Origin of the sequence: Pseudomonas sp. Sample_9, from assembly GCF_004307535.1 — a bacterium.
Classification (GTDB): Bacteria; Pseudomonadota; Gammaproteobacteria; order Pseudomonadales; family Pseudomonadaceae; genus Aquipseudomonas; species Aquipseudomonas mercuritolerans.
The window spans coordinates 13,120-61,525 of the sequence record NZ_RAZO01000411.1 but is presented as its reverse complement, the minus strand read 5'-3'; the positions used below and the strand labels follow the sequence as shown (position 1 = coordinate 61,525).

The window sequence follows — 48,406 nt, the reverse complement described above, 5'->3', positions numbered from 1 at the left end:
AATTCCGAAACCCCAATTGCGAAAGCAGTTGGGGTTTTGTTTTGCCTGCGAGAAATGTGTCTGCTTGATTTCTATGCAACAGTCCGGGGCATGGCTATTATGCGGGCCTCATTGTGAGGCGAAACCTGCATGTTGACGTTGTTGAATCTTCTGAAGGATGGACGATTCCATTCTGGACAGGATCTGGGCGTGGCCCTGGGAGTTAGCCGAAGCGCTGTATGGAAGCAGCTGCAGCAGCTTGAAGCTGAACTTGGCCTGTCGATCCATAAAGTTCGCGGTCGCGGCTATCAACTGTCCGCGCCTCTGACTCTGCTTGAGCCCTTGGAAATAACCAGAAGAGCACCTCAATGGCCGGTAACTGTGTTCGATTCTGTCGATTCAACAAATGCCGAGGCTTTGCGCTCTATTAATGAAGGGGCTCTCGCGCCGTTTTTGGTGCTGTCCGAGCGACAGGTGGCTGGGCGTGGTCGCCGTGGTCGAAAGTGGGTGAGCCCATTTGCCGAAAACCTTTATTACAGCCTCGTACTCCGTATCGAAGGCGGCATGCGTCAGCTTGAAGGGTTGAGCCTTGTTGTTGGTCTGGCGGTACTGCAGACCTTGCGAAGCAGTGGTGTGCCGACAGCCGGTTTGAAGTGGCCCAACGATGTTTTGGTGGGCTACAAGAAAATAGCAGGCATCCTGCTTGAGCTCGTCGGAGATCCGGCGGATGTATGTCATGTTGTGGTGGGCATAGGAATCAACGTGAATATGCAAGTTGCTGACGAGGTAGACCAGCAATGGACCTCTATAAAGCTTGAGTCCGGCAAGTCCTGCGATCGCAATGCTTTAGTGGCGGAGTTGAGTAATCAACTCGAGGCTTATATCCATAAACATCAGCTTGAAGGGTTCGCGAGTCTGCAGGAAGAATGGGCGGAAAACCATCTGTGGCAGGATCGGACCGTTTCGTTGATCGCGGGTAACAGCCATATTGATGGGGTCGTGCTCGGCATTGATAGCCAAGGCGGGTTGCGTTTGCTTGTGGATGGTATTGAAAAAGTCTTTAGTGGCGGAGAGCTCAGCCTGAGGTTGCGTGATGATTCTTGAGCTTGACTGCGGCAACAGCTTTATAAAATGGCGCGTGTTGGACGCCTTGGCGAGCGCGGTGGTCTCGGAAGGAGTTGTAGACTCCAATCAGGCTTTGATCGAAAGCCTGCGGCACATAAGGTCTCTCTCGCTGCGCCACTGTCGTTTGGTGAGCGTCAGGACCAACGAGGAAACCGGCGCGTTAATCGAGCTTATTGAGCGCGAGTTCGGTATTCCTATTGTGTGCGCAAAACCTGCTCGCGAGATGTCCGGTGTTCGAAACGGCTACGAGGATTATGAGCGTCTAGGCCTTGATCGCTGGCTGGCGATGCTTGGCGGCTTTCACTTGGCTGCTGGGAATGCTTGCCTGGTTCTCGACTTCGGTACGGCGGTCACTGCCGATTTTGTTGCGGCTGACGGTGAGCATCTTGGTGGTTTCATTTGTCCTGGTATGCCTTTGATGCGAAACCAGCTGCGCACCCATACGCGTAAAATTCGTTATGGTGATGAGGCGGCGGAGCGGGCCCTTTCCAGTCACGTACCGGGGCGGACCACCGTTGAGGCGGTGGAGCGCGGTTGTTCTCTGATGTTAAGGGGCTTCGTACTCACTCAATTAGAGCTGGCTCGAGCATATTGGGGCGAAAGCTTCATGGTCTTCATCACGGGAGGGGATGCCGAGTTGGTGGATGGCGTCGTGCCTGAGGCCAAGGTTGTGCCCGACCTGGTTTTTGTCGGCCTGGCCATGGCGTGTCCCTTGTCCTGAGGTTTATATGCGTTGGTTGTTCCTGCTCCTTGTGGTTCTCAATGTTTTTTACTATGTCTGGCATCAGCAGGAAGCGCCCTTGCGAGCCAAAGACGTGACGCCTTTGAATTTATATCGTGGTCCTCAGCAGGATATTCGTCTGCTGAGCGAAACAGGCGGTGATGGGCGCAAAGTAGAGGCTGCTCCGCGTCAGCAGTGTCTGTTCCTTGGTGGGTTTTCTGATGAGGATTCAATTGCCAGGTTGCAACAGCGCCTGGTGGCAATGAAGGTCAATGCTCAATCCGTGCCGAAAGATGCTGCAGGAAGCGGTTACTGGCTTGCAGTTGCGCCGGACGGCCAGCGTTTGTTGGGCGATCAGCAGTTGCAAAACCTTTCCAAGGAATTCAATGAGTTAAAACATAAAATTATGCTGTGCGAGGGGGTTGCACCTGCTGAATAGTTTGCATAGAATGGCGCCCGCTCCACAGCGAAGGCCTTAACCGGATTTCAAAGTAGGGCGTGTCAACGCAGCTAACCTCAGGTTTTTAAATGAGAAAATGCTTGACAGGGGTTTGGCATGATATAGAATGCCGGCCTGATTAGGAGGGGTTCCCGAGCGGCCAAAGGGATCAGACTGTAAATCTGACGTCTACGACTTCGAAGGTTCGAATCCTTCTCCCTCCACCAGATTTAAGCGTGAGCTGCAGGCTCCGCGGGTATAGTTTAGTGGTAGAACCTCAGCCTTCCAAGCTGATGATGCGGGTTCGATTCCCGCTACCCGCTCCAAGTTTGCAGGTTGTGCAAAAAGGGTTTTGCTCTTGTAGCTCAGTTGGTAGAGCACACCCTTGGTAAGGGTGAGGTCAGCGGTTCAAATCCGCTCAAGAGCTCCATATAACAAGGCAGATATGAAAATATCTGCCTTTGTTTTAATGGTTGATATTGTTTGTCTAATTTCTTCTGTAGAGGGTGATATCGATGGCTAAGGAAAAATTTGATCGTTCCCTGCCCCACGTCAACGTTGGGACCATTGGTCACGTTGACCACGGTAAAACCACTCTGACTGCTGCTCTGACTCGCGTTTGCTCCGAAGTTTTCGGTTCGGCCGTCGTTGAATTCGACAAGATCGACAGCGCACCAGAAGAAAAAGCTCGCGGTATCACCATCAACACCGCTCACGTTGAGTACAACTCGACTATTCGTCACTACGCTCACGTTGACTGCCCAGGTCACGCTGACTATGTGAAGAACATGATCACCGGTGCTGCCCAGATGGACGGCGCGATCCTGGTTTGCTCGGCCGCTGATGGTCCGATGCCGCAAACCCGTGAGCACATCCTGCTGTCCCGTCAGGTAGGCGTTCCGTACATCGTGGTTTTCCTGAACAAGGCTGACCTGGTAGACGACGCTGAGCTGCTGGAACTGGTTGAGATGGAAGTTCGTGACCTGCTGTCGACCTACGACTTCCCAGGTGACGACACTCCGATCATCATCGGTTCGGCTCGTATGGCGCTGGAAGGCAAAGACGACAACGAAATGGGCACCACTGCCGTTCGTAAACTGGTTGAAACTCTGGATACCTACATCCCAGAACCAGTTCGTATGATCGACAAGCCATTCCTGATGCCAATCGAAGACGTATTCTCGATCTCGGGTCGCGGTACTGTTGTGACTGGTCGTATCGAGCGCGGTATCGTTCGCGTTCAGGATCCGCTGGAAATCGTTGGTCTGCGTGACACCACCGTTACTACTTGCACCGGTGTTGAAATGTTCCGCAAGCTGCTCGACGAAGGTCGTGCTGGCGAGAACTGCGGCGTTCTGCTGCGTGGTACCAAGCGTGACGACGTTGAGCGTGGCCAGGTTCTGGTCAAGCCAGGTTCGGTCAAGCCGCACACCAAGTTCACCGCAGAAGTTTACGTTCTGAGCAAGGAAGAAGGCGGTCGTCACACTCCGTTCTTCAAAGGCTACCGTCCACAGTTCTACTTCCGTACTACTGACGTGACTGGTAACTGCGAGCTGCCAGAAGGCGTTGAAATGGTAATGCCAGGTGACAACATTCAGATGACTGTTACCCTGATCAAAACCATCGCGATGGAAGACGGTCTGCGTTTCGCTATCCGTGAAGGCGGTCGTACCGTCGGCGCTGGCGTCGTAGCCAAAATCATCGAATAAGCGGTTGTAATGTATTTTTCGGGCCGGCATAATGGTCGGCCTGATTTTGTTTTAGGTCAGTAGCTCAATTGGCAGAGCGACGGTCTCCAAAACCGTAGGTTGGGGGTTCGATTCCCTCCTGACCTGCCAGATTCACTCGGTGTGTCTGGCTTTCTTTTCACAGGATCTTCATAGATGACTCCTAAAGCTGAAGCTCAAGGCTCTCGCTTCGATCTGCTCAAGTGGCTTGTAGTAGTCGCTTTGGTAGTTGTTGGCGTTGTTGGCAATCAGTATTACGCTGCTTCGCCGATCCTGTACCGTGTACTCGCTTTGCTTGCCATTGCTGCTGTAGCTGCCTTTGTAGGCTTGCAGACCGCGAAGGGCAAGTCTTTCTTTGTACTGGTTAAGGAAGCTCGCACCGAGATTCGTAAAGTCGTGTGGCCAACTCGCCAAGAAACCACGCAGACCACGCTGATTGTCGTGGCTGTTGTTCTGGTTATGGCGTTGCTGTTGTGGGGTCTTGATTCCCTGCTCGGCTGGCTTGTTTCCTTGATTGTCGGCTAAGGGTGTCCCGTGGCTAAGCGTTGGTATGTTGTGCATGCTTACTCGGGTTACGAGAAGCATGTGATGCGCTCGCTGATCGAGCGCGTAAAGCTGGCTGGCATGGAAGATGGCTTCGGCGAGATTCTGGTTCCCACTGAAGAAGTGGTAGAGATGCGTAACGGCCAGAAGCGCAAAAGCGAACGGAAGTTCTTCCCGGGCTATGTGCTGGTCCAGATGGATATGAACGAGGGTACTTGGCACTTGGTCAAGGATACTCCTCGGGTGATGGGGTTCATCGGCGGTACTGCCGACAAGCCTGCACCAATTACCGATAAAGAGGCAGAAGCGATTCTGCGTCGCGTTGCTGATGGTAGCGACAAGCCGAAGCCGAAGACGTTGTTCGAGCCAGGCGAGACGGTACGTGTCAATGACGGTCCATTCGCTGATTTCAATGGCGTTGTGGAGGAAGTTAACTACGAAAAGAGCCGGATCCAAGTGGCAGTGCTCATTTTCGGTCGCTCTACTCCGGTGGAGCTCGAGTTCAGTCAGGTCGAGAAGGTCTAGCTGGACAAGCAATCCCAACCCCGCAGCCTTAGGCTGTGGGGTTTTGTCGTCACTGGGATAAACGCGCAAGTAACCGGGGAGCCTTTCGAGGCGTTCGAACCCGTAATTGGAGTGCCTCATGGCCAAGAAGATTACCGCTTACATCAAGCTGCAAGTGAAGGCCGCTCAGGCTAACCCAAGTCCACCGGTTGGTCCTGCTCTGGGTCAGCACGGCGTGAACATCATGGAATTCTGCAAGGCTTTCAACGCCCGTACTCAGGGTCTTGAGCCAGGTCTGCCGACTCCAGTGATCATCACTGTCTACAGCGACCGTAGCTTCACTTTCGAAACCAAATCCACCCCTGCTTCGGTTCTGCTGAAGAAGGCGGCCGGTCTGACCAGCGGTTCCGCTCGTCCGAACACCGTTAAGGTTGGCACTGTTACCCGTGCTCAGCTGGAAGAAATCGCGAAAACCAAAAACGCGGATCTGACTGCAGCTGATATGGATGCAGCCGTGCGTACTATCGCCGGTTCTGCTCGTAGCATGGGCCTTAACGTGGAGGGTGTGTAATGGCTAAGCTGACCAAGCGTCAAAAGGCTATCGCCGGCAAAATCGAAGCAGGCAAGGCCTACAACATTGTAGACGCCGCTGCTCTGCTGGCCGAGCTGTCGACTGTCAAGTTCAGCGAGTCGTTCGACGTTGCTGTAAACCTGGGTGTAGACCCGCGTAAATCCGACCAGGTTGTTCGTAGCGCTACTGTGCTGCCACACGGCACTGGCAAGACCGTTCGCGTTGCTGTGTTCACCCAGGGTCCAGCTGCTGAGGCCGCTCTGGCTGCCGGCGCTGACCGTGTGGGTATGGACGACCTGGCTGCTGAAATGAAAGGCGGCGACCTGAACTATGACGTAGTGATCGCATCCCCGGATGCCATGCGCGTTGTAGGTCAGCTGGGTCAGATCCTCGGTCCACGCGGCCTGATGCCTAACCCGAAAGTCGGCACCGTAACTCCAGACGTAGCCAACGCGGTCAAGAACGCCAAGGCTGGTCAGGTTCGTTATCGCACCGACAAAAACGGCATCATCCACACTTCCGTTGGCAAGATCGGCTTCGACGCCGTCAAGCTGAAGGAAAACGTTGAAGCCCTGATCGCTGATCTGAAGCGTATCAAGCCAGCTTCCTCGAAAGGCATTTACGTCAAGCGCGTTACCCTGAGCACCACTATGGGCCCAGGTCTGGTTATCGACCAGAGCTCACTCGACGCGTAAGACAAAGGTTGGCGCGGTTTGCCGCGCCAATTGAAAGATTGGGGTCCCTGCCTGGCGGGGGCTATCCAAGACCGTAGGCGGCGCAAGCCTTAAACCTCAAGCCTACGCAGATGGTGCTCCCGGTTCCTTACCGAATCAGACACCAAAACGACATTCGGTTCCGATCGAATGAAACGGTAACAAGCAGGAGTTAAACCCGTGGCAATTAATCTCGAAGACAAGAAGGCCATCGTCGCTGAAGTCAACGAGGCTGCCAAAGTCGCTCTGTCCGCTGTCGTGGTTGATGCACGTGGCGTAACAGTAGGCGCAATGACCGGACTCCGTAAAGAGGCTCGTGAAGCTGGCGTTTACGTACGTGTTGTACGTAACACCCTGCTCAAGCGCGCTGTTGCTGACACTCAATACAGTGTCCTCAACGACGTGTTCACCGGCCCGACCCTGATTGCATTCTCGAACGAACATCCGGGCGCTGCTGCCCGTATCTTCAAAGAGTTTGCCAAGGGTCAGGACAAGTTCGAGATCAAGGCAGCTGCGTTCGAGGGCAAGTTCCTCGCAGCTAATCAGATCGACGTACTGGCAACTCTGCCGACCCGTGACGAAGCAATTTCTCAGCTGATGAGCGTGATTCAAGGCGCAACCAGCAAATTGGCTCGTACTCTGGCGGCAATTCGCGACCAGAAAGAAGCTGCCGCAGCCTAAGGCTCGTCACTTCTCGCGTTTTTTGTTTATTTCGATGGTCGCGTAGGCCGTCCCCCAATTCAGGAATTGAGTCATGTCTCTGACTAACGAACAAATCATCGAAGCAATCGGCCAGAAATCCGTAGTGGAAATCGTTGAGCTGATCAAAGCGATGGAAGAAACCTTCGGTGTTACTGCTGCTGCCGCTTCGGCTGGTCCAGCTGCTGCTGCCGCTGTTGTTGAAGAGCAAACCGAGTTCAACGTTGTTCTGCTGGAAGCTGGCGAGAAGAAGGTTAACGTGATCAAGGCAGTTCGCGAACTGACCGGTCTGGGCCTGAAAGAAGCCAAAGAGAAAGTAGACGGCGCTCCTCAGGTTGTAGCTGAAGGCGTTTCGAAAGAAGCTGCTGAAGACGCCAAGAAGAAGCTGGAAGAAGCAGGCGCTAAAGTCGAGCTGAAGTAAGCATCGACTTTGCTCCTCCAGCCCGAGCGTCAAGCGACAGGCTGATGGCTGGTGGCTCTTGCCACCGGCCTTTTTCCGTTATTGGCAGCCGACTGGGTCGGTGCCAATAAAGGCGCTGTAACCACCCGATGCGGTGGAGCAAACCATGGGGTTTGCACGATTTTCTGGCTGCTCCCGTCGGGAGGGGCCAAACAAGCAGGTGACCAAGCTGGGGAACGCTGATGGCTTACTCATATACTGAGAAAAAACGTATCCGCAAGGACTTTAGCAAGTTGCCGGACGTCATGGATGTGCCTTACCTCCTGGCCATCCAGCTGGATTCGTATCGTGAATTCTTGCAAGCGGGAGCGACTAAAGATCAGTTCCGCGACGTGGGCCTGCATGCGGCCTTCAAATCCGTTTTCCCGATCATCAGCTACTCCGGCAATGCTGCGCTGGAGTACGTCGGTTATCGCCTGGGCGAACCGGCATTTGATGTCAAAGAATGCGTATTGCGCGGTGTAACTTTCGCCGTACCTTTGCGGGTAAAAGTGCGCCTGATCATTTTCGACAAAGAATCGTCGAACAAAGCGATCAAGGACATCAAAGAGCAAGAAGTCTACATGGGTGAAATCCCCCTGATGACTGAGAACGGTACCTTTGTAATCAACGGTACCGAGCGTGTTATCGTTTCCCAGCTGCACCGTTCCCCGGGCGTGTTCTTTGATCACGACCGCGGCAAGACGCACAGCTCCGGCAAACTGCTGTACTCGGCTCGCATCATTCCTTACCGCGGTTCGTGGCTGGACTTCGAATTCGACCCGAAAGACTGCGTCTTCGTGCGTATCGACCGTCGTCGCAAACTGCCGGCTTCGGTACTGCTGCGCGCACTCGGTTACACCACCGAAGAAGTGCTGGACGCGTTCTACACCACCAACGTATTCCACCTGAGCGGCGAAACCCTCAGCCTGGAACTGGTGCCATCGCGCCTGCGTGGTGAAGTTGCGGTTCTGGACATCCAGGACGAGAAGGGCAAGGTCATCGTTGAGCAAGGCCGCCGTATTACCGCGCGCCACATCAACCAGATCGAGAAAGCCGGTATCAAGACGCTGGACGTGCCACTGGACTACGTCCTCGGCCGCACCACCGCCAAGGCTATCGTGCACCCGGCTACCGGCGAAATCCTGGCCGAATGCAACACCGAGCTGAACACTGAAGTCCTGGCAAAGATCGCCAAGGCCCAGGTCGTTCGCATCGAGACCCTGTATACCAACGACATCGACTGCGGTCCGTTCGTCTCCGACACGCTGAAGATCGACTCCACCAGCAACCAATTGGAAGCGCTGGTCGAGATCTATCGCATGATGCGTCCAGGCGAGCCGCCAACCAAAGACGCTGCCGAAACCCTGTTCAACAACCTGTTCTTCAGCCCCGAGCGCTATGACCTGTCTGCGGTCGGCCGGATGAAGTTCAACCGTCGTATCGGTCGTACCGAAATCGAAGGTTCGGGCGTGCTGTGCAAGGAAGACATCGTCGCGGTCCTGAAGACTCTGGTCGACATCCGTAACGGTAAAGGCATCGTCGATGACATCGACCACCTGGGTAACCGTCGTGTTCGCTGCGTAGGCGAAATGGCCGAGAACCAGTTCCGCGTTGGCCTGGTACGTGTTGAGCGTGCGGTCAAAGAGCGTCTGTCGATGGCTGAAAGCGAAGGCCTGATGCCGCAAGACCTGATCAACGCCAAGCCAGTGGCTGCGGCGGTGAAAGAGTTCTTCGGTTCCAGCCAGCTGTCGCAGTTCATGGACCAGAACAACCCGCTGTCCGAGATCACCCACAAGCGTCGTGTCTCTGCACTCGGCCCTGGCGGTCTGACTCGTGAGCGCGCAGGCTTTGAAGTCCGTGACGTACACCCGACTCACTACGGTCGTGTCTGCCCGATTGAAACGCCGGAAGGTCCGAACATCGGCCTGATCAACTCCCTGGCTGCGTACGCTCGCACCAACCAGTACGGCTTCCTGGAAAGCCCGTACCGCGTGGTGAAAGAGGGTGTGGTCACCGACGAGATCGTGTTCCTGTCCGCTATTGAAGAAGCCGATCACGTGATCGCGCAGGCTTCGGCGACCATGAACGAGCAGAAAGTCCTGATCGACGAACTGGTTGCCGTACGTCACCTGAACGAATTCACCGTCAAGGCGCCGGAAGACGTCACCCTGATGGACGTTTCGCCGAAGCAGGTTGTCTCGGTTGCAGCGTCGCTGATTCCGTTCCTCGAGCACGACGACGCCAACCGTGCGTTGATGGGTTCGAACATGCAGCGTCAGGCTGTACCGACTCTGCGCGCTGACAAGCCGCTGGTAGGTACCGGCATGGAGCGTAACGTAGCCCGTGACTCCGGCGTTTGCGTCGTGGCTCGTCGTGGTGGCGTGATCGATTCCGTCGATGCCAGCCGTATCGTGGTTCGTGTTGCCGATGACGAAGTTGAAACCGGTGAAGCCGGTGTCGACATCTACAACCTGACCAAATACACCCGCTCGAACCAGAACACCTGCATCAACCAGCGTCCGCTGGTGCGTAAAGGTGATCGTGTTCAGCGTAGCGACATCATGGCCGACGGCCCGTCCACCGATATGGGTGAACTGGCACTGGGTCAGAACATGCGCATCGCGTTCATGGCATGGAACGGCTTCAACTTCGAAGACTCCATCTGCCTGTCCGAGCGTGTGGTTCAGGAAGACCGTTTCACCACGATCCACATTCAGGAACTGACCTGTGTGGCCCGTGACACCAAGCTTGGCCCAGAGGAAATCACTGCGGACATCCCGAACGTGGGTGAAGCTGCACTGAACAAGCTGGACGAAGCCGGTATCGTTTACGTAGGTGCTGAAGTAGGCGCAGGCGACATCCTGGTTGGCAAGGTCACTCCGAAAGGCGAGACCCAACTGACTCCGGAAGAAAAACTGCTGCGTGCAATCTTCGGTGAAAAAGCCAGCGACGTTAAAGACACATCCCTGCGCGTGCCAACCGGCACCAAAGGTACTGTCATCGACGTACAGGTCTTCACCCGTGACGGTGTTGAGCGTGATGCTCGTGCACTGTCGATCGAGAAGTCCCAACTGGACGAGATCCGCAAGGATCTGAACGAAGAGTTCCGCATCGTTGAAGGCGCGACTTTCGAGCGTCTGCGTTCCGCACTGGTAGGCCACAAGGCCGAAGGCGGCGCCGGCCTGAAGAAAGGTCAGGACATCACCGACGAAGTACTCGACGGTCTTGAGCACGGCCAGTGGTTCAAACTGCGCATGGCTGAAGATGCTCTGAACGAGCAGCTCGAGAAGGCTCAGGCCTACATCGTTGATCGTCGCCGTCTGCTGGACGACAAGTTCGAAGACAAGAAGCGCAAACTGCAGCAGGGCGATGACCTGGCTCCAGGCGTGCTGAAAATCGTCAAGGTTTACCTGGCAATCCGTCGCCGCATCCAGCCGGGCGACAAGATGGCCGGTCGTCACGGTAACAAGGGTGTGGTCTCCGTGATCATGCCGGTTGAAGACATGCCGCACGATGCCAATGGCACCCCGGTCGACGTAGTCCTCAACCCGCTGGGCGTACCTTCGCGTATGAACGTTGGTCAGATCCTCGAAACCCACCTGGGCCTCGCGGCCAAAGGTCTGGGCGAGAAGATCAACCGGATGGTCGAAGAGCAGCGTAAAGTCGCTGAACTGCGCACCTTCCTGGACGAGATCTACAACCAGATCGGCGGTCGTAACGAAGATCTGGACAGCTTCTCCGATCAGGAAATCCTCGATCTGGCGAACAACCTGCGTGGCGGCGTTCCAATGGCCACTCCAGTGTTCGACGGCGCCAAGGAAAGCGAAATCAAGGCCATGCTGAAACTGGCAGACCTGCCGGAAAGCGGCCAGATGCAGCTGACCGACGGCCGTACCGGCAACAAGTTCGAGCGTCCAGTTACCGTTGGCTACATGTACATGCTGAAGCTGAACCACTTGGTAGACGACAAGATGCACGCGCGTTCTACCGGTTCTTACAGCCTGGTTACCCAGCAGCCGCTGGGTGGTAAGGCGCAGTTCGGTGGTCAGCGTTTCGGGGAGATGGAGGTCTGGGCACTGGAAGCATACGGTGCTGCTTACACTCTGCAAGAAATGCTCACAGTGAAGTCGGACGATGTGAACGGCCGTACCAAGATGTACAAAAACATCGTGGATGGCGATCACCGTATGGAGCCGGGCATGCCCGAGTCCTTCAACGTGTTGATCAAGGAAATTCGTTCCCTCGGCATCGATATCGATCTGGAAACCGAATAACACGTGACGCGAATCGAGAGCGGGGCAGGATTGCCCGCTCTCTGCTCCGCCAGGAGGAAAGGCCTTGAAAGACCTACTGAATTTGCTGAAAAACCAGGGTCAAGTCGAAGAGTTCGACGCCATCCGTATCGGATTGGCCTCGCCGGAGATGATCCGTTCGTGGTCGTTCGGTGAAGTTAAAAAGCCGGAAACCATCAACTACCGTACGTTCAAACCTGAGCGTGACGGCCTGTTCTGCGCCAAGATCTTTGGCCCGGTAAAGGATTACGAGTGCCTGTGCGGTAAGTACAAGCGCTTGAAGCACCGTGGTGTGATCTGCGAGAAGTGCGGCGTTGAAGTCGCACTGGCCAAGGTTCGTCGTGAGCGCATGGCGCACATCGAACTGGCTTCGCCGGTTGCCCACATCTGGTTCCTGAAATCGCTGCCGTCGCGTATCGGCCTGCTGATGGACATGACCCTGCGTGATATCGAACGCGTTCTCTACTTCGAGAGCTATGTCGTTATCGATCCAGGCATGACCACCCTTGAAAAAGGTCAGCTGCTGAACGACGAGCAGTACTTCGAAGCGCTGGAAGAGTTCGGTGACGATTTCGACGCCCGCATGGGTGCCGAAGCTGTCCGTGAACTGCTGCACGCTATCGACCTGGAGCACGAGATTGGCCGTCTGCGCGAAGAGATTCCGCAAACCAACTCGGAAACCAAGATCAAGAAGCTGTCCAAGCGTCTGAAGTTGATGGAAGCCTTCCAGGGTTCCGGCAATCTGCCAGAGTGGATGGTGCTGACAGTTCTGCCGGTTCTGCCGCCAGATCTGCGTCCACTGGTCCCGCTGGATGGCGGTCGTTTCGCGACCTCCGACCTCAACGATCTGTATCGTCGAGTGATCAACCGTAACAACCGTTTGAAGCGCCTGCTGGATCTGTCCGCGCCGGACATCATCGTGCGCAACGAAAAGCGTATGTTGCAGGAAGCGGTCGATGCACTGCTCGACAACGGTCGTCGTGGCCGCGCAATCACTGGTTCCAACAAGCGTCCTCTGAAATCCCTGGCTGACATGATCAAGGGTAAGCAAGGTCGTTTCCGTCAGAACTTGCTCGGTAAGCGTGTTGACTACTCCGGTCGTTCGGTAATTACCGTAGGCCCGACCCTGCGTCTGCACCAGTGCGGTCTGCCGAAGAAGATGGCTCTCGAGCTGTTCAAGCCGTTCATTTTCGGCAAGCTCGAAATGCGTGGTCTGGCGACCACCATCAAAGCGGCCAAGAAAATGGTCGAGCGCGAGTTGCCAGAGGTTTGGGACGTTCTCGCTGAAGTGATTCGCGAACACCCGGTTCTTCTCAACCGTGCACCGACCCTTCACCGTCTGGGTATCCAGGCGTTTGAACCGGTACTGATCGAAGGTAAGGCCATCCAGCTGCACCCGCTGGTCTGCGCCGCGTACAACGCCGACTTCGACGGCGACCAAATGGCCGTGCACGTACCGCTGACGCTGGAAGCCCAGCTCGAAGCGCGTGCGTTGATGATGTCGACCAACAACATTCTGTCGCCAGCCAACGGTGAGCCAATCATCGTTCCTTCGCAGGACGTTGTATTGGGTCTGTACTACATGACCCGTGAAGCGATCAACGCCAAAGGCGAAGGTCGTGTATTCGCGGATCTGCAGGAAGTCGACCGTGTGTTCCGTGCCGGCGAAGCCGCACTGCACGCCAAGGTCAAGGTTCGTATCAACGAAACCGTCAACGACCGTGACGGCAACAGCGTGAGCGGTACCCGTATCGTCGACACCACTGTCGGCCGTGCGCTGCTGTTCCAGGTTGTGCCAAAAGGTCTGTCGTACGACGTCGTCAACCTGCCGATGAAGAAAAAGGCGATCTCCAAGCTGATCAACCAGTGCTACCGCGTGGTTGGTCTGAAAGAGACCGTGATCTTCGCTGACCAGTTGATGTACACCGGTTTCGCTTACTCGACCATCTCCGGAGTTTCCATCGGTGTTAACGACTTCGTTATCCCGGATGAAAAAGCCCGCATCATCGGTGCAGCCACCGACGAAGTGAAAGAGATCGAGAGCCAGTACGCCTCCGGCCTGGTAACCCAGGGCGAGAAGTACAACAAAGTGATCGACCTCTGGTCGAAAGCGAACGACGAAGTTTCCAAGGCGATGATGGCCAACCTCTCGAAAGAGAAAGTCATCGACCGTCACGGCGACGAAGTTGATCAAGAGTCTTTCAACTCGATGTACATGATGGCCGACTCGGGTGCACGGGGTTCCGCAGCACAGATTCGTCAGCTGGCCGGTATGCGTGGTCTGATGGCCAAGCCGGACGGTTCCATCATTGAAACGCCGATTACTGCGAACTTCCGTGAAGGTCTGAGCGTACTTCAGTACTTCATCTCGACTCACGGTGCTCGTAAAGGTCTGGCGGATACCGCGTTGAAAACCGCTAACTCCGGTTACCTGACTCGTCGTCTGGTAGACGTGGCGCAGGATCTGGTAGTAACCGAGATCGATTGCGGCACCGAACACGGTTTGCTGATGACTCCGCACATTGAAGGCGGTGACGTTGTAGAACCGTTGGGTGAGCGCGTATTGGGTCGTGTCATTGCCCGTGACGTATTCAAGCCGGGTACCGAGGACGTTATCGTTCCTGCCGGCACTCTGGTTGACGAGAAGTGGGTCGAGTTCATCGAGCTGAACAGCATCGACGAAGTGATCGTGCGTTCGCCGATCAGCTGCGAAACCCGCTACGGCATCTGCGCCAAGTGCTACGGCCGTGATCTGGCTCGTGGTCACCAGGTGAACATCGGTGAAGCGGTCGGCGTTATCGCTGCCCAGTCCATCGGTGAGCCGGGTACCCAGCTGACCATGCGTACGTTCCACATCGGTGGTGCGGCAAGCCGTACTTCCGCAGCCGACAGCGTTCAGGTGAAGAATGGCGGTACCGTCCGTCTGCACAACCTGAAGCACGTTGAGCGAGTGGATGGCCACCTGGTTGCTGTGTCCCGTTCCGGTGAGCTGGCAATCGCGGATGACTTCGGTCGTGAGCGCGAGCGTTACAAGCTGCCGTACGGTGCTGTGATTTCGGTTAAAGAAGGTGACAAGGTCGACGCTGGCGCAATCGTGGCCAAGTGGGATCCGCACACTCACCCGATCGTTACCGAAATGAAAGGTACCGTGACCTACGTGGGCATGGAAGAAGGCATCACGATCAAGCGTCAGACTGACGAATTGACCGGTATGACCAACATTGAAGTACTTGACGCGAAAGATCGTCCAGCTGCCGGTAAGGAAATCCGTCCAGCAGTGAAGATGGTCGACGACAACGGCAAGGATCTGCTGCTGCCAGGCACTGACGTTATCGCTCAGTACTTCCTGCCAGCCAACGCCCTGGTCGGTGTGGCTGACGGTGCGAAGATTGCGATCGGTGATGTTATCGCTCGTATCCCGCAGGAAACTTCGAAGACCCGTGACATCACCGGTGGTCTGCCGCGTGTTGCCGACCTGTTCGAAGCCCGTCGTCCGAAAGAAGCGTCGATTCTGGCTGAAGTCAGCGGCACCATCGCGTTCGGTAAAGAGACCAAAGGCAAGCGCCGTCTGGTCATTACCCCGAACGACGGTAGCGATCCGTACGAAGAGCTGATTCCGAAGTGGCGTCACCTGAACGTCTTCGAAGGCGAACAGGTAAACCGCGGCGAAGTTATCTCCGACGGTCCAAGCGATCCGCACGACATCCTGCGTCTGTTGGGTGTAAGCGCGCTGGCCAAGTACATCGTCAACGAGATCCAGGACGTTTATCGTCTGCAAGGCGTGAAGATCAACGACAAGCACATCGAGACCATCCTGCGTCAGATGCTGCGTAAAGTTGAAATCTCCGAGTCCGGCGATTCCAGCTTCATCAAGGGTGACCAGATGGAACTGACTCACGTTCTGGTAGAGAACGAGCGTCTGAGCGCGGAAGACAAGTTTGTCTCCAAGTTCACTCGCGTTCTGCTGGGTATCACCAAGGCGTCGTTGTCCACCGAATCGTTCATCTCGGCGGCTTCCTTCCAGGAAACCACCCGCGTACTGACCGAAGCGGCAGTCACCGGCAAGCGCGATTACCTGCGCGGCCTGAAAGAAAACGTAGTCGTGGGTCGTCTGATCCCGGCTGGTACCGGTCTTGCCTATCACAGCGAGCGCAAGCGTCGCCGTGATGCCGACAAGCCGTTGCGCGTAAGCGCCAGTGAAGTGGAAGCTGCACTGACCGAAGCGCTGAACTCGAGCGGTAACTGAGTTCTGCGATAAACGAGCGTGAGGCCCTGGTCGCTCCGTTCGTCGAATCGAGACATCAAGTCAAGGTTCGATGGGCGGGGAGGTCGGGGCCTTGCCTTGACTGGAATCAAGATCCTCTTTAGACTCTTGATCCCCTAAATTTGGCGGGAATTCGTTCCTGCCATTTTGCTTTTCTTGCAAGACAATAGCGTCGCAAGACAACAGTGGAGCTAGTAGATGGCAACTATCAACCAGCTGGTACGTCAGCCGCGTAAGCGTATCGTCGAGAAATCCGACGTACCTGCGCTGCAGAACTGCCCGCAACGTCGTGGCGTGTGCACCCGTGTGTACACCACCACGCCGAAAAAACCTAACTCGGCACTGCGTAAAGTATGCCGTGTGCGTCTGACCAACGGTTTCGAGGTTTCCTCGTACATCGGCGGTGAAGGCCACAACCTGCAAGAGCACAGCGTGGTACTGATCCGCGGCGGTCGTGTAAAAGACTTGCCAGGTGTTCGTTACCACACCGTTCGCGGCTCCTTGGATACTTCCGGCGTTAAAGGCCGTAACCAGGGTCGTTCGAAGTACGGTACCAAGCGTCCGAAGTAATCGGCCGTTTTGCAGATTTTTATTTTATTGAGTCGATAAGAGTAAGGTCGGGCACGCATCCTCTGGATCTGTCCCGAGCTAACCTGAAGACCGCTTGAGGGCTTATCATGCCAAGACGTCGCGTAGCAGCAAAGCGTGAGATTCTGGACGATCCGAAATACGGAAGCCAGATCCTCGCCAAATTCATGAACCACGTTATGGAAAGCGGCAAGAAAGCCGTTGCCGAGCGTATCGTTTATGGTGCCCTGGAAACCGTTGCGGCCCGTAAGGCTGGCACCGATCCCCTGGAACTCTTCGAAAAAGCACTCGACGCCATCGCTCCGCTGGTCGAAGTGAAGTCGCGCCGCGTTGGTGGTGCTACTTACCAGGTTCCGGTCGAGGTTCGTCCTTCCCGTCGTAACGCTCTGGCAATGCGCTGGTTGGTAGACTTCGCCCGTAAGCGCGGCGAGAAGTCTATGGCTCTGCGTTTGGCTGGCGAACTGCTGGATGCTGCTGAAGGTAAAGGTGCTGCTGTTAAGAAGCGTGAAGACGTGCACCGTATGGCCGAAGCTAACAAAGCTTTCTCGCACTACCGCTTCTAATTTTAGCTTCACTAATTTTGCGAGGGCTTTATGGCTCGTACTACTCCGATTAGCCGCTACCGTAACATCGGTATCGTCGCTCACGTGGATGCTGGTAAAACCACCACCACCGAGCGCGTACTGTTTTACACCGGCAAAAGTCACAAAATGGGCGAGGTGCATGATGGCGCCGCGACCACAGACTGGATGGTTCAGGAGCAGGAGCGTGGTATTACCATTACTTCTGCTGCCATTACCGCCTTCTGGAAAGGTTCCGAGAAGCAGTACTCTCACGAGCACCGTTTCAACGTAATCGATACCCCGGGCCACGTTGACTTCACCATTGAAGTTGAGCGTTCCCTGCGCGTACTCGACGGCGCTGTCGTTGTGTTCTGCGGTACTTCGGGTGTTGAGCCGCAGTCGGAAACCGTATGGCGTCAAGCCAACAAATACGGCGTTCCACGTCTTGTTTACGTAAACAAGATGGACCGTGCCGGCGCCAACTTCCTGCGCGTGATCGGTCAGATCAAGCAGCGTCTGGGTCACACTCCGGTGCCGATCCAGTTGGCCATCGGTTCCGAAGACAACTTCCAGGGTCAGATCGATCTGATCAACATGCAAGCTGTCTACTGGAATGACTCCGACAAAGGTATGGTCCCTGTTCGCAAGGACATTCCTGCCGAGCTGCAAGAGCTGGCTGAAGAGTGGCGCAACAACATGGTTGAAGCTGCTGCCGAAGCCAACGAAGAGCTGATGAACAAGTACCTGGAAGGCGAAGAGCTGTCGATCGAAGAGATCAAGGCTGCTTTGCGTCAGCGTACTATCGCCGGCGAAATCGTTCTGGCCGTTTGCGGTTCTTCGTTCAAGAACAAGGGCGTTCCCCTGGTTCTCGACGCCGTTATCGACTACCTGCCTGCTCCGACCGACATTCCTGCTATCAAGGGTTCCAACCCTGATAACGAGGAAGAAGAGATGGAGCGTCATGCAGACGACAACGAGCCTTTCGCGGCTCTGGCGTTCAAGATCGCTACCGACCCATTCGTGGGTACTCTGACCTTCGTCCGCGTTTACTCGGGCGTGTTGAACTCCGGCGACGGCGTGATCAACTCGGTCAAAGGCAAGAAAGAGCGCGTGGGTCGTATGGTGCAAATGCACGCAAACGCCCGTGAAGAGATCAAGGAAGTGCGCGCTGGCGACATCGCGGCCCTGATCGGCATGAAGGACGTCACCACTGGTGAAACCCTCTGCAACGCTGACAAGCCAATTATCCTGGTTCGCATGGACTTCCCGGAGCCGGTTATTTCGGTTGCCGTAGAGCCTAAGACCAAGGATGACCAGGAAAAAATGGGTATCGCTCTGGGCAAACTCGCTCAGGAAGACCCGTCTTTCCGCGTTAAAACTGATGAAGAGACTGGTCAGACGATCATCTCCGGCATGGGCGAGCTGCACCTGGACATCCTGGTTGACCGGATGCGCCGTGAGTTCAACGTCGAAGCCAACATCGGCAAGCCTCAGGTTTCGTATCGTGAGCGCATCACGAAGAACTGTGAAATCGAAGGCAAGTTCGTTCGTCAGTCCGGTGGTCGCGGCCAGTTCGGTCACTGCTGGATCCGTTTTGCTCCTGCTGACGAAGGTCAGGAAGGTCTGCAATTCGTGAACGAAGTTGTAGGTGGTGTGGTTCCTAAGGAATACATCCCGGCTATCCAGAAGGGTATCGAAGAGCAGATGAAGAACGGCGTTGTTGCCGGCTATCCGCTGATCGGCCTGAAGGCTACCGTGTTCGATGGTTCTTACCACGACGTCGACTCCAACGAGATGGCGTTTAAGGTGGCTGCTTCCATGGCGACCAAGCAACTGGCCCAGAAGGGTGGTGGTGAGTTGCTCGAGCCGATCATGGCGGTAGAGGTTGTTACGCCTGAAGACTATATGGGTGATGTGATGGGCGACCTTAACCGTCGTCGCGGCATGATCCAGGGTATGGAAGACACAGTGTCCGGCAAGGTTATCCGTGCCGAGGTTCCACTGGGTGAGATGTTCGGTTATGCGACCGACGTTCGTTCCATGTCCCAGGGTCGCGCAAGCTACTCTATGGAATTCAAAAAATACGATACGGCTCCGTCGCACATCGTCGAATCCGTAACCAAAAAACAAGGCTGATTCAGCCCCTTTAGGCTAGGAGTTAATTGTCGTGGCTAAAGAAAAATTTGATCGTTCCCTACCGCACGTCAACGTTGGCACCATTGGTCACGTTGACCACGGTAAAACCACTCTGACTGCTGCTCTGACTCGCGTTTGCTCCGAAGTTTTCGGTTCGGCCGTCGTTGAATTCGACAAGATCGACAGCGCACCAGAAGAAAAAGCTCGCGGTATCACCATCAACACCGCTCACGTTGAGTACAACTCGACTATTCGTCACTACGCTCACGTTGACTGCCCAGGTCACGCTGACTATGTGAAGAACATGATCACCGGTGCTGCCCAGATGGACGGCGCGATCCTGGTTTGCTCGGCCGCTGATGGTCCGATGCCGCAAACCCGTGAGCACATCCTGCTGTCCCGTCAGGTAGGCGTTCCGTACATCGTGGTTTTCCTGAACAAGGCTGACCTGGTAGACGACGCTGAGCTGCTGGAACTGGTTGAGATGGAAGTTCGTGACCTGCTGTCGACCTACGACTTCCCAGGTGACGACACTCCGATCATCATCGGTTCGGCTCGTATGGCGCTGGAAGGCAAAGACGACAACGAAATGGGCACCACTGCCGTTCGTAAACTGGTTGAAACTCTGGATACCTACATCCCAGAACCAGTTCGTATGATCGACAAGCCATTCCTGATGCCAATCGAAGACGTATTCTCGATCTCGGGTCGCGGTACTGTTGTGACTGGTCGTATCGAGCGCGGTATCGTTCGCGTTCAGGATCCGCTGGAAATCGTTGGTCTGCGTGACACCACCGTTACTACTTGCACCGGTGTTGAAATGTTCCGCAAGCTGCTCGACGAAGGTCGTGCTGGCGAGAACTGCGGCGTTCTGCTGCGTGGTACCAAGCGTGACGACGTTGAGCGTGGCCAGGTTCTGGTCAAGCCAGGTTCGGTCAAGCCGCACACCAAGTTCACCGCAGAAGTTTACGTTCTGAGCAAGGAAGAAGGCGGTCGTCACACTCCGTTCTTCAAAGGCTACCGTCCACAGTTCTACTTCCGTACTACTGACGTGACTGGTAACTGCGAGCTGCCAGAAGGCGTTGAAATGGTAATGCCAGGTGACAACATTCAGATGACTGTTACCCTGATCAAAACCATCGCGATGGAAGACGGTCTGCGTTTCGCTATCCGTGAAGGCGGTCGTACCGTCGGCGCTGGCGTCGTAGCCAAAATCATCGAGTAAGACTTTTAAAGTCAGCTTGATGGATTGAAAAGCCCCCGCTCAGCGGGGGCTTTTTTATTGGGTTGACACCTATCGGGGGCGTCTATAGAATTGCGCCTCCTTTTAACGGGCGTATTGCGCCCGGTGGGAATAGCAGCCGGAGTCTGAAATCCAATGCAAAATCAGCAAATCCGTATCAGGTTGAAGGCTTTTGACCATCGCCTGATCGACCAATCAACCCAGGAAATCGTGGAAACCGCGAAACGTACTGGTGCTCAAGTGCGTGGTCCAATTCCACTGCCTACCCGTAAAGAGCGGTTCACCGTTCTGGTTTCCCCGCACGTCAACAAAGACGCGCGTGACCAGTACGAGATCCGCACTCATAAGCGTGTTCTGGACATCGTCCAGCCAACGGATAAAACCGTTGACGCGCTGATGAAGCTTGATCTTGCGGCCGGTGTGGAAGTGCAGATCAGCCTCGGCTAAGACTCGGTCTTGGTCGTGTAACGCTCTGAAATGGGCGGCCATAGCGGGTGAAAGCCCCGTACACTCATGAGGTTTACAACATGACTATTGGTGTAGTCGGTCGTAAATGCGGTATGACCCGTATTTTCACCGAAGAAGGTGTCTCCATTCCGGTCACGGTCATTGAGATCGAGCCGAATCGCGTCACCCAGTTCAAAACTGAAGAGACCGATGGCTATCGTGCAGTGCAAGTCACTGTCGGCGAGCGTCGCGCTTCGCGTGTAACAGCAGCTCAGGCTGGCCACTTCGCTAAAGCGAACGTTGCCGCTGGTCGCACCACCATGGAATTCCGCCTTGAAGAAGGCGAGTACCAGGCTGGCGATCTGATCAACGCTGAAATCTTCGCCGCTGGTCAACTGGTTGATGTAACCGGTCAGTCCAAGGGTAAAGGCTTCCAGGGTACGATCAAGCGTTGGAATTTCCGCGGGCAAGATAACACCCACGGTAACTCCGTATCCCACCGCGTCCCAGGCTCTATCGGCCAGTGCCAGACTCCTGGTCGTGTATTCAAGGGCAAAAAAATGTCCGGTCATATGGGCGCTGAGCGCGTGACCGTGCAGTCCCTGGAAGTAGTGCGCGTGGACGCTGAACGCAATCTGTTGTTGGTCAAGGGTGCTGTTCCTGGCGCTACTGGCGGCAACCTGGTTGTACGTCCAGCAGCCAAGGCTCGCGGTTAAGGGGAAGCTGACATGCAATTAAATGTAAATGACGCTCAAGCGATCGAAGTTTCCGAACTGACATTTGGCGGCGAATTCAACGAGACGCTGGTTCACCAAGCAGTCGTGGCCTACATGGCCGGCGGCCGTCAAGGTAGCAAGCAGCAGAAGACCCGTTCCGACGTTCGTGGTGGCGGCAAGCGCCCATGGCGTCAGAAAGGTACTGGCCGTGCTCGTGCCGGTACTATCCGTAGCCCAATCTGGCGTGGCGGCGGTACCACTTTCGCAGCTCGTCCACAGGATCACTCCCAGAAGCTGAACAAGAAGATGTATCGCGCAGCAATGCGTTCCATCCTTGCTGAGCTGGTGCGTACTGATCGTCTGGTCGTGGTTCAGGATTTCGCTGTTGAAACTCCGAAAACCAAAGATCTGCTGGGCAAACTGAACAACATGAGCCTGACCGACGTTTTGATCGTGTCGGACGCTGTTGATCAGAACCTGTACCTGGCTGCTCGCAACCTGCCGCACGTAGATGTACGTGATGTGCAAGGTTCCGATCCAGTTAGTCTGATCGCATACGACAAGGTGTTGATCACCGTGTCGGCCGTGAAGAAATTCGAGGAGCTGCTGGGATGAACCAGGAACGCGTATTTAAAGTTCTGCTTGGCCCGCACGTTTCCGAGAAGGCTACGGTTCTGGCAGACAAGAAAGGCCAGTTCGTTTTCAAGGTTGCTACTGACGCAACCAAGCTGGAAATCAAGAAGGCCGTCGAAAGCCTGTTCAGCGTGAAAGTAGAGCGCGTCACTACCCTGAATGTTCTGGGTAAGAGCAAGCGCACTGCTCGCGGTCTGGGCAAGCGTAATGACTGGAAGAAGGCAGTTATCTCCCTTCAGCCAGGCCAAGATCTCGATTTCAGCAGCAGTGCTGAGTAAGGAAGGGGTGCATCATGGCAATCGTTAAATGCAAACCGACTTCCCCTGGCCGCCGTTTTGTGGTCAAGGTGGTCAACCAGGAGCTGCATAAAGGCGCTCCTCACGCACCGCTGCTCGAGAAAAAATCGAAGTCTGGTGGTCGTAACAACAATGGCCGTATTACCACTCGTCACATCGGTGGTGGTCATAAGCAGCATTACCGTATGGTCGATTTCCGTCGCAACGACAAAGATGGCATCTCTGCCACTGTCGAGCGCATCGAATACGATCCAAACCGTACTGCTCACATCGCACTGCTTTGCTACGCAGACGGCGAGCGCCGCTACATCATCGCCCCTAAAGGCGTGAGTGCTGGCGACCAGCTGATCGCAGGCGCTCTGGCTCCAATCAAGCCAGGCAACGCTCTGCAACTGCGCAACATTCCAGTCGGTTCTACCGTACACGGCATCGAATTGAAGCCAGGTAAAGGTGCACAGATCGCTCGTTCCGCTGGTGCTTCGGCTCAGCTGATCGCTCGTGAAGGTGTCTACGTGACCCTGCGTCTGCGTTCCGGTGAAATGCGTAAAGTCCTGGCTGAATGCCGTGCGACCCTGGGTGAAGTCTCGAACTCCGAGCACAGCCTGCGTTCGCTGGGTAAAGCTGGTGCCAAACGCTGGCGTGGCGTTCGCCCAACCGTTCGTGGTGTTGCCATGAACCCGGTTGACCACCCACATGGTGGTGGTGAAGGTCGTACCTCTGGTGGTCGTCATCCGGTATCGCCATGGGGCTTCCCGACTAAGGGCGCGAAGACTCGTGGTAATAAGCGTACCGACAAAATGATCGTCCGTCGTCGCAAGTAAATAGAGGGATACGACAGTGCCACGTTCTCTGAAAAAAGGTCCTTTTATTGATCTTCACCTACTGAAGAAGATCGAAGTGGCGGCGGAAAAGAACGATCGCAAACCAATTAAAACCTGGTCGCGTCGTTCGATGATCCTGCCACAAATGGTCGGTCTGACCATCGCAGTACACAACGGTCGTCAGCACGTCCCAGTTCTCGTTAACGAAGACATGGTCGGCCACAAACTGGGCGAGTTCGCCGGTACCCGCAACTATCGCGGGCACGTGGCTGACAAGAAAGCCAAGCGTTAAGGGGTAAGGAAATGGAAGTAGCCGCTAAGTTGTCGGGCGCTCGAATCTCCGCCCAGAAAGCCCGCTTGGTCGCCGACCAGATCCGCGGGAAGAAGGTGGGCGAAGCGCTCAACCTGTTGGCTTTCAGCAGTAAGAAAGCCGCCGAGATCATGAAGAAAGTGCTGGAGTCGGCCGTAGCCAACGCCGAGCATAACGAAGGCGCAGACGTTGATGACCTGAAGGTCAGCACCGTTTTCGTCAACGAAGGGCGTTCGCTGAAGCGCATCATGCCACGTGCCAAAGGCCGTGCTGATCGCATCGTCAAGCGGTCTTGCCATATCACTGTCAAGGTTGCTGACAAGTAACGGAGTCGAAGAGATGGGTCAGAAAGTACATCCCATTGGCATTCGCCTGGGAATCGTCAAGGAGCACACCTCCGTCTGGTACGCAGACGGTCGGACTTATGCGGACTACTTGTTCGCAGATCTGAAAGTGCGTGAGTATCTCCAAGACAAACTAAAAAGCGCGTCCGTAAGCCGTATCGATATCCATCGTCCGGCCCAAACTGCACGCATCACCATCCACACCGCTCGTCCTGGTATCGTTATCGGGAAGAAAGGTGAAGATGTTGAGAAACTGCGTCAGGACCTGACCAAGCAAATGGGTGTGCCTGTGCACATCAATATCGAAGAGATCCGCAAGCCGGAGCTCGACGGTATGCTGGTTGCGCAGAGCGTAGCTCAGCAGCTGGAGCGTCGTGTAATGTTCCGTCGCGCTATGAAGCGCGCAGTACAGAACGCCATGCGCATTGGTGCCAAAGGCATCAAAATCCAAGTGAGCGGTCGTCTCGGCGGTGCTGAAATCGCACGTACTGAATGGTATCGCGAAGGTCGTGTGCCACTGCACACCCTGCGTGCCGACATCGACTATGCCAACTACGAAGCTCACACCACTTACGGTGTGATCGGTGTAAAGGTTTGGATCTTCAAAGGCGAAGTTATTGGTGGTCGCCAAGAAGAACTGAAACCACAAGCACCAGCGCCTCGTAAAAAAGCTGCTAAGTAAGGGGTACGCCAAATGTTGCAACCAAAGCGTACGAAGTTCCGCAAGCAGATGACCGGCCACAACCGTGGTCTGGCACTGCGCGGTAGCAAAGTCAGCTTCGGCGAGTTCGCGCTGAAGTCTGTTGCTCGTGGTCGTCTCACCGCTCGTCAGATCGAGTCAGCGCGTCGTGCTCTGACCCGTCACGTAAAACGTGGCGGCAAGATCTGGATCCGTGTATTCCCGGACAAGCCGATCTCCAAGAAACCTCTCGAGGTTCGTATGGGTAAAGGTAAGGGTAACGTGGAGTACTGGGTTGCCCAGATTCAGCCAGGCAAAGTCCTGTATGAAATCGAGGGTGTTTCTGAAGAGCTGGCGCGTGAGGCTTTCGCCCTGGCTGCTGCAAAGCTGCCGCTCGCCACCTCCTTTGTTAAACGGACGGTGATGTGATGAAAGCGAATGAACTTCGTGAAAAATCCGCACAGCAGCTGAACGAGCAACTGCTCGGCTTGCTGCGCGACCAGTTCAATCTGCGCATGCAGAAAGCAACTGGCCAGTTGGGGCAGTCTCATCTGCTCTCGCAAGTTAAGCGTGACATCGCTCGCGTGAAGACTGTGCTCAACCAGCAGGCAGGTAAGTGATCATGGCTGAAGCCGAAAAAACTGTCCGTACGCTGACTGGCCGTGTTGTCAGCGACAAGATGGACAAAACCATCACCGTTCTGATCGAGCGTCGCGTTAAGCACCCGATCTACGGTAAATACGTTAAGCGTTCGACTAAGCTGCACGCGCACGACGAAACCAATCAGTGCCACATCGGCGACAAAGTCACTATTCGTGAAACTCGTCCGATGGCCAAGACCAAGTCTTGGGCGCTGGTTGATGTTCTCGAACGCGCTGTGGAAGTCTAAGGGCTAGGGGTCGGAGAAATTATATGATTCAGACTCAATCCATGCTCGATGTGGCCGATAACAGCGGCGCTCGCCGTGTTATGTGCATCAAGGTGCTGGGTGGCTCCCATCGTCGTTACGCTGGTATCGGTGACATCATCAAAGTTACCGTGAAGGAAGCAATTCCTCGCGGTAAGGTGAAAAAAGGCCAAGTGATGACTGCTGTTGTAGTCCGCACTCGTCACGGCGTACGTCGTGCTGATGGCTCCATTATCCGCTTTGATGGCAACGCTGCTGTTCTTCTGAACAACAAGCAAGAGCCGATCGGCACCCGTATCTTTGGGCCAGTGACCCGTGAACTTCGTACTGAGAAGTTCATGAAGATCGTCTCGCTCGCCCCAGAAGTGCTGTAAGGAGATCCGACATGCAAAAGATTCGTCGTGACGACGAGATCATCGTGATCGCCGGCAAAGACAAAGGTAAGCGCGGTAAGGTGCTTAAGGTTCTCGCTAATAACCGTCTGGTTATTGGTGGTCTGAACCTGGTTAAGCGTCATACCAAGCCTAACCCGATGTCGGGCGTACAAGGCGGTATCGTCGAAAAAGAAGCTCCACTGGACGCTTCTAACGTCGCCATTTTCAACGGCGAAACCAACAAGGCTGATCGCGTTGGTTTCAAAGTAGAAGACGGCAAGAAAATTCGTGTCTTCAAGTCGACCCAAAAAGCGGTTGATGCTTGAACACTGCTAGGTAGAAGACCATGGCACGACTAAAAGAGATTTACCGGAAGGAAATCGCTCCGAAACTTAAGGAAGAACTTAAGCTTTCGAACGTGATGGAAGTTCCGCGCGTTACCAAAATCACCCTGAACATGGGTCTGGGCGAAGCGATCGGCGACAAAAAAGTCATCGAGCACGCTGTTGCTGACCTGGAAAAGATCACCGGCCAGAAAGTCGTTGTGACCTACGCTCGTAAATCCATCGCTGGCTTCAAAGTCCGCGAAGGATGGCCGATCGGCGTCAAAGTGACCCTGCGCCGTGAGCGTATGTACGAGTTCCTGGATCGTCTGCTGTCGATCTCCCTGCCTCGGGTTCGCGACTTCCGCGGCCTGAATGCCAAGTCCTTCGATGGTCGTGGCAACTACAGCATGGGCGTGAAAGAGCAGATCATCTTCCCGGAAATCGACTACGATAAGATCGATGCTCTCCGCGGTCTGGACATTACCCTGACCACCACTGCCAAGAACGATGATGAAGGCCGCGCTCTGCTGCGTGCTTTCAAATTCCCGTTCCGCAACTGATTGGAGTAGGAAAATGGCCAAGAAGAGCATGAAGAACCGTGAGCTGAAGCGTCAGCTCACCGTTGCCAAGTACGCCACCAAGCGTGCAGCGCTGAAAGCTATCATCGTCGATCTGAACGCAAGTCCAGAAGCGCGTTGGGAAGCTACCGTAGCTCTGCAGAAGCAACCACGTGACGCAAGCGCTTCGCGCATGCGTAACCGTTGCCGCCTGACTGGTCGTCCGCACGGCGTGTACCGCAAGTTCGGCCTCGGCCGTAACATGCTGCGTCAAGCTGCAATGCGTGGTGACGTACCAGGTCTGGTTAAAGCCAGCTGGTAACAGTTGTCAAAGTCTCGATGTTCGGGTTCGCAAGAACCTGACCATCGGTGGCCTTGAATCTGAATCAAGCCCCTTTTGGGGCTTGATTCATTTCTGGGGTGTGTCTAGAATGACCGGCTCGCCTGAGCCCGTGTTTTTCTGCCCGGAAGTTCTCGGCGACAAGTAGTAGCCGCAAGGCTAATTTTTTTGTATTAGGAGCGTCTAGCCCATGAGTATGCAGGACCCGTTAGCGGACATGCTAACTCGAATCCGTAATGCCCAGATGGCTGAAAAGTCTGTCGTAAGCATGCCGTCTTCCACGTTGAAGGCTGCTGTAGCAAAAGTCCTGAAGGACGAAGGTTACATCGCGGATTTTCAGATCACCACCGACGCCAAGCCGTCGCTGTCCATCTCGCTGAAGTACTTCGAAGGCCGTCCGGTTATCGAAGAAGTGAAGCGCGTTAGTCGTCCAGGCCTGCGTCAGTACAAGTCCGTTGAAGATCTGCCGAAAGTTCGTGGCGGTCTTGGCGTGTCTATCGTCTCCACCAACAAAGGTGTGATGACGGATCGTGCTGCGCGCGCTGCCGGTGTCGGCGGCGAAGTTCTTTGCACTGTGTTCTAAGGGGGGATAAGCATGTCTCGCGTCGCTAAGAACCCCGTTAAGCTGCCAGCCGGTGTCGAAGTCAAATTCGCAGGCCAACAGCTTTCGGTGAAGGGTGCCAAGGGTACTCTTGAACTGAACATCCATTCGTCCGTTGAGATCGTTGAAGAAGCTGGTGAGCTGCGTTTCGCTGCTCGCAATGGCGATCAACAAACTCGCGCAATGGCCGGTACCACGCGTGCGTTGGTAAACAACATGGTCCAGGGCGTAAGCCAAGGCTTCGAGCGCAAGCTCCAGCTGGTCGGTGTTGGTTACAAAGCGCAAGCAAAAGGTCAGGTTCTGAACCTGGCTCTTGGCTTCTCGCACCCAGTGGATTACGAACTGCCGGAAGGCATCACCGCTGAGACTCCTAGCCAGACCGATATCCTGATCAAGGGCATCGACAAGCAGCTGGTAGGTCAAGTGGCCGCCGAGATCCGCGACTTCCGTCCACCAGAGCCGTACAAAGGCAAAGGTGTGCGCTACGCGGACGAAGTCGTCCGTCGTAAAGAAGCCAAGAAGAAGTAGGGCATAGCAAATGACCGACAAAAAAGTTACTCGACTGCGTCGCGCTCGCAAAGCACGCCTGAAAATGCACGAACTCGAAGTCGTGCGTCTCTGCGTGTTCCGCTCGTCGCAGCACATCTACGCCCAGGTCATCTCGGCCGACGGCAACAAAGTCCTGGCAAGTGCCTCGACTTTGGATAAAGAACTGCGTGATGGTGCCACTGGCAACATCGACGCGGCCACAAAGGTTGGCCAGCTGGTCGCTACGCGTGCTAAGGCCGCTGGCGTATCGCAAGTGGCTTTCGACCGCTCTGGCTTCAAGTATCACGGCCGCGTTAAAGCGCTGGCTGATGCTGCTCGTGAAGCTGGGCTGGAGTTCTAAGTTATGTCAAATAACGACCAAAAGCGCGACGAAGGCTACATCGAGAAGCTGGTTCAAGTTAACCGCGTAGCCAAAACCGTTAAAGGCGGCCGTATCTTCACTTTCACCGCGTTGACCGTGGTTGGTGATGGTAAAGGGCGTGTTGGCTTCGGCCGTGGCAAGTCGCGTGAAGTGCCTGCTGCGATCCAGAAGGCAATGGAAGCTGCTCGCCGCAACATGATTCAAGTTGACCTGAACGGCACCACTCTGCAGTACGCAATGAAGTCCGCTCACGGCGCTTCGAAGGTGTACATGCAGCCTGCTTCTGAAGGTACCGGTATCATCGCTGGCGGCGCTATGCGTGCTGTCCTCGAAGTTGCTGGCGTTCAGAACGTTCTGGCCAAGTGCTACGGCTCGACTAACCCGGTAAACGTGGTTCACGCCACTTTCAAGGGTCTGAAGGCTATGCAGTCTCCTGAGTCCATCGCTGCCAAGCGTGGCCTGCGTGTTGAGGAGATCAAGTAATCATGGCTACCGTTAAAGTTACGCTGATCAAAAGCATGACCGGCCGCATCCCTAACCACAAATTGTGCGTTAAGGGTCTGGGTCTGCGTCGCATCGGTCACACTGTAGAAGTCCAGGATACTCCCGAGAATCGCGGGATGATCAACAAGGCTTACTACATGCTGCGTGTCGAGGGTTAATCGATGAAACTCAATGATCTGAGTCCAGCGCCGGGTTCCCGTCGCGAAAAGCATCGTCCGGGCCGTGGTATCGGTAGTGGTTTGGGCAAGACTGGTGGCCGTGGTCACAAAGGTCAGACCTCCCGCTCCGGTGGCACCATCGCTCCAGGCTTTGAAGGCGGTCAACAGCCGCTGCATCGTCGCCTGCCCAAGTTCGGTTTCGTTTCCCTGAAAGCCATGGATCGCGCAGAAGTGCGTTTGTCCGAGCTGGCCAAAGTGGAAGGCGACATCGTTACTGTGCAGTCCCTGAAAGATGCCAACGTGATCAACGTCAACGTACAGCGTGTGAAAATCATGCTGTCCGGTGAAGTGACTCGCGCTGTCACTATCGGCAAGGGAATCGGCGCCACCAAAGGTGCGCGTGCGGCTATCGAAGCAGCTGGCGGCAAGTTCGAGGAATAAATGGCTAAGCAAGGTGCTCTCTCTGCGCTCGGCAAAGGCGGTATGTCTGAACTCTGGGCTCGTCTGCGTTTTCTGTTCCTGGCGATTATCGTCTACCGAATAGGCGCACACATCCCGGTTCCAGGTATCAACCCGGACCGACTCGCAGACCTGTTTCGACAGAATGAGGGGACCATTCTTAGCTTGTTCAACATGTTCTCCGGCGGCGCGCTGGAACGGATGAGCATCTTTGCACTGGGGATCATGCCGTACATTTCGGCATCGATCATCATGCAACTGATGACCGCCGTCAGCCCGCAGCTGGAGCAGTTGAAGAAGGAAGGTGAAGCTGGCCGTCGCAAGATCAGCCAGTACACCCGCTACCTCACCGTCGCTCTCGCTCTGGTCCAGGCTATTGGCATGTCCATTGGTCTGGCCGGGCAGGGCGTTGCGTTCACTGGTGACTTTGGCTTCCATTTCGTCGCGGTAACCACATTTGTGGCTGGTGCGATGTTCATGATGTGGCTGGGTGAGCAGATTACTGAGCGTGGTGTTGGCAACGGTATCTCGATGTTGATTTTTTCGGGTATCGTCGCCGGTCTTCCGAGAGCAATCGGGCAGTCTTTCGAGTCTGCGCGTCAGGGTGATATCAACATCTTCGCCCTGGTTGCCATCGGTTTGCTGGCAGTAGCGATTATCGGTTTCGTGGTGTTCATTGAGCGTGGTCAGCGTCGTATCGCTGTTCACTACGCCAAGCGTCAGCAGGGCCGCAAGGTCTTTGCTGCGCAGACCAGCCACTTGCCGCTGAAGGTGAACATGGCCGGTGTTATTCCGGCTATTTTCGCGAGCAGCATTTTGCTGTTCCCGGCTTCGTTGGGTGCCTGGTTCGGTCAGTCTGAAGGTATGGGCTGGTTGCAGGACATCTCGCAGTCGATCGCTCCTGGTCAGCCGTTGAATATTCTGCTGTTTAGTGCAGGGATTATTTTCTTCTGCTTCTTCTATACGGCGTTGATGTTCAATCCGAAAGACGTAGCGGAAAACCTGAAGAAGTCCGGTGCCTTTATTCCGGGCATCCGTCCAGGTGAGCAGTCTGCGCGCTATATTGATGGCGTTCTGACTCGTTTGACCCTGTTCGGTGCTCTTTACATGACGGCCGTGTGCCTGTTGCCCCAGTTTCTTGTGGTTGCAGCAAACGTTCCGTTCTACCTTGGCGGGACCTCGTTGCTGATCGTGGTCGTGGTTGTGATGGACTTCATGTCCCAAGTACAATCGCACCTCGTTTCGCACCAGTACGAATCCCTGATGAAGAAAGCCAACCTGAAGGGTTACGGCAGCGGCATGTTGCGCTGAGTACCTATAAGGTTCGAGGAGTTGGTGATGAAAGTTCGTGCATCGGTGAAAAAGCTGTGCCGTAACTGCAAGATTATTCGCCGCGAAGGTGTTGTTCGAGTAATTTGCAGCGCGGAACCGCGTCACAAACAGCGCCAAGGCTGAGTGTGATTGTGCTTCAAGCCCGGTAGCTAGTGCGCTACCGGGTTGATTATTTGTTATTACAGCGATATTATCTCGCGCCCTATTTCTTGGCTTCCGGGGCGTAGGTAGCTGTCAATTGGAGTCCCACTGAATGGCCCGTATTGCAGGCGTTAACATTCCAGATAACAAGCATACTGTTATCTCGCTGACCTACATCTATGGTGTTGGTCGCACTACTGCGCAGAAGATCTGTGCAGTGACTGGGGTAAACCCAGCAGCAAAGATCAAAGATCTGAGCGACGAGCAAATTGAACAGCTGCGTGGCGAAGTGGCGAAGTTCACCACTGAAGGTGACCTGCGTCGCGAAATCAACATGAAAATCAAGCGCTTGATGGACCTCGGTTGCTATCGCGGTCTGCGTCATCGTCGTGGTCTGCCAGTACGCGGTCAGCGTACCAAGACCAACGCGCGTACCCGTAAAGGTCCGCGTAAGCCGATCCGCAAGTAATCGCCCCAGCGAATCGACAGGAATTTAATCATGGCAAAACCTGCTGCTCGTCCTCGTAAAAAAGTTAAAAAGACAGTGGTTGATGGCATCGCCCACATCCATGCATCTTTTAACAACACCATCGTGACCATTACCGACCGTCAAGGTAACGCTCTTTCCTGGGCTACCTCCGGTGGTTCGGGTTTCCGCGGTTCCCGCAAGTCCACCCCGTTCGCTGCTCAAGTAGCTGCTGAACGTGCTGGTCAAGCTGCGCTGGAATACGGCCTGAAAAACCTCGACGTCAACGTCAAGGGTCCAGGTCCAGGTCGTGAATCCGCAGTCCGCGCTTTGAACGGCTGTGGCTACAAGATCGCCAGCATCACCGACGTGACGCCAATCCCGCACAACGGGTGCCGTCCGCCGAAGAAGCGCCGCGTGTAATCCAGGAGATTGTAAAGAATGGCTCGTTACATTGGTCCAAAATGCAAACTCGCTCGTCGCGAAGGCACCGATCTCTTCCTGAAGAGCGGCGTGCGCGCGATCGAATCGAAGTGCAACATTGAAGCAGCACCTGGTATCCACGGCCAACGCCGCGGTCGCCAGTCCGATTACGGCACCCAACTGCGTGAAAAGCAGAAGGTCCGTCGTATCTACGGCGTTCTCGAGCGTCAGTTCAGCGGCTACTACAAAGAAGCTGCTGGCAAGAAAGGTGCAACCGGTGAAAACCTGCTGCAACTTCTCGAATGCCGTCTGGACAACGTTGTATACCGTATGGGCTTTGGTTCGACTCGTGCCGAATCCCGCCAGCTGGTATCGCACAAGTCGATCAGCGTCAACGGTCAGACCGTAAACGTTCCGTCGTATCAGGTTCGTGCTGGTGACGTGGTTGCAGTTCGCGAGAAAGCAAAAAACCAACTTCGCATTGTCCAAGCTCTCGATCTGTGTGCCCAACGTGGCCGCGTAGAATGGGTAGAAGTAGACACTGAGAAGAAGTCGGGCGTTTTCAAGAACGTTCCTGCTCGCAGTGATCTGTCCGCCGACATCAACGAAAGCCTGATTGTCGAGCTCTACTCCAAGTAAGGGCTAGAAAATAGGTGCATCCATGCAGATTTCGGTAAATGAGTTCCTGACACCCCGCCACATTGATGTGCAGGTTGTCAGTCCAACCCGCGCCAAGATCACTCTCGAGCCTCTCGAGCGTGGTTTTGGCCACACCCTGGGCAACGCGCTGCGCCGCATCCTGTTGTCCTCAATGCCCGGCTGCGCAGTAGTCGAGGCCGAGATTGACGGTGTGCTCCACGAGTACAGCGCCATCGAAGGTGTACAGGAAGACGTAATTGAAATCCTGTTGAACCTTAAAGGTCTGGCCATCAAGCTGCACGGTCGTGACGAAGTTACGCTGACCTTGTCGAAGAAGGGTTCGGGGGTGGTTACCGCTGCCGATATTCAGCTGGATCATGATGTCGAGATCGTTAATCCCGATCACGTAATCGCTAACCTGGCGTCTAACGGCGCCCTGAACATGAAGCTCACCGTAGCTCGTGGTCGTGGTTATGAACCAGCCGACTCGCGTCAGAGCGATGAAGACGAAAGCCGCAGCATCGGTCGCTTGCAGCTTGACTCTTCGTTCAGCCCGGTTCGCCGTATCGCTTACGTGGTGGAAAACGCCCGTGTCGAGCAGCGTACCAACCTGGACAAGCTGGTTATTGATCTGGAAACCAACGGTACCCTGGATCCTGAAGAGGCTATCCGTCGCGCTGCAACCATCCTGCAACAGCAGCTGGCTGCGTTCGTCGACCTCAAAGGTGAAAGTGAGCCGCTGGTTGTCGAGCAGGAAGACGAGATCGATCCGATCCTGCTTCGCCCGGTTGACGATCTGGAACTGACTGTACGTTCGGCTAACTGCCTTAAGGCGGAAAACATCTACTACATCGGCGACCTGATTCAGCGTACCGAAGTAGAGCTGTTGAAGACTCCGAACCTGGGCAAGAAATCCTTGACTGAAATCAAGGACGTTCTGGCCTCCCGCGGTCTGTCCCTCGGCATGCGCCTCGACAACTGGCCGCCTGCAAGTCTTAAGAAGGACGACAAGGCGACTGCCTGATCGTCGTAATCACCGAACGTAGTGTTTGGTAAGGAATGAACCATGCGTCATCGTAAAAGTGGTCGTCACCTGAGCCGCACCAGCTCGCACCGCAAGGCCATGTTCCAAAACATGGCGGTGTCGCTGTTCGAGCACGAGCTGATCAAAACTACTCTGCCAAAAGCCAAAGAACTGCGCCGCGTTGCCGAGCCGCTGATCACTCTGGCCAAGACAGACAGCCTGGCTAACCGCCGTCTGGCTTTCGACCGTACTCGTTCGAAAGCTATCGTTGGTAAGCTCTTCAACGACCTGGGCAAGCGTTACGCTACCCGTGAGGGTGGCTACCTGCGCATCCTCAAGTGCGGTTTCCGCGCTGGCGACAACGCGCCTATGGCGTACGTCGAGTTGGTTGATCGTGCTACTGCTGGCGAAGCTGTATCCGCCGAGTAAGACGTCAGTCTGAAACAAAGAACCGGGCCTAGTGCCCGGTTTTTTGTGCCTGTAAGAAATGCGTCGTCCGTACAAGTTTCTGACATGGTTGAACTGCCACTATGTGCCGGGAAAACATAATTAGTAATTATCTATCGATGCCTGCAAGTTAATGAATTTGTAGCTGTAACGTCGATGATCAATACTTCGCCCCAAGCCCATTAGCCGGCAGTTCAAGACTGACAGAGGAAGAAGACCGCATGAGCCAGACCAAGACGCTTACAACCGCCAGTGGCGCGCCAGTCGCTGACAACCAGAATTCCCGTTCCGCCGGCCCACGCGGTCCGCTGCTTCTCGACGATTTCCATCTGATCGAAAAGCTCGCGCACTTCAACCGTGAAAACATACCAGAACGCCGTGTCCACGCTAAGGGCTCGGGCGCTTACGGTACGTTCACCGTCACCCGTGACATCACCGCATACACCAGCGCAAAGTTGTTCGAATCGGTAGGCAAACAAACGCCAACCTTTCTGCGCTTTTCCACCGTAGGTGGCGAGCGTGGTTCGGCCGACACTGAGCGCGATCCGCGCGGCTTCGCCTTGAAGTTCTACACGGAGGAAGGCAACTGGGACATCGTTGGCAACAACACGCCAGTGTTCTTCATCCGTGATCCGCTAAAGTTTCCTGACTTTATCCACACGCAAAAGCGTCTGCCGCAAAGCAACCTGAAAAGCGCGCAGATGATGTGGGATTTCTGGTCGCATTCGCCTGAAGCGCTGCACCAGGTCACTATCCTGTTTTCTGATCGTGGCATCCCTGACGGCTATCGCCATATGCATGGGTTCGGCAGTCACACTTACAGCCTGATCAACGCCAAAGGCGAGCGTCACTGGGTGAAGTGGCACTACAAGACTCAGCAAGGCATCAAGAACCTGGCGCCAGCCGAGGCTGCCCGTTTGGCCGGTACCGACCCGGACTATGCGCAGCGTGACCTGTTCGAGGCCATCGAGCGCGGTGAATTCCCGAAATGGCGCGTGTGCATTCAGATCATGACCGAAGCGCAAGCGGCGGCTCATTACGAGAACCCATTCGACGTGACCAAGACCTGGTCGCAGAAGGAGTTTCCGTTGATCGAAGTCGGCGAGCTGGAGTTGAATCGCAACCCGCTGAACTACTTCGCGGAAGTTGAACAGGCTGCGTTTGGCCCGAGCAACATGGTGCCAGGTGTCGGTCTGTCGCCAGACCGCATGCTGCAAGGTCGCGTATTCGCCTACGCTGACGCACATCGCTATCGCGTAGGTACCAATCACCAGCAATTGCCGGTGAACGCTCCGCGCAGTCCGGTGAATACTTATCAGCGTGACGGCTCCATGGCGTTCGGCAGCAATGGCGGCGCGGCGCCGAACTATGAACCGAACAGCTACGTTGAGTCGCCGAAGCAAGCGCCGCATTACGCGGAGCCAGCGCTGGCCTTGAGCGGTGCCGCCGATCGTTATGATCACCGCGAAGACACCGACTACTACAGCCACGCCGGTGCCTTGTTCCGCTTGATGAGCGACGAGCAGAAAGCATTGCTGGTCAGCAACATTGCCGGCGCAATGGCGGGTGTTTCCAGCGACGTCGTCGATCGTCAGTTGCAGCATTTCTACAAAGCCGATCCGGCGTATGGAGAAGCAATCGCAAAGCTGCTCAACTGAGAGCTTAACGTAGTCTAAACGAGAAGCAGAACCGCCCTCATTTGGGCGGTTTTTGCGTTATTTGGCCTGCTTTTCTCAGAATATCTTCGCTTTTATTGCGCGTGGTGAGTGACCTTCCGGTCAGGTTGGTTCAAACTACAGACTTTCAGGAAGGGAGATGTAGGGCGATGCAAGGCCACCCAGATGTAATCGATTACCTCAATACGTTGCTGACCGGCGAACTGGCCGCGCGTGACCAATATTTCGTTCATTCGCGGATGTATGAGGACTGGGGGTTCACCAAGCTCTACGAGCGCATCAACCACGAGATGGAAGAAGAAGCCGGCCACGCCGATGCGTTGATGCGGCGGATTCTGATGCTCGAAGGCACGCCGCGCATGCGTCCGGATGATCTGGATGTCGGCACCACGGTGCCTACGATGCTCGAAGCGGATCTGCGCCTCGAATACAAAGTCCGCGCTGCGCTGTGCAAAGGCATCGAACTTTGCGAGCAACACCAAGACTACGTCAGCCGCGAAATTCTGCGGGTTCAGCTCAACGACACTGAAGAAGATCACACCTACTGGCTGGAAAAGCAGTTGGGCCTGATCAAACTCATCGGTCTTGAGAACTACCTGCAATCCCACGCGTCCTGATTGCAACTGCTATAAAAAAAGCCCCTGTCACTTCATCAGTGACAGGGGCTTTTTCATGCCTGGCACTTAAGCCCGATCGCGGATCAGCAGCGGCTTGAGGTAATGGCCGGTGTGAGATTGCTTCATCTCGGCGACTTCCTCCGGCGTACCGGTGGCAATGATCTGCCCGCCTTTGGAACCGCCTTCAGGACCGAGGTCCACCAGCCAGTCAGCGGTCTTGATCACATCGAGATTGTGCTCGATGACCACCACAGTGTTGCCGTGGTCGCGCAGACGATGGAGAACGTCGAGCAACTGCTGGATATCGGCGAAGTGCAGACCGGTGGTTGGCTCGTCGAGGATGTACAGGGTTTTGCCCGTATCGCGTTTGGACAGCTCGCGCGACAACTTGACCCGCTGTGCTTCACCGCCGGACAGGGTCGTTGCCGACTGCCCGAGCTTGATGTAGGACAGGCCGACATCCATCAGCGTTTGCAGCTTGCGCGCCAGTGCCGGAACCGCGTCGAAGAATTCCCGTGCTTCCTCAATGGTCATTTCGAGGGTTTCATGGATGCTCTTGCCCTTGTACTTGATTTCAAGGGTTTCGCGGTTGTAACGCTTGCTCTTGCACACATCGCAGGGCACGTAGATGTCCGGCAGGAAGTGCATTTCCACCTTGATCAGGCCATCGCCCTGGCACGCTTCGCAGCGACCGCCCTTGACGTTGAACGAGAAACGCCCTGGGCCGTAACCCCGGGAGCGCGACTCGGGCACGCCGGCAAACAGTTCGCGGATCGGCGTGAACAGCCCGGTGTAGGTCGCCGGGTTGGAGCGCGGAGTACGGCCGATCGGGCTCTGGTCGATGTCGACGACTTTGTCGAGATGTTCCAGGCCTTTGATGCTGTCATGCGCAGCCGCTTCCAGCGTGGTCGCGCCATTCAGTGCAGTGGCGCTGAGCGGGAACAGCGTGTTGTTGATCAGTGTCGATTTGCCCGAACCGGATACGCCAGTCACGCAAGTCAGCAGGCCGATCGGGATGTCCAGATCGACGTTGCGCAGGTTGTTGCCACGCGCACCTTTGAGCGACAGGTTGAGCTTCTTGTTGCGCGGCGTGCGTTTGGCCGGCACTTCGATCTTCACCCGTCCGGACAGGTATTTGCCGGTCAGCGAATCCGGGTGCACCATGACTTCGTCAGGCGTGCCTTCGGCAACGATCTGTCCGCCGTGCACACCGGCGCCAGGGCCGATATCGACGACATAGTCAGCCAGACGAATCGCGTCTTCATCGTGCTCGACCACGATCACCGTGTTGCCGATATCGCGCAAATGCTTGAGCGTGCCAAGCAGCCGATCGTTGTCGCGCTGATGCAGACCAATGGACGGTTCATCGAGGATGTACAAAACGCCGACCAGGCCGGCGCCAATCTGGCTGGCCAGACGAATCCGTTGCGCTTCGCCACCGGACAATGTGTCGGCACTGCGATCCAGCGACAGATAGTCGAGCCCGACGTTGACCAGAAACTGCAGACGCTCGCGGATTTCCTTGAGAATCTTGTCGGCGATCTCGCCGCGGCGACCGGTCATCTTCAGCGCGCCGAAATATTCGCAGGCATCGCCAATCGGCAGGTTGGTCACTGCCGGCAAGGTTTTCTCGCCGACCCAGACGTGCCGGGCTTCACGGCGCAGACGCGTGCCACGGCAATCCGGGCAGGCCTGATGGCTGAGGAACTTGGCCAGCTCTTCGCGCACGCTCGCCGATTCGGTTTCGCGGTAACGACGCTCAAGATTCGGCACGATGCCTTCGAACGGGTGCGAGCGTTTGACGATGTCGCCACGGTCGTTCAGGTATTTGAAGTCGACGTTCTGCGAGCCGCTGCCATGCAGGATGAACTTCTGCTGCTCGGCGCTCAGGTCGTTGAAGGGCTTGTCCAGGCTGAACTTGTAGTGCGAGGCGAGTGAGCCGAGCATCTGGAAGTAATAAACGTTGCGCCGGTCCCAGCCGCGAATCGCACCTTCGGCCAGGGTCAGCTCGCCGTTTACCAGACGCTTGATGTCAAAGAACTGCTTAACGCCCAGGCCATCGCAGGTCGGGCAGGCGCCGGCCGGGTTGTTGAAGGAAAACAGCTTGGGTTCCAGTTCGCTGATCGCATGGCCGCAGATCGGGCAAGCGAAGCGTGCGGAGAAGATCATTTCTTCGCCCGGCTCGTCGTCCATCGGCGCGACCAGGGCAATGCCATCGGCCAGTTTCAGCGCCGTCTCAAAAGACTCGGCCAGACGTTGCTGCAGATCGGCGCGGACCTTGAAGCGGTCGACGATCACATCGATCGAATGCTTCTTCTGTTTATCCAGCTTCGGCAGCTCGTCGAGCTCGCAGATCCGCCCGTTGACCCGAGCGCGGACGAAACCCTGCGCACGCAATTCTTCGAAGACCGAAAGGTGTTCGCCCTTGCGCTCGCGGATCACCGGTGCCAGCAGCATGAGTTTGCTGCCTTCCGGCTGTGCCAGCACCAGGTCGACCATCTGGCTGACAGTCTGCGCCTCCAGTGGAATGTCGTGATCCGGGCAACGCGGCGTACCCACGCGGGCATAGAGCAAACGCAGGTAGTCGTAGATTTCGGTGATGGTGCCGACCGTCGAACGCGGGTTGTGCGAGGTCGACTTCTGTTCGATGGAGATCGCCGGCGACAGGCCTTCGATGGTGTCGACGTCGGGTTTTTCCATCATCGACAGGAACTGCCGGGCGTAGGCCGACAGCGATTCGACATAGCGGCGCTGACCTTCGGCATACAGCGTGTCGAACGCCAGGGACGACTTGCCGGATCCGGACAGGCCGGTGATGACGATCAGTTTGTCCCGTGGCAGGGTCAGGTCGATGTTCTTCAGGTTGTGGGTACGGGCCCCACGTATCAGGATCTTGTCCAAAGTGGCCTCGCTTGGCGGGCGTCGAAAACGTAGGAGTATACGGGCAAATACTGGATGGATGCACACTATCAAACGAAGGGCGTTTTGCCGTTCATGAAGAGAGTTTCATCTATACGCGTCATAGCGTCGCGATATACCCCGTCTTCCGATGGGACTGGTAGAATCGCCGCCGGTTCACACGAGGTTTTTCCATGCACGATCCCCACAGCGAACGCATGAGTGGCAGCGAGACCCGCGCGGCGAGCGGTCTGGCCCTGGTGTTCGCCTTCCGTATGCTTGGCATGTTCATGGTGTTGCCGGTGCTGGCGACCTATGGCATGGATCTGGCGGGAGCGACCCCGGCCCTGATCGGGCTGGCGATTGGCGCTTACGGTCTGACCCAGGCAATTTTCCAGATTCCGTTCGGGATCATTTCCGACCGCATCGGTCGCCGGCCGGTGATCTACCTCGGCCTGATCGTCTTCGCTCTCGGCAGTGTTCTGGCTTCCCAGGCCGATTCGATCTGGGGCGTGATCGCCGGGCGAATCCTGCAGGGCGCCGGGGCGATTTCTGCAGCGGTGATGGCGCTGCTTTCCGACCTGACCCGCGAGCAGCATCGGACCAAAGCCATGGCGATGATCGGCATGACCATCGGCCTGTCGTTCGCCGTGGCCATGGTGGTCGGGCCGTTACTGACCAGTGCGTTCGGGCTGTCCGGGCTGTTCCTCGCCACTGGCGCCATGGCGCTGCTCGGCATCCTGATCATCATGTTCATGGTGCCGCAATCCACCGGGCCGTTGCAGCACCGGGAATCCGGCGTGGCGCGGCAGGCGCTGATGCCTACGCTCAAGCACCCGGACCTGCTGCGCCTGGATCTGGGCATCTTTGTGTTACATGCCATGTTGATGTCGAGCTTCGTGGCCTTGCCGCTGGCACTGGTGGAAAAAGCCGGTTTGCCCAAGGAACAGCACTGGTGGGTCTACCTCACCGCGCTGCTGATTTCTTTCTTCGCCATGATCCCGTTCATTATCTACGGCGAGAAGAAACGCAAAATGAAACGAGTTTTGCTCGGCGCCGTCATGACATTGATGCTGACTGAACTATTCTTCTGGCAGTTCGGCGACAGCCTGCGCGCTCTGGTGATTGGTACGGTGGTGTTTTTCACCGCGTTCAATCTGCTCGAGGCATCGTTGCCGTCGCTGATCAGCAAGGTTTCACCGGCAGGCGGCAAGGGCACGGCCATGGGCGTGTACTCCACCAGCCAGTTCCTCGGTTCGGCACTCGGCGGGATACTCGGCGGCTGGTTGTTCCAGCATGGCGGTCTGTCGGTTGTGTTCCTCGGATGCGCCGCGCTGGCTGCACTTTGGCTGGCCTTTGCTGTTACCATGCGCGAACCCCCCTACGTGACGAGCCTGCGCTTGCCGTTGTCGCCCGAAGCGATCCGCGAAGCGGGTCTGGTCGAGCGCCTCAAGGCCCTGGTAGGGGTAACAGATGCAGTGATAGTCGCCGAAGAGGCGGCTGTTTACATCAAACTGGACAAAGAATTAGTGGATCGCACCACCCTCGAACGCCTGGTCAACAACCCGGCCGGGGCTGCGTGCGACGCTTAGGAGAACGTTATGGCCCGTGGGGTTAACAAAGTCATATTGGTCGGCACTTGCGGCCAGGATCCCGAAGTTCGCTACTTGCCTAACGGTAACGCCGTGACCAACCTGAGTCTGGCGACCAGCGAACAGTGGACCGACAAGCAAACCGGTCAGAAGGTCGAGAAGACCGAATGGCACCGTGTTTCGATGTTCGGCAAGGTGGCCGAGATCGCCGGTGAATACCTGCGTAAAGGTTCGCAGGTCTACATCGAAGGCAAGCTGCAGACCCGCGAGTGGGAAAAAGACGGTATCAAGCGTTACACCACTGAAATCGTGGTCGACATGCAAGGCACCATGCAACTGCTCGGCGGCCGTCCACAACAGGGCGATCAGCAAGGCGGCGGCAACAACTACCAGCAGCAGGCGCCACGTCAGCAGGCACCGCGCCCGCAGCCGGCTCCACAGCAGCGTTCGGCTCCGGCGCCTCAGCAGGCCGCACCGCAACCGGCTCCGGATTTCGACAGCTTCGATGACGATATTCCGTTCTGATTTGTCGCTGTAACCGCTTTGAATGAAAAAGGCCCGTCGCTTAAACGACGGGCCTTTTTTGTTCAGGAAATTCCTAGCGACTCGCAATTTCCTGTGGGAGCGAGCCTGCTCGCGAATGCGTCAGATCAGTCGATGAATCTGTAACTGACAGGACGCTTTCGCGAGCAGGCTCGCTCCCACAAGGTAACTTCGTCTTAATCCAGGATCAGGTGCGGCAGGAAGCGGCTGGAGTCCTTGGTGATCAGACTATTGTCCTCGCGCACACCAATCCCTGCCGCCTCATCACCAATCACCCACGAGCCAATCAGCGTGTAGCTGTCGCCAAACTTCGGCAGCGGCGCGAACTCCTGCAGGATGAATGGCGCATCGGTGTAGGGGCCGTCCTCTTTTACGATCAGACCTTCCGCCGTTTGCAGTTCGATGTTGGCGCCTTCGCGGGAGAAGTACGGCTTGCGCACCCAGCCCTTCGGCACGCCACTTTGCGGATTCGGATCAAGGTGCGCAGCGAGCAGATTCGGATGTCCCTTGTGCAATTCCCACAGCAGCGGCAGCGCACCTTTGTTGGACAGGATCGCCTTCCACGCCGGTTCGAAAAACTGCGTATCGCACTCGGCGATCGCGGCGCCGAACGGTTCGTGGAAGATGAATTCCCAGGCGTGCAGCTTGAACAGGTGCGGGATCCAGCGATCCTGCAGATCGACGAAACGACCCTCAGCCGTCAGGCCGATGTCTTCGATATCGATGTGGCGTGATTCGATGCCGACCTTTTCCGCGATCAGCCGCAGGTAATCGGTGGTGCCTTTGTCCTCGACCGAGTCCTTCATTGACGCAAAGTAAAACGGCCGCTTCAGCTGCAACTCGGCGAAGGCCTGATGCAGCTTGGTGTCGATGCTGTTGAACTGGTCAGCATGCGGCGGCAGCGTGCCACGCTCGATGCACTGTTCCAGCCAGCCCCACTGAAAGGCCGCCGCTTCATAGAGGCTGGTCGGCGTGTCGTAGTTGAGCTCCAGCAGTTTCGCCGGCCCGTTGCCGCTGTAGGAAAAGTCCATGCGACCGTACAGATGCGGATGACCCTCGCGCCAGGAGGTGCGGATCATGTCGTAGTACGCCGCCGGGATACTCAGGCGATCGAGCAACTCCTCGCTGTTGACCACGCGATCCACCAGGTCCATGCACATCTCATGCAGTTCGGTGGTCGGGTCTTCGAGATCGTTTTCGATCTGCGCGAGGCTGAACTGGTAGTAGGCGCTTTCGTCCCAGTACGGTTCGTCGTCGATGGTGTGGAACAGGAAACCGAGGCTTTCGGCGGTGTGTTTCCAGTCGGGGCGCTCGGCGCAGTGGATCTTTTTCATGTCAGCTGCTCGAACGTCCGGAACTGCTGCCCCAGCCACCCCAACCGCTGCGGGCACTGGACTGGCTGCCGAAACCGCCGCGCGAAGTCGACGACGCAACATTCACCGGCTTGCTCTTGCTGCTCTCGTAATCCGACTGGCTGCGCGAGGTTGTGTCAGCTCGGCGGTACTGCGTTGAGGTGTTGTACGGCTGGCGCGTTTCGCGATCACGGTAAACGGTGCGTTCGGCGTTGTTGCTCATTGCGTTGCCGATCAGCCAACCGGTCAGCCAGCCATTGCCGCCACCACCTGAGCCACCGGAATAGTGCGAGCCGCCGTGGCTTGCGCTGCTGCTGGTGGTGGTGTCGCCCGCGGGCATTTGCGAATTGGCGATGGCATCGAGATCTTGCGGCGTCTCGGCATTGCCCGGCACTTTGAAGCCGCCGAGTTTCGGCACGAAACGACCATCGGAATTTTTCTGACACCAGCCAGCGGCAAAGTCTGCGTCGCACTTGGCCTTGTCGGTGTAGGCCGGGGCGATGCGTCGGTGTTCGTTCAGGGCGGCGACGTAGGCGCTGGAGCAGAGATCGGCGGCCAATTCGGCGTCGACACACTGTTCAACGCTTTGGAAGTTGCGCGGCTGATCCAGCGCCGCTGCTTCACCGGAAATCGCCATCGCCACCGACGCGGCGAGGGACAACTGCACGTATTTGCTGCGTTTCATCGAGAGGCTTCCTGCCGGTCAGTGGGACGGGGTCATACACGCGGCATTGAGCATGCCGACGCTGATCGCCACGGCCGCCACATAAATGCCGGCGGCGACTTCGCCGTTGGCGATGCGCTGGGAAGTGCCCTTGAGCACCAGCCCGGTCGCAACGAACGCCAACAGCTGCACGACTGCAGCGATGACTGCCCAGAGGACGAAGTCGAGCACGTTGACCGAGTAGGCGATCACGTTGCTCGCCGGAATCGCGAAACCGATGATCGCCCCGGACAGGGCAATGGCGGCGGCAGTGTTGCCGGCACGGATCAGTTCGAATTCCTTGTGTGCGGTAATGCGCGTGTAGACGAATTGAAACAGCATGAACAGCAACACGGCGCCGATCAGGTAGACGACAAAACCGACCAGCGCGGTTTTGTTCAGGGAAACGGCCAAGACTTCCAGCATGAAAAACTTCCTTTTTTAGATGGCGCTCAAATCAGTCGTGTACAGCGAGATGCCCAGCGAGGTGCTCAGGCTGACGGTGCCTTCTTCGTCCTGTTCGACGGAGAACAGCAGCAGTTCGCGACGATCGGTGAGGCCGGTGTCGCGGGCATACAGCATGGCGTGGTGCTTGATGGTGTAGGACTCGTCCGGGTTGACCACGTGTTCGGTCATTGGCACCAGTTCGGTCTGCTGCAGTTCGGTGCCCCATTCGCGGGTGTATTCAACACCGTCGTGGTGGTAGGTCGGTAGACCGATCAGGCTGTTGGGGCCGGCCAGACGCTGGAGTTCGGCGTCACTGTTGACCGTTACATAGCTGAGGTAATTGAACAGGGTGACCGACTCGATCTGGTCTTCACCGGTGACGTGGATCTGCACCCAGAAATCCTCGTCGTTCATGTAGTAGCGGTGCAGTTTGTTGGACTGGCCGAGGTCGACCCAGCCGGCGCTCCACACCGCTTGATCGAACGGCACTCGCACCGAGGTCGAACCTTCCAGCAGCAACGCCAGGGTCGTGTCGAAGCGCACGCCTTTGCCTTGTGCCATGCCCAGCGGGCCGCTGGCGCCGGTGCTCGTTGGCGCAGCGGTCTGCCAATTGCTGGTGCCGAGCAAGTCTTTAAACCATCCCATGGGTACGTTCCTTGAAGCGGGTGGAGGTGTTCGGGGGTGAAAAAGTGGCGGTAGTGTACCGGGCGAAGCGGTGAACGAGCAGAGGCAATTACGCCGTGAAACCATGTGGGAGCGAGCCTGCTCGCGAATGGGTTGTGTCAGTCACTCGATTATTTGACTGTCACGACGCTTTCGCGAGCAGGCTCGCTCCCACAAGTTACCGTTCAGTCATTACTGCGCGGACTTCTGCTTCAGCCGCTCAAGGATCGCATTGGCGCTGCCTTCGTTCGGCGTGATGCCGGCGTCGCGCAGTTTGCGTTCCAGGTCGTTGCCGGTAGAGGCGTCGGCCAGTTCGTCTGCGGCGTTCAGTTCGGCAGCGCGTTGCTGCTGCTTGGCTTGCAGGCGGTTCAGGGTGCCGACTGCGGTTTCCAGTTTGCCGTTGGCGCCGCCGCTGGCGATCGAGGCGCTGACCTGGGCTTTCTGCACGCTGTCGCGGGCCTTGGCCATGTCCACCTGCTGGCGCAGGCTCTTGATCCGCGACTCGGCTTTGCTGATGTCTTTGCGCATGTTGTCGGCGTAGGCGCCGAATTCATCGCTGAGTTTCTTCTCGGCAGCGAGATCATTGGTCAGGGTCGAAATCGCTTCGGCCACTTCCAGCGCCAGGTCTTCGCGGCCGGCATTCAACGCGGCCACAGCCTTGGCTTCGAGGTCCTTGATCTTGGCGTCGTATTCGCTGACGCGGTCGGCGGCCAGTTTGTGCTTGGCCATGATCGTCACCAGTTCGCGGCGGGCATTGGACAGCGCGGTGTCGGCGTCGCGGATTTCCTGATCGAGGATGCGCAGGGCCTGCTGGTCGGCGATGGCTTCGCCGACTTCATTGGCGCCGCCGCGCAGTGCGGTGAACAACTTGCTCCAGATGGACTGAGTCATTGGATATTCCCTGTTGATTACTTGAAGAAGTGTTCGAAGGCTTCGCTGGCGCGCTGCACATTGTCGACCAGGGTTTTCACCTCGGTAACGACGTTGGTCAGGCTCGAATCGGCGCTGAGGGCGCCGAACATGTTGTAGACGGTCTGCCCGTTGGGCATCGACTCGATCCCGATCGACGACAGCGGGAACATCTCGCGGCTGCGCAGCACGGCATCGTTGAACGCCTGGACGTTGCTGATCGAATCGATGTCCACCAGCACGGTGTCGACGATGATCTGCTGGCCGGCCAGGGCGATGTGAATCGGCAGACCACCGAATTCGTTCATTTCCAGCTTGATGCTCGGTTCGGAGCTCTGGATCAGGGACAGCGAAATCTCTTGGGAAGCCACCTCGTCCAGCGCCTTGAGGGCATTGAAGAGGCTGTCGATGGTCCAGTTGTTGCCTGCGCTCATGTATTTCTCCGACATGAAAGAGCCAGCCAGAATCGGTTGGCGTAGCTGTTGCTCCATTTGCTTGAGCAAGCTTCGGTTTTCCGGAAGCACCCAAGTTTCGTGTTTCACATAACCGGCGGCGGCCAGGCCTGCGCGCATCTGCTTCATGTAGAAGCTCGACGGTTTTTTCGCCGACGCCTTGGCACGCTCGCCCTTGGGGCTGGCTGCGGCGGTCGTTCGGGTGCGGCTTGTCATGGCTGGAATCCGGTTATGAGCGTCTCACGCGTGGGCCACACTACAACTAATGCAAAGTGCCATCAATGACTCACGCGTGAGATTTTCATGACAGACGCAAAAAGGCCCGCAACGCGGCGGGCCAGGGGATTGCGCAGTTGTTGCTAGGCGTTGCTGCTCAGGAACTGGTCAGTGGATACCACGCTGGCGTAGGCAAAACCCAGCGCCGACATGAATGCTGCGTGCACATGGGCGGCCGGCACCGTCAGACCGTTGAATTCAAGGTCACGGCTGGCGCAGGCATCGTGAATCACCGTGACGACATACCCCATGTCCGCCGCCGCGCGGGTGATGCCATCGACGCACATATGGCTCATGCTGCCGACCACCACCAGGTCGGTGATGCCGTGTTCGTCTAGCACCGCTTGCAGTTCGGTTTCACGGAACGAGTTGACGAAATGCTTGAGCACCACCGGCTCGTCGGCACGGTTGAGCACTTTCGGATGCAGTTTCGCGCCTTCGGAGCCGGGAGTGAAAAACGGCGCATCGTCGGAGGTGAATTCATGCCGAATGTGCACCACCGGATCGCCCGTTTCGCGAAAGGCTGCGATCAGCCGTGCGGCGTTGTCCGCAGCGGCGTCGGCGCCGACCAGCGGCCACTTGCCTTGGGGGAAGTAGTCGTTCTGGATATCGACTACGATGAGCGCTTGCTTGGCCATGGGATTGTCCTCGAGACGGTGATTGGGTGTGGCCTCAGTATTGACGCTGGCCGAGGATTCGAGGATTGGCCGCACCGACAATAGACGGGGGAAAACTGACAATGGCTGCACAAAGAGCCGCCACCGCTGAACTGGGCGTGCTGATTTATCCCGGCGCGCAGCTGGCGGCGGTGCACGGTCTGACCGATCTGTTCGCCGTGGCCAACCGCATCGCCGTCGAGTATCAGGCTGTGCAATTGCCCTTGCTGCGGGTCAGTCACTGGCAGGTCGAGGGCGAGCAGCTGCCGACGCGGGTCTATGACAGTCATCCGGGTGCCGAAGACGCTTTGCTCGCCGTACTGATTCCACCGTCCCTCGGCGGGTTCGATGCGGCGCAGATGACCGCGAGTCTTGCGCAATGGCTGCGGGATCAGCATGCGCGCGGCGCAACCCTTGGTGGTGTTTGTGTGGGCTCGTTGATGCTCGCTGAAAGCGGCTTGCTCGACGGTCGCAGCGCCACCACCCACTGGACCTCGGCCCAGGCGTTTGCCGAGCGTTACCCGAAGATCAGACTGAAGGCCGACACGCCGATTGTCGACGACGGTGACCTGATCACCACGGCGGGGCTGATGGCCTGGTCGGAACTGGGACTGCGCCTGGTCGATCGCTTGCTCGGCCCGAGCATCGCCACCGCGACCGCGCGTTTTCTGGTGATGGAACACAGCGACAGCGCCAGCGAATGCGGAAGCAATTTTGCGCCGATTCTCAGCCATGGCGACGCGGCGATTCTCAAGGTCCAGCACTGGCTGCAAAGCACCGGGGCGACGGATGTTTCGCTGAACGCGATGGCCGAGCGCGCGGGCCTTGAAGAGCGCACTTTCCTGCGCCGATTCCGCGCCGCGACAGGCTTGAAACCGACCGAATATTGCCAGCACCTGCGGGTCGGCAAGGCGCGGGAAATGCTCGAGTTCACCAATGGCACGATCGACCATATTGCCTGGACGGTGGGCTATCAGGATCCGGGCGCGTTTCGTGCGATTTTCAAGAAGATTACCGGGTTGGGGCCGAGTGAGTACCGGGGGCGGTTTGGTGTGAACCCCGCTCCCAGAACGACGATGAACTAATGTGGGAGCGAGCCTGCTCGCGAAGGCGCTGGATCTACAGAATTGTAGACGGCTGACACTACGCTTTCGCGAGCAGGCTCGCTCCCACAATGATCGCGGCGTGGATGAGAGATCGTGCAATTTGCCGGAATTTT

General features: G+C 56.5%; 57 protein-coding genes and 4 tRNA genes. 53 read left to right on the top strand and 8 right to left on the bottom strand.

Annotation, left to right across the window (positions count from 1 at the left end; genetic code table 11):
- Window positions 1-129 precede the first annotated feature (129 nt).
- From birA to bfr, 50 genes are all read left to right on the top strand, one after another.
- Entirely contained in the window at window positions 130-1,083 is a 954-nt protein-coding gene (birA, locus tag D6877_RS23740) for a bifunctional biotin--[acetyl-CoA-carboxylase] ligase/biotin operon repressor BirA (RefSeq protein ID WP_130912291.1), read from the top strand.
- On the top strand, window positions 1,073-1,825 hold the full coding sequence (locus D6877_RS23735) for a pantothenate kinase (RefSeq protein WP_130912290.1): 753 nt from the start codon (window positions 1,073-1,075) through the stop codon (window positions 1,823-1,825). The genes birA and D6877_RS23735 overlap by 11 nt, the downstream gene beginning before the upstream one ends.
- Before the next feature lie 7 nt (window positions 1,826-1,832).
- Complete coding sequence (locus D6877_RS23730) at window positions 1,833-2,264, top strand: hypothetical protein (RefSeq protein WP_130912289.1); 432 nt, start codon at window positions 1,833-1,835, stop codon at window positions 2,262-2,264.
- A gap of 142 nt (window positions 2,265-2,406) precedes the next feature.
- Window positions 2,407-2,491 (top strand) — tRNA-Tyr (locus tag D6877_RS23725).
- Window positions 2,492-2,516: 25 nt separating this feature from the next.
- Window positions 2,517-2,590, top strand: a tRNA-Gly gene (locus D6877_RS23720).
- 28 nt (window positions 2,591-2,618) lie between these two features.
- Window positions 2,619-2,694, top strand: a tRNA-Thr gene (locus tag D6877_RS23715).
- 85 nt (window positions 2,695-2,779) lie between these two features.
- Window positions 2,780-3,973: an elongation factor Tu gene (gene tuf / locus D6877_RS23710; protein ID WP_103303766.1), complete on the top strand. Its 1,194-nt coding sequence runs from the start codon at window positions 2,780-2,782 to the stop codon at window positions 3,971-3,973.
- 53 nt (window positions 3,974-4,026) lie between these two features.
- Window positions 4,027-4,102: transfer RNA gene (locus tag D6877_RS23705), tRNA-Trp, on the top strand.
- A gap of 45 nt (window positions 4,103-4,147) precedes the next feature.
- Window positions 4,148-4,516, top strand: a complete 369-nt coding sequence (gene secE / locus D6877_RS23700; RefSeq protein ID WP_016772937.1) for a preprotein translocase subunit SecE — start codon at window positions 4,148-4,150, stop codon at window positions 4,514-4,516.
- A 9-nt stretch (window positions 4,517-4,525) separates the two neighbouring features.
- Entirely contained in the window at window positions 4,526-5,059 is a 534-nt protein-coding gene (gene nusG / locus D6877_RS23695) for a transcription termination/antitermination protein NusG (protein WP_007957598.1), read from the top strand.
- Window positions 5,060-5,177: 118 nt separating this feature from the next.
- The gene (rplK, locus tag D6877_RS23690) at window positions 5,178-5,609 is read left to right on the top strand and encodes a 50S ribosomal protein L11 (RefSeq protein ID WP_003176435.1); all 432 of its coding nucleotides are present in this window, start codon (window positions 5,178-5,180) and stop codon (window positions 5,607-5,609) included.
- Window positions 5,609-6,304: a 50S ribosomal protein L1 gene (gene rplA, locus D6877_RS23685; protein WP_024014523.1), complete on the top strand. Its 696-nt coding sequence runs from the start codon at window positions 5,609-5,611 to the stop codon at window positions 6,302-6,304. The genes rplK and rplA overlap by 1 nt, the downstream gene beginning before the upstream one ends.
- A 198-nt stretch (window positions 6,305-6,502) precedes the next feature.
- Entirely contained in the window at window positions 6,503-7,003 is a 501-nt protein-coding gene (gene rplJ, locus D6877_RS23680) for a 50S ribosomal protein L10 (RefSeq protein ID WP_008081912.1), read from the top strand.
- A 73-nt stretch (window positions 7,004-7,076) separates the two neighbouring features.
- On the top strand, window positions 7,077-7,442 hold the full coding sequence (gene rplL / locus D6877_RS23675) for a 50S ribosomal protein L7/L12 (protein WP_003228750.1): 366 nt from the start codon (window positions 7,077-7,079) through the stop codon (window positions 7,440-7,442).
- 221 nt (window positions 7,443-7,663) lie between these two features.
- Window positions 7,664-11,737, top strand: coding sequence for a DNA-directed RNA polymerase subunit beta (rpoB, locus tag D6877_RS23670; protein ID WP_016772939.1), 4,074 nt, complete (start codon window positions 7,664-7,666; stop codon window positions 11,735-11,737).
- Between the two features lie 64 nt (window positions 11,738-11,801).
- The gene (gene rpoC / locus D6877_RS23665) at window positions 11,802-16,001 is read left to right on the top strand and encodes a DNA-directed RNA polymerase subunit beta' (RefSeq protein ID WP_130912288.1); all 4,200 of its coding nucleotides are present in this window, start codon (window positions 11,802-11,804) and stop codon (window positions 15,999-16,001) included.
- Window positions 16,002-16,217: 216 nt separating this feature from the next.
- Window positions 16,218-16,589 (top strand): 30S ribosomal protein S12, encoded by a 372-nt coding sequence (rpsL, locus tag D6877_RS23660; RefSeq protein WP_003186084.1) that lies wholly within the window; start codon window positions 16,218-16,220, stop codon window positions 16,587-16,589.
- 107 nt (window positions 16,590-16,696) lie between these two features.
- The gene (rpsG, locus tag D6877_RS23655) at window positions 16,697-17,170 is read left to right on the top strand and encodes a 30S ribosomal protein S7 (protein WP_016772941.1); all 474 of its coding nucleotides are present in this window, start codon (window positions 16,697-16,699) and stop codon (window positions 17,168-17,170) included.
- A 30-nt stretch (window positions 17,171-17,200) separates the two neighbouring features.
- Window positions 17,201-19,306: an elongation factor G gene (fusA, locus tag D6877_RS23650; RefSeq protein ID WP_016772942.1), complete on the top strand. Its 2,106-nt coding sequence runs from the start codon at window positions 17,201-17,203 to the stop codon at window positions 19,304-19,306.
- Window positions 19,307-19,337: 31 nt separating this feature from the next.
- The gene (gene tuf, locus D6877_RS23645) at window positions 19,338-20,531 is read left to right on the top strand and encodes an elongation factor Tu (protein WP_103303766.1); all 1,194 of its coding nucleotides are present in this window, start codon (window positions 19,338-19,340) and stop codon (window positions 20,529-20,531) included.
- A gap of 153 nt (window positions 20,532-20,684) precedes the next feature.
- A complete protein-coding gene (rpsJ, locus tag D6877_RS23640) occupies window positions 20,685-20,996 on the top strand; it encodes a 30S ribosomal protein S10 (RefSeq protein ID WP_003186070.1) in 312 nt (103 codons plus the stop codon).
- An 80-nt stretch (window positions 20,997-21,076) separates the two neighbouring features.
- Window positions 21,077-21,712: a 50S ribosomal protein L3 gene (rplC, locus tag D6877_RS23635; protein WP_003228738.1), complete on the top strand. Its 636-nt coding sequence runs from the start codon at window positions 21,077-21,079 to the stop codon at window positions 21,710-21,712.
- 12 nt (window positions 21,713-21,724) lie between these two features.
- Window positions 21,725-22,327 (top strand): 50S ribosomal protein L4, encoded by a 603-nt coding sequence (gene rplD / locus D6877_RS23630; RefSeq protein ID WP_003228735.1) that lies wholly within the window; start codon window positions 21,725-21,727, stop codon window positions 22,325-22,327.
- Window positions 22,324-22,623, top strand: coding sequence for a 50S ribosomal protein L23 (gene rplW, locus D6877_RS23625; protein WP_002555488.1), 300 nt, complete (start codon window positions 22,324-22,326; stop codon window positions 22,621-22,623). Before rplD ends, rplW begins: the two co-directional genes overlap by 4 nt.
- A gap of 14 nt (window positions 22,624-22,637) precedes the next feature.
- A complete protein-coding gene (rplB, locus tag D6877_RS23620) occupies window positions 22,638-23,462 on the top strand; it encodes a 50S ribosomal protein L2 (protein ID WP_130912287.1) in 825 nt (274 codons plus the stop codon).
- Between the two features lie 16 nt (window positions 23,463-23,478).
- The gene (gene rpsS, locus D6877_RS23615) at window positions 23,479-23,754 is read left to right on the top strand and encodes a 30S ribosomal protein S19 (protein ID WP_011336172.1); all 276 of its coding nucleotides are present in this window, start codon (window positions 23,479-23,481) and stop codon (window positions 23,752-23,754) included.
- Between the two features lie 11 nt (window positions 23,755-23,765).
- The gene (rplV, locus tag D6877_RS23610) at window positions 23,766-24,098 is read left to right on the top strand and encodes a 50S ribosomal protein L22 (protein ID WP_003103908.1); all 333 of its coding nucleotides are present in this window, start codon (window positions 23,766-23,768) and stop codon (window positions 24,096-24,098) included.
- A 13-nt stretch (window positions 24,099-24,111) separates the two neighbouring features.
- The gene (rpsC, locus tag D6877_RS23605; RefSeq protein ID WP_003176422.1) at window positions 24,112-24,798 is read left to right on the top strand and encodes a 30S ribosomal protein S3; all 687 of its coding nucleotides are present in this window, start codon (window positions 24,112-24,114) and stop codon (window positions 24,796-24,798) included.
- A 12-nt stretch (window positions 24,799-24,810) separates the two neighbouring features.
- On the top strand, window positions 24,811-25,224 hold the full coding sequence (gene rplP, locus D6877_RS23600; protein WP_003228729.1) for a 50S ribosomal protein L16: 414 nt from the start codon (window positions 24,811-24,813) through the stop codon (window positions 25,222-25,224).
- On the top strand, window positions 25,224-25,415 hold the full coding sequence (gene rpmC, locus D6877_RS23595; protein ID WP_002555481.1) for a 50S ribosomal protein L29: 192 nt from the start codon (window positions 25,224-25,226) through the stop codon (window positions 25,413-25,415). Before rplP ends, rpmC begins: the two co-directional genes overlap by 1 nt.
- 2 nt (window positions 25,416-25,417) lie before the next feature.
- Window positions 25,418-25,684, top strand: coding sequence for a 30S ribosomal protein S17 (gene rpsQ, locus D6877_RS23590; protein ID WP_003194644.1), 267 nt, complete (start codon window positions 25,418-25,420; stop codon window positions 25,682-25,684).
- A 23-nt stretch (window positions 25,685-25,707) separates the two neighbouring features.
- The gene (gene rplN, locus D6877_RS23585) at window positions 25,708-26,076 is read left to right on the top strand and encodes a 50S ribosomal protein L14 (RefSeq protein WP_002555479.1); all 369 of its coding nucleotides are present in this window, start codon (window positions 25,708-25,710) and stop codon (window positions 26,074-26,076) included.
- Between the two features lie 11 nt (window positions 26,077-26,087).
- Window positions 26,088-26,402: a 50S ribosomal protein L24 gene (gene rplX, locus D6877_RS23580; RefSeq protein ID WP_003176416.1), complete on the top strand. Its 315-nt coding sequence runs from the start codon at window positions 26,088-26,090 to the stop codon at window positions 26,400-26,402.
- A 20-nt stretch (window positions 26,403-26,422) separates the two neighbouring features.
- Window positions 26,423-26,962 carry a 50S ribosomal protein L5 gene (gene rplE / locus D6877_RS23575; protein WP_003210069.1) on the top strand — a complete coding sequence of 180 codons (540 nt, stop codon included), beginning with the start codon at window positions 26,423-26,425 and terminating at the stop codon, window positions 26,960-26,962.
- A 13-nt stretch (window positions 26,963-26,975) separates the two neighbouring features.
- Entirely contained in the window at window positions 26,976-27,281 is a 306-nt protein-coding gene (rpsN, locus tag D6877_RS23570) for a 30S ribosomal protein S14 (RefSeq protein ID WP_003186042.1), read from the top strand.
- 208 nt (window positions 27,282-27,489) lie between these two features.
- Window positions 27,490-27,882, top strand: coding sequence for a 30S ribosomal protein S8 (gene rpsH / locus D6877_RS23565; RefSeq protein ID WP_016772944.1), 393 nt, complete (start codon window positions 27,490-27,492; stop codon window positions 27,880-27,882).
- 12 nt (window positions 27,883-27,894) lie between these two features.
- Entirely contained in the window at window positions 27,895-28,428 is a 534-nt protein-coding gene (gene rplF / locus D6877_RS23560) for a 50S ribosomal protein L6 (protein WP_003228722.1), read from the top strand.
- A 10-nt stretch (window positions 28,429-28,438) separates the two neighbouring features.
- Window positions 28,439-28,789 (top strand): 50S ribosomal protein L18, encoded by a 351-nt coding sequence (gene rplR, locus D6877_RS23555; protein WP_003186037.1) that lies wholly within the window; start codon window positions 28,439-28,441, stop codon window positions 28,787-28,789.
- 3 nt (window positions 28,790-28,792) lie between these two features.
- Complete coding sequence (gene rpsE, locus D6877_RS23550) at window positions 28,793-29,293, top strand: 30S ribosomal protein S5 (protein WP_007955637.1); 501 nt, start codon at window positions 28,793-28,795, stop codon at window positions 29,291-29,293.
- A gap of 2 nt (window positions 29,294-29,295) precedes the next feature.
- Window positions 29,296-29,472 carry a 50S ribosomal protein L30 gene (gene rpmD / locus D6877_RS23545; RefSeq protein WP_003176408.1) on the top strand — a complete coding sequence of 59 codons (177 nt, stop codon included), beginning with the start codon at window positions 29,296-29,298 and terminating at the stop codon, window positions 29,470-29,472.
- A 3-nt stretch (window positions 29,473-29,475) separates the two neighbouring features.
- Window positions 29,476-29,913: a 50S ribosomal protein L15 gene (rplO, locus tag D6877_RS23540; protein WP_003228720.1), complete on the top strand. Its 438-nt coding sequence runs from the start codon at window positions 29,476-29,478 to the stop codon at window positions 29,911-29,913.
- Entirely contained in the window at window positions 29,914-31,242 is a 1,329-nt protein-coding gene (gene secY, locus D6877_RS23535; RefSeq protein WP_016772945.1) for a preprotein translocase subunit SecY, read from the top strand.
- Window positions 31,243-31,269: 27 nt separating this feature from the next.
- A complete protein-coding gene (gene rpmJ, locus D6877_RS23530; protein ID WP_002555468.1) occupies window positions 31,270-31,386 on the top strand; it encodes a 50S ribosomal protein L36 in 117 nt (38 codons plus the stop codon).
- 130 nt (window positions 31,387-31,516) lie between these two features.
- Window positions 31,517-31,873 carry a 30S ribosomal protein S13 gene (gene rpsM / locus D6877_RS23525; protein ID WP_003186020.1) on the top strand — a complete coding sequence of 119 codons (357 nt, stop codon included), beginning with the start codon at window positions 31,517-31,519 and terminating at the stop codon, window positions 31,871-31,873.
- Between the two features lie 30 nt (window positions 31,874-31,903).
- Window positions 31,904-32,293, top strand: a complete 390-nt coding sequence (gene rpsK / locus D6877_RS23520; protein WP_002555466.1) for a 30S ribosomal protein S11 — start codon at window positions 31,904-31,906, stop codon at window positions 32,291-32,293.
- Between the two features lie 18 nt (window positions 32,294-32,311).
- Window positions 32,312-32,932, top strand: coding sequence for a 30S ribosomal protein S4 (rpsD, locus tag D6877_RS23515; RefSeq protein ID WP_003176404.1), 621 nt, complete (start codon window positions 32,312-32,314; stop codon window positions 32,930-32,932).
- Between the two features lie 22 nt (window positions 32,933-32,954).
- Window positions 32,955-33,956 carry a DNA-directed RNA polymerase subunit alpha gene (rpoA, locus tag D6877_RS23510; protein WP_016772946.1) on the top strand — a complete coding sequence of 334 codons (1,002 nt, stop codon included), beginning with the start codon at window positions 32,955-32,957 and terminating at the stop codon, window positions 33,954-33,956.
- Between the two features lie 42 nt (window positions 33,957-33,998).
- Window positions 33,999-34,385, top strand: coding sequence for a 50S ribosomal protein L17 (gene rplQ, locus D6877_RS23505; protein ID WP_003176402.1), 387 nt, complete (start codon window positions 33,999-34,001; stop codon window positions 34,383-34,385).
- A 239-nt stretch (window positions 34,386-34,624) separates the two neighbouring features.
- Window positions 34,625-36,061 (top strand): catalase, encoded by a 1,437-nt coding sequence (locus tag D6877_RS23500; protein WP_130912286.1) that lies wholly within the window; start codon window positions 34,625-34,627, stop codon window positions 36,059-36,061.
- Window positions 36,062-36,228: 167 nt separating this feature from the next.
- Window positions 36,229-36,696 carry a bacterioferritin gene (gene bfr, locus D6877_RS23495; protein ID WP_130912285.1) on the top strand — a complete coding sequence of 156 codons (468 nt, stop codon included), beginning with the start codon at window positions 36,229-36,231 and terminating at the stop codon, window positions 36,694-36,696.
- Window positions 36,697-36,762: 66 nt separating this feature from the next.
- Here bfr and uvrA read toward each other — a convergent pair whose 3' ends face one another.
- The gene (gene uvrA / locus D6877_RS23490; protein WP_130912284.1) at window positions 36,763-39,597 is read right to left on the bottom strand and encodes an excinuclease ABC subunit UvrA; all 2,835 of its coding nucleotides are present in this window, start codon (window positions 39,595-39,597) and stop codon (window positions 36,763-36,765) included.
- Window positions 39,598-39,788: 191 nt separating this feature from the next.
- Between uvrA and D6877_RS23485 the strand changes: the two genes are divergently transcribed.
- Window positions 39,789-41,186: an MFS transporter gene (locus tag D6877_RS23485; protein WP_122611019.1), complete on the top strand. Its 1,398-nt coding sequence runs from the start codon at window positions 39,789-39,791 to the stop codon at window positions 41,184-41,186.
- A 9-nt stretch (window positions 41,187-41,195) separates the two neighbouring features.
- Window positions 41,196-41,711, top strand: coding sequence for a single-stranded DNA-binding protein (locus tag D6877_RS23480; RefSeq protein ID WP_130912283.1), 516 nt, complete (start codon window positions 41,196-41,198; stop codon window positions 41,709-41,711).
- 194 nt (window positions 41,712-41,905) lie between these two features.
- Here the strand turns inward: D6877_RS23480 and D6877_RS23475 are convergent, their stop codons facing one another.
- From D6877_RS23475 to D6877_RS23445, 7 genes are all read right to left on the bottom strand, one after another.
- The gene (locus D6877_RS23475; RefSeq protein ID WP_130912282.1) at window positions 41,906-43,063 is read right to left on the bottom strand and encodes a glutathionylspermidine synthase family protein; all 1,158 of its coding nucleotides are present in this window, start codon (window positions 43,061-43,063) and stop codon (window positions 41,906-41,908) included.
- A gap of 1 nt (window position 43,064) precedes the next feature.
- Window positions 43,065-43,766: a DUF1190 domain-containing protein gene (locus tag D6877_RS23470; RefSeq protein ID WP_110646974.1), complete on the bottom strand. Its 702-nt coding sequence runs from the start codon at window positions 43,764-43,766 to the stop codon at window positions 43,065-43,067.
- Between the two features lie 18 nt (window positions 43,767-43,784).
- Window positions 43,785-44,210, bottom strand: coding sequence for a DUF350 domain-containing protein (locus D6877_RS23465; RefSeq protein WP_016772952.1), 426 nt, complete (start codon window positions 44,208-44,210; stop codon window positions 43,785-43,787).
- Between the two features lie 15 nt (window positions 44,211-44,225).
- Window positions 44,226-44,876 carry a DUF2491 family protein gene (locus D6877_RS23460; RefSeq protein WP_130912281.1) on the bottom strand — a complete coding sequence of 217 codons (651 nt, stop codon included), beginning with the start codon at window positions 44,874-44,876 and terminating at the stop codon, window positions 44,226-44,228.
- Between the two features lie 210 nt (window positions 44,877-45,086).
- Window positions 45,087-45,785, bottom strand: coding sequence for a PspA/IM30 family protein (locus D6877_RS23455; protein WP_016772954.1), 699 nt, complete (start codon window positions 45,783-45,785; stop codon window positions 45,087-45,089).
- Window positions 45,786-45,802: 17 nt separating this feature from the next.
- Entirely contained in the window at window positions 45,803-46,384 is a 582-nt protein-coding gene (locus D6877_RS23450) for a YjfI family protein (RefSeq protein WP_225914461.1), read from the bottom strand.
- A 230-nt stretch (window positions 46,385-46,614) separates the two neighbouring features.
- Window positions 46,615-47,169, bottom strand: a complete 555-nt coding sequence (locus tag D6877_RS23445; protein WP_130912279.1) for a cysteine hydrolase family protein — start codon at window positions 47,167-47,169, stop codon at window positions 46,615-46,617.
- 101 nt (window positions 47,170-47,270) lie between these two features.
- Here D6877_RS23445 and D6877_RS23440 point away from each other — a divergent pair, with 101 nt between their 5' ends.
- A complete protein-coding gene (locus D6877_RS23440; RefSeq protein ID WP_130912278.1) occupies window positions 47,271-48,272 on the top strand; it encodes a GlxA family transcriptional regulator in 1,002 nt (333 codons plus the stop codon).
- Window positions 48,273-48,406 lie beyond the last annotated feature (134 nt).

Excerpts from the sequence above, each read along its gene's own strand:
- birA (WP_130912291.1), top strand. The coding sequence starts at position 130 with ATGTTGACGTTGTTGAATCTTCTGAAGGATGGACGATTCCATTCTGGA.
- D6877_RS23735 (WP_130912290.1), top strand. The coding sequence starts at position 1,073 with ATGATTCTTGAGCTTGACTGCGGCAACAGCTTTATAAAATGGCGCGTG.
- D6877_RS23730 (WP_130912289.1), top strand. The coding sequence starts at position 1,833 with ATGCGTTGGTTGTTCCTGCTCCTTGTGGTTCTCAATGTTTTTTACTAT.
- tuf (WP_103303766.1), top strand. The coding sequence starts at position 2,780 with ATGGCTAAGGAAAAATTTGATCGTTCCCTGCCCCACGTCAACGTTGGG.
- secE (WP_016772937.1), top strand. The coding sequence starts at position 4,148 with ATGACTCCTAAAGCTGAAGCTCAAGGCTCTCGCTTCGATCTGCTCAAG.
- rplK (WP_003176435.1), top strand. The coding sequence starts at position 5,178 with ATGGCCAAGAAGATTACCGCTTACATCAAGCTGCAAGTGAAGGCCGCT.
- rplA (WP_024014523.1), top strand. The coding sequence starts at position 5,609 with ATGGCTAAGCTGACCAAGCGTCAAAAGGCTATCGCCGGCAAAATCGAA.
- rplL (WP_003228750.1), top strand. The coding sequence starts at position 7,077 with ATGTCTCTGACTAACGAACAAATCATCGAAGCAATCGGCCAGAAATCC.
- rpoB (WP_016772939.1), top strand. The coding sequence starts at position 7,664 with ATGGCTTACTCATATACTGAGAAAAAACGTATCCGCAAGGACTTTAGC.
- rpsL (WP_003186084.1), top strand. The coding sequence starts at position 16,218 with ATGGCAACTATCAACCAGCTGGTACGTCAGCCGCGTAAGCGTATCGTC.
- rpsG (WP_016772941.1), top strand. The coding sequence starts at position 16,697 with ATGCCAAGACGTCGCGTAGCAGCAAAGCGTGAGATTCTGGACGATCCG.
- fusA (WP_016772942.1), top strand. The coding sequence starts at position 17,201 with ATGGCTCGTACTACTCCGATTAGCCGCTACCGTAACATCGGTATCGTC.
- rpsJ (WP_003186070.1), top strand. The coding sequence starts at position 20,685 with ATGCAAAATCAGCAAATCCGTATCAGGTTGAAGGCTTTTGACCATCGC.
- rplC (WP_003228738.1), top strand. The coding sequence starts at position 21,077 with ATGACTATTGGTGTAGTCGGTCGTAAATGCGGTATGACCCGTATTTTC.
- rplD (WP_003228735.1), top strand. The coding sequence starts at position 21,725 with ATGCAATTAAATGTAAATGACGCTCAAGCGATCGAAGTTTCCGAACTG.
- rplW (WP_002555488.1), top strand. The coding sequence starts at position 22,324 with ATGAACCAGGAACGCGTATTTAAAGTTCTGCTTGGCCCGCACGTTTCC.
- rplB (WP_130912287.1), top strand. The coding sequence starts at position 22,638 with ATGGCAATCGTTAAATGCAAACCGACTTCCCCTGGCCGCCGTTTTGTG.
- rplV (WP_003103908.1), top strand. The coding sequence starts at position 23,766 with ATGGAAGTAGCCGCTAAGTTGTCGGGCGCTCGAATCTCCGCCCAGAAA.
- rpsC (WP_003176422.1), top strand. The coding sequence starts at position 24,112 with ATGGGTCAGAAAGTACATCCCATTGGCATTCGCCTGGGAATCGTCAAG.
- rplP (WP_003228729.1), top strand. The coding sequence starts at position 24,811 with ATGTTGCAACCAAAGCGTACGAAGTTCCGCAAGCAGATGACCGGCCAC.
- rpmC (WP_002555481.1), top strand. The coding sequence starts at position 25,224 with ATGAAAGCGAATGAACTTCGTGAAAAATCCGCACAGCAGCTGAACGAG.
- rpsQ (WP_003194644.1), top strand. The coding sequence starts at position 25,418 with ATGGCTGAAGCCGAAAAAACTGTCCGTACGCTGACTGGCCGTGTTGTC.
- rplN (WP_002555479.1), top strand. The coding sequence starts at position 25,708 with ATGATTCAGACTCAATCCATGCTCGATGTGGCCGATAACAGCGGCGCT.
- rplX (WP_003176416.1), top strand. The coding sequence starts at position 26,088 with ATGCAAAAGATTCGTCGTGACGACGAGATCATCGTGATCGCCGGCAAA.
- rplE (WP_003210069.1), top strand. The coding sequence starts at position 26,423 with ATGGCACGACTAAAAGAGATTTACCGGAAGGAAATCGCTCCGAAACTT.
- rpsN (WP_003186042.1), top strand. The coding sequence starts at position 26,976 with ATGGCCAAGAAGAGCATGAAGAACCGTGAGCTGAAGCGTCAGCTCACC.
- rpsH (WP_016772944.1), top strand. The coding sequence starts at position 27,490 with ATGAGTATGCAGGACCCGTTAGCGGACATGCTAACTCGAATCCGTAAT.
- rplF (WP_003228722.1), top strand. The coding sequence starts at position 27,895 with ATGTCTCGCGTCGCTAAGAACCCCGTTAAGCTGCCAGCCGGTGTCGAA.
- rplR (WP_003186037.1), top strand. The coding sequence starts at position 28,439 with ATGACCGACAAAAAAGTTACTCGACTGCGTCGCGCTCGCAAAGCACGC.
- rpsE (WP_007955637.1), top strand. The coding sequence starts at position 28,793 with ATGTCAAATAACGACCAAAAGCGCGACGAAGGCTACATCGAGAAGCTG.
- rpmD (WP_003176408.1), top strand. The coding sequence starts at position 29,296 with ATGGCTACCGTTAAAGTTACGCTGATCAAAAGCATGACCGGCCGCATC.
- rplO (WP_003228720.1), top strand. The coding sequence starts at position 29,476 with ATGAAACTCAATGATCTGAGTCCAGCGCCGGGTTCCCGTCGCGAAAAG.
- secY (WP_016772945.1), top strand. The coding sequence starts at position 29,914 with ATGGCTAAGCAAGGTGCTCTCTCTGCGCTCGGCAAAGGCGGTATGTCT.
- rpmJ (WP_002555468.1), top strand. The coding sequence starts at position 31,270 with ATGAAAGTTCGTGCATCGGTGAAAAAGCTGTGCCGTAACTGCAAGATT.
- rpsM (WP_003186020.1), top strand. The coding sequence starts at position 31,517 with ATGGCCCGTATTGCAGGCGTTAACATTCCAGATAACAAGCATACTGTT.
- rpsK (WP_002555466.1), top strand. The coding sequence starts at position 31,904 with ATGGCAAAACCTGCTGCTCGTCCTCGTAAAAAAGTTAAAAAGACAGTG.
- rpsD (WP_003176404.1), top strand. The coding sequence starts at position 32,312 with ATGGCTCGTTACATTGGTCCAAAATGCAAACTCGCTCGTCGCGAAGGC.
- rpoA (WP_016772946.1), top strand. The coding sequence starts at position 32,955 with ATGCAGATTTCGGTAAATGAGTTCCTGACACCCCGCCACATTGATGTG.
- rplQ (WP_003176402.1), top strand. The coding sequence starts at position 33,999 with ATGCGTCATCGTAAAAGTGGTCGTCACCTGAGCCGCACCAGCTCGCAC.
- D6877_RS23500 (WP_130912286.1), top strand. The coding sequence starts at position 34,625 with ATGAGCCAGACCAAGACGCTTACAACCGCCAGTGGCGCGCCAGTCGCT.
- bfr (WP_130912285.1), top strand. The coding sequence starts at position 36,229 with ATGCAAGGCCACCCAGATGTAATCGATTACCTCAATACGTTGCTGACC.
- D6877_RS23485 (WP_122611019.1), top strand. The coding sequence starts at position 39,789 with ATGCACGATCCCCACAGCGAACGCATGAGTGGCAGCGAGACCCGCGCG.
- D6877_RS23480 (WP_130912283.1), top strand. The coding sequence starts at position 41,196 with ATGGCCCGTGGGGTTAACAAAGTCATATTGGTCGGCACTTGCGGCCAG.
- D6877_RS23475 (WP_130912282.1), bottom strand. The coding sequence starts at position 43,063 with ATGAAAAAGATCCACTGCGCCGAGCGCCCCGACTGGAAACACACCGCC.
- D6877_RS23470 (WP_110646974.1), bottom strand. The coding sequence starts at position 43,766 with ATGAAACGCAGCAAATACGTGCAGTTGTCCCTCGCCGCGTCGGTGGCG.
- D6877_RS23465 (WP_016772952.1), bottom strand. The coding sequence starts at position 44,210 with ATGCTGGAAGTCTTGGCCGTTTCCCTGAACAAAACCGCGCTGGTCGGT.
- D6877_RS23460 (WP_130912281.1), bottom strand. The coding sequence starts at position 44,876 with ATGGGATGGTTTAAAGACTTGCTCGGCACCAGCAATTGGCAGACCGCT.
- D6877_RS23455 (WP_016772954.1), bottom strand. The coding sequence starts at position 45,785 with ATGACTCAGTCCATCTGGAGCAAGTTGTTCACCGCACTGCGCGGCGGC.
- D6877_RS23450 (WP_225914461.1), bottom strand. The coding sequence starts at position 46,384 with ATGAAGCAGATGCGCGCAGGCCTGGCCGCCGCCGGTTATGTGAAACAC.
- D6877_RS23445 (WP_130912279.1), bottom strand. The coding sequence starts at position 47,169 with ATGGCCAAGCAAGCGCTCATCGTAGTCGATATCCAGAACGACTACTTC.
- D6877_RS23440 (WP_130912278.1), top strand. The coding sequence starts at position 47,271 with ATGGCTGCACAAAGAGCCGCCACCGCTGAACTGGGCGTGCTGATTTAT.